This is a genomic window from Streptomyces sp. NPDC093221 (assembly GCF_044753885.1).
Taxonomy (GTDB): domain Bacteria; phylum Actinomycetota; class Actinomycetes; order Streptomycetales; family Streptomycetaceae; genus Actinacidiphila.
Genome location: NZ_JBIVOA010000010.1, coordinates 195316 through 251489, shown reverse-complemented (window position 1 = coordinate 251489; position 56174 = coordinate 195316). Strand labels below are relative to the sequence as shown.

The 56174-nt window shown below is 72.5% G+C and carries 53 protein-coding genes and 2 tRNA genes (1 of these 55 running past the window's edge); 34 read left to right on the top strand and 21 right to left on the bottom strand.

Translation table 11 applies throughout. From position 1 onward, the window contains the following. Window positions 1–38: 38 nt before the first annotated feature. From clpS to ACIQCJ_RS30935, 8 genes are all read left to right on the top strand, one after another. Window positions 39–350: an ATP-dependent Clp protease adapter ClpS gene (gene clpS / locus ACIQCJ_RS30970; RefSeq protein WP_188282151.1), complete on the top strand. Its 312-nt coding sequence runs from the start codon at window positions 39–41 to the stop codon at window positions 348–350. Further along, complete coding sequence (locus tag ACIQCJ_RS30965) at window positions 350–907, top strand: DUF2017 domain-containing protein (protein WP_402713199.1); 558 nt, start codon at window positions 350–352, stop codon at window positions 905–907. Before clpS ends, ACIQCJ_RS30965 begins: the two co-directional genes overlap by 1 nt. Before the next feature lie 168 nt (window positions 908–1075). Further along, a complete protein-coding gene (locus ACIQCJ_RS30960) occupies window positions 1076–2563 on the top strand; it encodes an amino acid permease (protein WP_402713176.1) in 1488 nt (495 codons plus the stop codon). Window positions 2564–2646: 83 nt separating this feature from the next. Beyond that, entirely contained in the window at window positions 2647–3057 is a 411-nt protein-coding gene (locus tag ACIQCJ_RS30955) for a M67 family metallopeptidase (RefSeq protein ID WP_355343087.1), read from the top strand. A 59-nt stretch (window positions 3058–3116) separates the two neighbouring features. Further along, complete coding sequence (locus ACIQCJ_RS30950) at window positions 3117–3221, top strand: putative leader peptide (protein ID WP_317452711.1); 105 nt, start codon at window positions 3117–3119, stop codon at window positions 3219–3221. A 101-nt stretch (window positions 3222–3322) separates the two neighbouring features. Further along, window positions 3323–3601, top strand: a complete 279-nt coding sequence (locus ACIQCJ_RS30945) for a MoaD/ThiS family protein (protein WP_188282154.1) — start codon at window positions 3323–3325, stop codon at window positions 3599–3601. Continuing rightward, on the top strand, window positions 3601–4551 hold the full coding sequence (locus tag ACIQCJ_RS30940) for a cysteine synthase (protein WP_355343092.1): 951 nt from the start codon (window positions 3601–3603) through the stop codon (window positions 4549–4551). Before ACIQCJ_RS30945 ends, ACIQCJ_RS30940 begins: the two co-directional genes overlap by 1 nt. A 246-nt stretch (window positions 4552–4797) precedes the next feature. Next, entirely contained in the window at window positions 4798–5550 is a 753-nt protein-coding gene (locus ACIQCJ_RS30935) for an MBL fold metallo-hydrolase (protein WP_355343095.1), read from the top strand. A gap of 79 nt (window positions 5551–5629) precedes the next feature. Here ACIQCJ_RS30935 and ACIQCJ_RS30930 read toward each other — a convergent pair whose 3' ends face one another. After that, on the bottom strand, window positions 5630–6889 hold the full coding sequence (locus ACIQCJ_RS30930) for a PTS transporter subunit EIIC (protein WP_391117287.1): 1260 nt from the start codon (window positions 6887–6889) through the stop codon (window positions 5630–5632). A 211-nt stretch (window positions 6890–7100) separates the two neighbouring features. Further along, entirely contained in the window at window positions 7101–8399 is a 1299-nt protein-coding gene (locus tag ACIQCJ_RS30925) for a PTS transporter subunit EIIC (RefSeq protein WP_355343101.1), read from the bottom strand. Window positions 8400–8615: 216 nt separating this feature from the next. On the opposite strand from ACIQCJ_RS30925, the gene ACIQCJ_RS30920 reads away from it, so the two are divergent. The 3 genes from ACIQCJ_RS30920 to rdgB all read left to right on the top strand — a co-directional run bounded on the left by ACIQCJ_RS30920 (window position 8616) and on the right by rdgB (window position 10499). After that, window positions 8616–8849 (top strand): glucose PTS transporter subunit EIIB, encoded by a 234-nt coding sequence (locus ACIQCJ_RS30920; protein ID WP_188282159.1) that lies wholly within the window; start codon window positions 8616–8618, stop codon window positions 8847–8849. A gap of 157 nt (window positions 8850–9006) precedes the next feature. Then, entirely contained in the window at window positions 9007–9738 is a 732-nt protein-coding gene (gene rph / locus ACIQCJ_RS30915) for a ribonuclease PH (RefSeq protein ID WP_355343104.1), read from the top strand. Between the two features lie 155 nt (window positions 9739–9893). After that, window positions 9894–10499: an RdgB/HAM1 family non-canonical purine NTP pyrophosphatase gene (rdgB, locus tag ACIQCJ_RS30910; protein ID WP_355343107.1), complete on the top strand. Its 606-nt coding sequence runs from the start codon at window positions 9894–9896 to the stop codon at window positions 10497–10499. Between the two features lie 52 nt (window positions 10500–10551). Here rdgB and ACIQCJ_RS30905 read toward each other — a convergent pair. Together ACIQCJ_RS30905 and bcp are read right to left on the bottom strand one after the other, a co-directional pair. After that, window positions 10552–10638, bottom strand: a tRNA-Leu gene (locus tag ACIQCJ_RS30905). 83 nt (window positions 10639–10721) lie between these two features. Further along, on the bottom strand, window positions 10722–11189 hold the full coding sequence (bcp, locus tag ACIQCJ_RS30900; protein ID WP_355343110.1) for a thioredoxin-dependent thiol peroxidase: 468 nt from the start codon (window positions 11187–11189) through the stop codon (window positions 10722–10724). Between the two features lie 112 nt (window positions 11190–11301). On the opposite strand from bcp, the gene ACIQCJ_RS30895 reads away from it, so the two are divergent. Next, a complete protein-coding gene (locus ACIQCJ_RS30895; protein ID WP_355343113.1) occupies window positions 11302–11634 on the top strand; it encodes a DUF3618 domain-containing protein in 333 nt (110 codons plus the stop codon). Between the two features lie 61 nt (window positions 11635–11695). After that, window positions 11696–11998, top strand: a complete 303-nt coding sequence (locus ACIQCJ_RS30890; RefSeq protein ID WP_188282170.1) for a co-chaperone GroES — start codon at window positions 11696–11698, stop codon at window positions 11996–11998. Between the two features lie 161 nt (window positions 11999–12159). Here the strand turns inward: ACIQCJ_RS30890 and ACIQCJ_RS30885 are convergent, their stop codons facing one another. Beyond that, a complete protein-coding gene (locus ACIQCJ_RS30885; RefSeq protein ID WP_402713175.1) occupies window positions 12160–14451 on the bottom strand; it encodes a transglycosylase domain-containing protein in 2292 nt (763 codons plus the stop codon). Window positions 14452–14779: 328 nt separating this feature from the next. Between ACIQCJ_RS30885 and ACIQCJ_RS30880 the strand changes: the two genes are divergently transcribed. The 3 genes from ACIQCJ_RS30880 to ACIQCJ_RS30870 all read left to right on the top strand — a co-directional run bounded on the left by ACIQCJ_RS30880 (window position 14780) and on the right by ACIQCJ_RS30870 (window position 17634). After that, window positions 14780–15583 (top strand): ABC transporter permease, encoded by an 804-nt coding sequence (locus ACIQCJ_RS30880; RefSeq protein WP_401724138.1) that lies wholly within the window; start codon window positions 14780–14782, stop codon window positions 15581–15583. 199 nt (window positions 15584–15782) lie between these two features. Next, window positions 15783–16547, top strand: a complete 765-nt coding sequence (locus ACIQCJ_RS30875) for an ABC transporter permease (RefSeq protein ID WP_355343292.1) — start codon at window positions 15783–15785, stop codon at window positions 16545–16547. 136 nt (window positions 16548–16683) lie between these two features. Continuing rightward, window positions 16684–17634, top strand: a complete 951-nt coding sequence (locus ACIQCJ_RS30870; protein ID WP_391117272.1) for an ATP-binding cassette domain-containing protein — start codon at window positions 16684–16686, stop codon at window positions 17632–17634. Window positions 17635–17747: 113 nt separating this feature from the next. Here the strand turns inward: ACIQCJ_RS30870 and ACIQCJ_RS30865 are convergent, their stop codons facing one another. Then, on the bottom strand, window positions 17748–18890 hold the full coding sequence (locus ACIQCJ_RS30865) for a N(5)-(carboxyethyl)ornithine synthase (protein ID WP_355343125.1): 1143 nt from the start codon (window positions 18888–18890) through the stop codon (window positions 17748–17750). 204 nt (window positions 18891–19094) lie between these two features. Further along, window positions 19095–20228 (bottom strand): aminotransferase class V-fold PLP-dependent enzyme, encoded by a 1134-nt coding sequence (locus tag ACIQCJ_RS30860; protein WP_391047094.1) that lies wholly within the window; start codon window positions 20226–20228, stop codon window positions 19095–19097. 355 nt (window positions 20229–20583) lie between these two features. On the opposite strand from ACIQCJ_RS30860, the gene ACIQCJ_RS30855 reads away from it, so the two are divergent. From ACIQCJ_RS30855 to ACIQCJ_RS30845, 3 genes are all read left to right on the top strand, one after another. Beyond that, window positions 20584–22155, top strand: coding sequence for a DUF445 domain-containing protein (locus ACIQCJ_RS30855; protein WP_402713198.1), 1572 nt, complete (start codon window positions 20584–20586; stop codon window positions 22153–22155). Window positions 22156–22188: 33 nt separating this feature from the next. Beyond that, window positions 22189–23085, top strand: a complete 897-nt coding sequence (locus ACIQCJ_RS30850; protein WP_402713174.1) for a class E sortase — start codon at window positions 22189–22191, stop codon at window positions 23083–23085. Between the two features lie 204 nt (window positions 23086–23289). Next, window positions 23290–24144, top strand: coding sequence for a fumarylacetoacetate hydrolase family protein (locus ACIQCJ_RS30845; protein WP_402713173.1), 855 nt, complete (start codon window positions 23290–23292; stop codon window positions 24142–24144). 72 nt (window positions 24145–24216) lie between these two features. On the opposite strand, the gene ACIQCJ_RS30840 is transcribed toward ACIQCJ_RS30845, so the two are convergent. After that, the gene (locus tag ACIQCJ_RS30840; RefSeq protein ID WP_391047087.1) at window positions 24217–24807 is read right to left on the bottom strand and encodes a GNAT family N-acetyltransferase; all 591 of its coding nucleotides are present in this window, start codon (window positions 24805–24807) and stop codon (window positions 24217–24219) included. 282 nt (window positions 24808–25089) lie between these two features. Between ACIQCJ_RS30840 and rox the strand changes: the two genes are divergently transcribed. After that, complete coding sequence (gene rox / locus ACIQCJ_RS30835) at window positions 25090–26517, top strand: rifampin monooxygenase (RefSeq protein WP_391047084.1); 1428 nt, start codon at window positions 25090–25092, stop codon at window positions 26515–26517. A gap of 112 nt (window positions 26518–26629) precedes the next feature. Here rox and ACIQCJ_RS30830 read toward each other — a convergent pair whose 3' ends face one another. Together ACIQCJ_RS30830 and ACIQCJ_RS30825 are read right to left on the bottom strand one after the other, a co-directional pair. Continuing rightward, window positions 26630–27112: a heme-degrading domain-containing protein gene (locus ACIQCJ_RS30830; protein WP_355343140.1), complete on the bottom strand. Its 483-nt coding sequence runs from the start codon at window positions 27110–27112 to the stop codon at window positions 26630–26632. Then, window positions 27109–28173 (bottom strand): Gfo/Idh/MocA family oxidoreductase, encoded by a 1065-nt coding sequence (locus ACIQCJ_RS30825; protein ID WP_355343143.1) that lies wholly within the window; start codon window positions 28171–28173, stop codon window positions 27109–27111. Before ACIQCJ_RS30825 ends, ACIQCJ_RS30830 begins: the two co-directional genes overlap by 4 nt. A 56-nt stretch (window positions 28174–28229) precedes the next feature. On the opposite strand from ACIQCJ_RS30825, the gene ACIQCJ_RS30820 reads away from it, so the two are divergent. The 11 genes from ACIQCJ_RS30820 to ACIQCJ_RS30770 all read left to right on the top strand — a co-directional run bounded on the left by ACIQCJ_RS30820 (window position 28230) and on the right by ACIQCJ_RS30770 (window position 39216). Next, window positions 28230–29705, top strand: coding sequence for an ROK family protein (locus ACIQCJ_RS30820; RefSeq protein ID WP_402713172.1), 1476 nt, complete (start codon window positions 28230–28232; stop codon window positions 29703–29705). A 69-nt stretch (window positions 29706–29774) separates the two neighbouring features. Continuing rightward, complete coding sequence (locus ACIQCJ_RS30815) at window positions 29775–30539, top strand: GntR family transcriptional regulator (protein ID WP_355343149.1); 765 nt, start codon at window positions 29775–29777, stop codon at window positions 30537–30539. A gap of 133 nt (window positions 30540–30672) precedes the next feature. Beyond that, complete coding sequence (locus ACIQCJ_RS30810; protein ID WP_402713171.1) at window positions 30673–31791, top strand: TIGR03364 family FAD-dependent oxidoreductase; 1119 nt, start codon at window positions 30673–30675, stop codon at window positions 31789–31791. Between the two features lie 5 nt (window positions 31792–31796). Next, complete coding sequence (locus ACIQCJ_RS30805) at window positions 31797–32567, top strand: phosphonatase-like hydrolase (RefSeq protein WP_401304890.1); 771 nt, start codon at window positions 31797–31799, stop codon at window positions 32565–32567. Further along, window positions 32564–33721, top strand: coding sequence for an ABC transporter ATP-binding protein (locus ACIQCJ_RS30800; RefSeq protein ID WP_402713170.1), 1158 nt, complete (start codon window positions 32564–32566; stop codon window positions 33719–33721). The genes ACIQCJ_RS30805 and ACIQCJ_RS30800 overlap by 4 nt, the downstream gene beginning before the upstream one ends. Further along, window positions 33714–34712, top strand: coding sequence for a 2-aminoethylphosphonate ABC transporter permease subunit (locus ACIQCJ_RS30795; RefSeq protein WP_402713169.1), 999 nt, complete (start codon window positions 33714–33716; stop codon window positions 34710–34712). Before ACIQCJ_RS30800 ends, ACIQCJ_RS30795 begins: the two co-directional genes overlap by 8 nt. Beyond that, entirely contained in the window at window positions 34699–35496 is a 798-nt protein-coding gene (locus ACIQCJ_RS30790) for an ABC transporter permease (protein ID WP_402713168.1), read from the top strand. The genes ACIQCJ_RS30795 and ACIQCJ_RS30790 overlap by 14 nt, the downstream gene beginning before the upstream one ends. A gap of 59 nt (window positions 35497–35555) precedes the next feature. Continuing rightward, window positions 35556–36644, top strand: coding sequence for a 2-aminoethylphosphonate ABC transporter substrate-binding protein (locus ACIQCJ_RS30785; RefSeq protein ID WP_402713167.1), 1089 nt, complete (start codon window positions 35556–35558; stop codon window positions 36642–36644). 267 nt (window positions 36645–36911) lie between these two features. After that, a complete protein-coding gene (locus ACIQCJ_RS30780) occupies window positions 36912–37691 on the top strand; it encodes an HAD-IIA family hydrolase (RefSeq protein ID WP_355343169.1) in 780 nt (259 codons plus the stop codon). A gap of 224 nt (window positions 37692–37915) precedes the next feature. Then, entirely contained in the window at window positions 37916–38530 is a 615-nt protein-coding gene (locus ACIQCJ_RS30775; protein ID WP_391163940.1) for a hypothetical protein, read from the top strand. 5 nt (window positions 38531–38535) lie between these two features. Beyond that, the gene (locus ACIQCJ_RS30770) at window positions 38536–39216 is read left to right on the top strand and encodes a class F sortase (protein WP_402713166.1); all 681 of its coding nucleotides are present in this window, start codon (window positions 38536–38538) and stop codon (window positions 39214–39216) included. Between the two features lie 193 nt (window positions 39217–39409). On the opposite strand, the gene ACIQCJ_RS30765 is transcribed toward ACIQCJ_RS30770, so the two are convergent. Then, window positions 39410–39958 (bottom strand): hypothetical protein, encoded by a 549-nt coding sequence (locus ACIQCJ_RS30765; RefSeq protein ID WP_355343174.1) that lies wholly within the window; start codon window positions 39956–39958, stop codon window positions 39410–39412. Between the two features lie 198 nt (window positions 39959–40156). Then, window positions 40157–41026, bottom strand: coding sequence for an ANTAR domain-containing protein (locus ACIQCJ_RS30760; protein WP_402713165.1), 870 nt, complete (start codon window positions 41024–41026; stop codon window positions 40157–40159). Between the two features lie 296 nt (window positions 41027–41322). On the opposite strand from ACIQCJ_RS30760, the gene ACIQCJ_RS30755 reads away from it, so the two are divergent. Further along, window positions 41323–44319 (top strand): FAD-binding and (Fe-S)-binding domain-containing protein, encoded by a 2997-nt coding sequence (locus tag ACIQCJ_RS30755; protein ID WP_402713164.1) that lies wholly within the window; start codon window positions 41323–41325, stop codon window positions 44317–44319. Here the strand turns inward: ACIQCJ_RS30755 and ACIQCJ_RS30750 are convergent. From ACIQCJ_RS30750 to ACIQCJ_RS30735, 4 genes are read right to left on the bottom strand one after another with little or no spacing between them, the layout of a single operon-like run. Further along, window positions 44306–45457 (bottom strand): PP2C family protein-serine/threonine phosphatase, encoded by a 1152-nt coding sequence (locus tag ACIQCJ_RS30750; RefSeq protein ID WP_355343183.1) that lies wholly within the window; start codon window positions 45455–45457, stop codon window positions 44306–44308. The two genes, ACIQCJ_RS30755 and ACIQCJ_RS30750, sit on opposite strands and share 14 nt — an antisense overlap. After that, window positions 45454–45825, bottom strand: a complete 372-nt coding sequence (gene mnhG, locus ACIQCJ_RS30745; protein ID WP_355343185.1) for a monovalent cation/H(+) antiporter subunit G — start codon at window positions 45823–45825, stop codon at window positions 45454–45456. Before mnhG ends, ACIQCJ_RS30750 begins: the two co-directional genes overlap by 4 nt. Beyond that, window positions 45822–46250: a monovalent cation/H+ antiporter complex subunit F gene (locus ACIQCJ_RS30740; RefSeq protein ID WP_402713163.1), complete on the bottom strand. Its 429-nt coding sequence runs from the start codon at window positions 46248–46250 to the stop codon at window positions 45822–45824. Before ACIQCJ_RS30740 ends, mnhG begins: the two co-directional genes overlap by 4 nt. Beyond that, a complete protein-coding gene (locus ACIQCJ_RS30735; protein ID WP_355343191.1) occupies window positions 46247–46789 on the bottom strand; it encodes a Na+/H+ antiporter subunit E in 543 nt (180 codons plus the stop codon). The genes ACIQCJ_RS30740 and ACIQCJ_RS30735 overlap by 4 nt, the downstream gene beginning before the upstream one ends. A gap of 235 nt (window positions 46790–47024) precedes the next feature. Between ACIQCJ_RS30735 and ACIQCJ_RS30730 the strand changes: the two genes are divergently transcribed. Both ACIQCJ_RS30730 and ACIQCJ_RS30725 read left to right on the top strand, forming a co-directional pair. Next, the gene (locus tag ACIQCJ_RS30730) at window positions 47025–48434 is read left to right on the top strand and encodes a M1 family aminopeptidase (RefSeq protein ID WP_391047049.1); all 1410 of its coding nucleotides are present in this window, start codon (window positions 47025–47027) and stop codon (window positions 48432–48434) included. Window positions 48435–48448: 14 nt separating this feature from the next. Further along, complete coding sequence (locus ACIQCJ_RS30725) at window positions 48449–49264, top strand: pentapeptide repeat-containing protein (RefSeq protein WP_402713162.1); 816 nt, start codon at window positions 48449–48451, stop codon at window positions 49262–49264. A 129-nt stretch (window positions 49265–49393) separates the two neighbouring features. On the opposite strand, the gene ACIQCJ_RS30720 is transcribed toward ACIQCJ_RS30725, so the two are convergent. The 5 genes from ACIQCJ_RS30720 to ACIQCJ_RS30700 all read right to left on the bottom strand — a co-directional run. Beyond that, entirely contained in the window at window positions 49394–51073 is a 1680-nt protein-coding gene (locus ACIQCJ_RS30720; RefSeq protein WP_402713161.1) for a Na+/H+ antiporter subunit D, read from the bottom strand. Next, window positions 51070–51555 (bottom strand): Na(+)/H(+) antiporter subunit C, encoded by a 486-nt coding sequence (locus ACIQCJ_RS30715; protein ID WP_355343203.1) that lies wholly within the window; start codon window positions 51553–51555, stop codon window positions 51070–51072. The genes ACIQCJ_RS30720 and ACIQCJ_RS30715 overlap by 4 nt, the downstream gene beginning before the upstream one ends. After that, on the bottom strand, window positions 51552–54641 hold the full coding sequence (locus ACIQCJ_RS30710; protein WP_402713160.1) for a Na+/H+ antiporter subunit A: 3090 nt from the start codon (window positions 54639–54641) through the stop codon (window positions 51552–51554). The genes ACIQCJ_RS30715 and ACIQCJ_RS30710 overlap by 4 nt, the downstream gene beginning before the upstream one ends. A gap of 133 nt (window positions 54642–54774) precedes the next feature. Then, a tRNA-Lys gene (locus ACIQCJ_RS30705) sits at window positions 54775–54848 on the bottom strand. 83 nt (window positions 54849–54931) lie between these two features. Then, on the bottom strand, window positions 54932–56174 hold the 3' end of the coding sequence (locus ACIQCJ_RS30700) for a S8 family peptidase (protein WP_402713159.1). The gene runs 2504 nt beyond the window's last position; only the last 1243 of its 3747 coding nucleotides appear in the window; its start codon lies off the right edge, out of view — the gene reads right to left on this strand; its stop codon occupies window positions 54932–54934.

The following is a 56174-nucleotide window of genomic DNA, read 5'->3' as shown; positions in this document are numbered from 1 at the left end:
GCACGCCCATTTGTGCGAGGCACCACAGGAGCGGCAGCATGGAACCTGTGAGTGTCGCGCCAGTAGAAGTCGAGCGTCCCGAAGCGAGCGAAGCGCCTTTCGAGGTTCCCGCGCCGGACGTGCCGTGGGTGACCCTCGTCCACAACGACCCCGTCAACCTCATGAGCTACGTGACGTATGTCTTCCAGACCTACTTCGGGTACTCGAAGGGCAAGGCCAAGAAGCTGATGGAAGACGTCCATTACAAGGGCCGCGCCGTGGTGTCGAGCGGCACCCGCGAGGAGATGGAACGCGACGTGCAGGCGATGCACGGATACGGCCTGTGGGCCACCTTGACGCAGGACCGCTGATGGGCCGCCGCGCCCGTGCGGGCTACTTCGAGCGGGTCCGCGGCGGCGGCGCCGCGATCGAGCTGGACACGGTGGAGATCTCCATCCTCCGCAGCCTCACGGCGCAGTTGCTCGAACTCGTGGGTCCGGGCAACCAGCCCGCGGAGGCCGACGACGACCCGCTGGCCGCGCTCTTCGCCGACGGCCCCACCAAGCCCCCGGAGAACCCGGCGCTGGCCCGGCTCTTCCCGAGCGCGTACGAGGAGACCGCCGACGCCGCCGAATTCCGCCGCTTCACCGAGAACGACCTGCGCGCCCGCAAGCGCGAGGACGCCCTCGCCGTGCTGCGCGCGCTGGACGCGGGCGGCCCGCTGATCCGGCTCAGCGCCGACGAGGCCCGCCAGTGGCTCGGCACGCTCAACGACCTGCGGCTGTCCATCGGCGCCCGGCTGGAGGTCAGCGAGGACGAGCGCAGCGAGCTGTACCATCTGCCGGACGAGGACCCGCGCAAGCCGCTGATGCTCGCCTTCCAGTGGTTCGGCCTGCTCCAGGAGACCCTGCTCGAAGCCCTCACCTGAGCCCCGCGCGGCCCTCGCCTGAGCCCCATGCGGCCCTCACCTGAGCGGCGCCCGAGCCGCGCCCACCCGCCCCCGGCCCGTATCCGCCCCTCTTCCGGCCCGCACCCGACCTGACGGACCGTCGGCCGCCGACGGGCGGCGCCGTACCGCACGTGGTACGAATCCGGCATGACGGACGTGTCGGACGTGACGGGTGGAACGGACGGGCGGGACGGGGCGGGCGAGGCCCCGGCGGGGGACGAGGGGTACGCGCGCGGCCTCGGCAGCCGCCAGATCCAGATGATCGCCATCGGCGGCGCGATCGGCACCGGCCTGTTCCTCGGCGCGGGCCGCGCCATCCACCAGGCGGGCCCCGGCCTGGTCCTGATGTACGCCGTCGCGGGCGTCGCCATCTTCGTCATCATGCGCGCGCTCGGCGAACTCCTCACCTACCGCCCGGTGTCCGGCTCCTTCGCCGACTACGCCCGCGAATTCCTCGGCCCCTTCGCGGGCTTCGTCACCGGCTGGACGTACTGGCTGATGTGGGTGGTCACCGGCATGGCCGAGGTCACCGCCGCCGCCACCTACCTCGCGTACTGGTGGCCCTGGATTCCGCAGTGGACCGCCGCCCTCGGCTTCCTCGTCCTGCTCTTCGCGGCCAACCTGATCTCCGTGCGGCTCTTCGGCGAGGTCGAGTTCTGGCTGTCGATGGTGAAGGTCACCGCCATCGCGGGCATGATCCTCATCGGCGTCGGCGTCCTTACCCTCGGGGTGTCCGCGGCCGGTGACACCGCCTCGGTCGGCCACCTGTGGCGCGACGGCGGCGTCTTCCCCAACGGCGTCGGCTCCTCGCTGCTCACCCTCCAGATCGTCATGTTCGCCTATCTGGCCGTCGAACTCGTCGGCGTCACCGCGGGCGAGGCCGAGAACCCCCGCGAGACGCTGCCCAAGGCCATCAACACCCTTCCCTGGCGCATCGGCCTGTTCTACGTCGGCGCGCTCGCCGTCATCCTCTGCGTCGTCCCCTGGACCGAATTCCGGCCCGGCGTCAGCCCGTTCGTGGCCGCCTTCGCCCGGATCGGCATCCCCTTCGGCGCGGGCATCGTCAACTTCGTGGTGCTCACCGCCGCCCTGTCGTCCTGCAACTCCGGGATGTACTCCACCGGGCGCATGCTCCGCGACCTCGCCGTCAACGGCCAGGGCCCGCGGGTCTTCACCCGCCTCACCGCCCGCCGCACCCCGGCCACCGGCACCCTGGTCTCCGTCGCCCTGATGGGCACCGGCGTGTGGCTCAACTACGTCGACCCCGCAGGCGCGTTCACGTACATCACCGCCTTCGCGACCGTCGCCGCCGTCTGGACCTGGGGGGTGATCCTCGCCTCGCACATCCGCTACCGCGCCGCGGTCAAGGACGGGCGCGCGGCGGCGGCCTGGTTCACCGCGCCCGGCGGCGCCGTCGCCAGCTGGCTCGCGCTCGCCTTCCTCGTCCTGGTGCTGGTGCTGATCGGCGCCGACGCCGACGCCCGGATCTCGCTGTACGGCGTCCCGCTGTGGCTCGCGCTCCTGGCCGGCGGCTACGCGCTGCTCAAGCGCCGCAATCCGGCCGCCTTCGCCCGCAGGGCCCACCTGGCGCCCGCCCCCACCCCCGCCGCCGCGACCGCGACCCCCGGGCCGTGAGCGCCGGGCCCCGGCCACCGGCCCGTGAGCGCCGGGCCCCGACCACCGGCCCGTGACCGCGCGGCCCCTGTTATTTTTCCCGCATGCTCACCATCACCCAGGACCTGTACGACCGGATCGTCGCGCACGCCGAGGCCGACGCCCCCGACGAGGCGTGCGGGGTCGTCGCGGGCCCCGAGGACAGCGACCGCCCCGAGCGGTTCGTGCCCATGCTGAACGCGGCCCGCTCACCCACCTTCTACGAGTTCGACTCGATGGAGCAGCTCCGGCTCGACAAGGAGATGCGGCAGCGCGGCGAGGAGCAGGTGGTGATCTACCACTCGCACACCGCGACGGAGGCGTACCCCTCCCGTACCGACATCTCGCTCGCCCAGGAACCCGGCGCGCACTACGTGCTGGTCTCGCTCGCGGAGGAGTTCCAGTTCCGCTCGTTCCGCATCGTGGACGGTGTCGTCACCGAAGAACCCGTACAGGTCGTGGACTCCTACGTCTGACGGTCCGGATCGTGGGACGGCCGTCTCGGCCCGCCAGGGGGAATCGATACGATGACCCCATGGTTCTCTTCGACGTGAGTGACAAGGCGCCGGGCACGCTGCTCGTGGCGCGGCTGCACGTCGACCTGTGCCGCCGCACCAGCGCGGCGTGTCAGGGCGCCTGACCACCCGCGCCCGCTTCCGCACGCACCCCGCACGACCGCTGAAGCACCGCAGCCCCGCCCCGCCCCTGTCGTCGTACGCACGCACTCACTGGAGCGCAGTCATGGCCATCGAGGTCCGCATCCCGACCATCCTCCGCACCTACACCGACGGCCAGAAGGCCGTCGAAGGCGCCGGGACCACCCTGGACGAGCTGTTCGCGGACCTCGACACCCGGCACGCGGGCCTGCGCGACCGCGTCGTGGACGGCGGCGAGCTGCGCCGCTTCGTGAACGTCTACCTCAACGACGAGGACGTCCGCTTCCTCGACGGCATCTCCACCAAGGTCGCCGACGGCGACAGCGTGACGATCCTCCCGGCAGTGGCCGGCGGCGCGCGCTGATGCGTTACGACAGTTCGCTGGCGGCGGTCGGCAACACCCCGCTGGTCCGCCTGCCGCGCCTGTCGCCGTCCGACGAGGTGAGCGTCTGGGCGAAGCTGGAGGACCGCAATCCGACCGGCTCGGTCAAGGACCGCCCGGCCCTGCACATGATCGAGCAGGCCGAGGCGGACGGCCGCCTCACGCCCGGCTGCACCATCCTGGAGCCCACCTCAGGCAACACCGGCATCTCGCTGGCCATGGCCGCCCGCCTCAAGGGCTACCGGATCGTCTGCGTCATGCCGGAGAACACCTCCTCCGAGCGGCGCGAGCTGCTGGCCATGTGGGGCGCGGAGATCATCTCCTCACCGGCCGCGGGCGGCTCCAACACCGCGGTCCGGGTCGCCAAGGAACTGGCCGCCGAGCACCCCGACTGGGTGATGCTCTACCAGTACGGCAACCCCGCCAACCCGGCCGCGCACTACGCCACCACCGGCCCGGAGATCCTCGCCGACCTCCCCACCATCACCCACTTCGTCGCCGGTCTCGGCACCACCGGCACCCTCATGGGCGTCGGCCGCTTCCTGCGCGAGAAGGTGCCGGGAGTCTCCGTCGTCGCCGCCGAGCCGCGCTACGACGACGTCGTCTACGGTCTGCGCAACCTCGACGAGGGCTTCGTGCCCGAGCTGTACGACGAGTCCGTGCTCACCACCCGCTTCTCCGTCGGCTCCGAGGACGCGGTCCGCCGCACCCGCGAACTCCTGTCGCAGGAAGGCATCTTCGCCGGGGTCTCCACCGGCGCGGCGCTGCACGCCGCCCTCGGCGTGGCCGCCAAGGCGCACCGCGCCGCCCAGCGCGCCGACATCGTCTTCATCGTCGCCGACGGCGGCTGGAAGTACCTCTCGACCGGCATCTACACCGCCGAGTCCACCGAGGCCGCCGTCGCGGCCCTGCACGGCCAACTCTGGGCCTGACCGCTCGTCGGCCGGCCCGTCCGGCGTTCCAGGACACCCCCCGGTGCGCGGGGGCCCGCGTTGGTGTTCGGCAACCGGCCCCGCGGCCCCCCGTACTGGTGATTCCGCCCACAACGAGGTGCGGGAGAGGCGCGTGAGGACCCCCCGCGCCTTACCCTCTCAAGACATGGCGGACCGTCCCGCCAATCCCCCCACTCCAGCCGGAATGGGGTGATCTGTGGCGCGCCCACGGAGGTGTTTCCAGGAATGAAGCTCACCGTCGTCGGCTGCTCGGGGTCGTTCCCGTCCGCGGAATCGGCTTGTTCGAGCTACCTCGTCGAGGCCGACGGCTTCCGGCTGCTGATCGACATGGGCAACGGCGCCCTCGGCGAACTGCAGCGTCACTGCGGCCTGTACGACCTGGACGCCGTACTGCTCAGCCATCTGCACGCCGACCACTGCATCGACATGTGCGGCTACTTCGTGGCCCGCTACTACCGGCACGACGGCGGCCCCGCCGCCCCGATCCCGGTCTACGGCCCCGAGGGCACCGAGCGCCGTCTGAGCATCGCCTACGGCGACGTGCCGGACGAGAAGTGCATGAGCGAGGTCTTCGACTTCCGCACCCTGGAGCCCGGCGCCTTCCGCCTGGGCCCGTTCGGCATCACCACGGACCTGGTCAGCCACCCGGTCGAGGCGTACGGGTTCCGTATCGAGTACGAGGGCAGCACGCTGGCGTACTCCGGCGACACCGGCCCCTGCGCCGCCCTGGACGGGCTCGCGGACGGCGCCGACCTCTTCTTGTGCGAGGCGTCCTTCACGCACGGCAAGGAGGACATCCCCGAGCTGCACCTCAACGGCCGCGAGGCCGGGGAGGCCGCCGCCCGCGCCCGCGCCGGACGCCTGGTCCTCACCCACATCCCGCCGTGGACCAACCCCTCGGTCAACCTGCGTGACGCCAAGTCCGCCTTCGAAGGTCCGGTCGAACTCGCCGTCTCCGGCGCGGTCTACGAACTCTGACCGGAACGCGGACGGCGGGCCCGTAACCGTATCCGGTCCCGGACCCGCCGCGGGTGGCTGAACTGTCAGCGCCCGTACGTCACTTGGTGATGTCCTCGATCTCCTCCTCGGGCTCGCGGCCCGGGGTGGGGATGTTGAACTTGACGATCGCGAACCGGAAGACGAAGTAGTAGATCGCTCCGAAGACCAGGCCGATCGGGATGATCAGATACGGCTTGGTGGCGAGGTTCCAGTTCAGCGCGTAGTCGATGAAGCCCGCGGAGAAGGTGAAGCCCGCGTGCACGCCCAGCGCCCAGGTGATGGCCATCGACGCGGCGGTCAGCACGGCGTGGATCGCGTACAGCAGCGGCGCGATGAACATGAACGAGAACTCGATCGGCTCGGTGACACCGGTCACGAACGAGGTCAGGGCGAGCGAGAGCATCATGCCCATGACGGCCTTGCGGCGCTCGGGGCGCGCGGTGTGCGCCATGGCCAGCGCGGCGGCGGGCAGGCCGAACATCATGATCGGGAAGAAGCCCGCCATGAACTGGCCCGCGGTCGGGTCGTGGGCGAAGAACCGGGTCAGGTCGCCGTGCACGATCGTGCCGGAGGCGTCCTTGAAGTCGCCGATCTGGAACCAGGCGACGGAGTTCACGAACTGGTGCATGCCGACCGGGATCAGACCGCGGTTGATCAGGCCGAACAGGCCGGCGCCGACCGCGCCGAGGCCGGTCATCCACTCGCCGAAGTTGCTGATGCCCTCGCCGATCGGCTTCCAGACCAGGCCGAAGAAGACACCCATGCCGGTGCCGACGAAGGCCATGATGATCGGGACGAGGCGGCGGCCGTTGAAGAAGCCGAGCCAGTCGACCAGCTTGGTGCGGTGGAAGCGCTGCCACAGCACGGCGGCCAGCAGACCCATCAGGATGCCGCCGAGGACACCGGGGTTGTTGTACGTGGCCGCGACGTCGACGCCCTTGTTGGCGGTGGTGTTGACGACCGCGTCGGTGACCGGGAACGCCTGGAGGACCCGGCTGTAGACCAGGAAGCCGACCAGGGCGGCCAGCGCGGTGGAGCCGTCGGACTTCTTCGCGAAGCCGATGGCGACGCCTATGCAGAACAGCAGCGGCAGGTTGTCGAAGACCGCGCCGCCGGCCTCGGCGAAGACGGTCGCGACCTTGCCCCAGCCCAGACCGTCGGCGCCGAAGACGTCGGGCTGGCCGAGCCGGAGCAGGATGCCCGCGGCCGGCAGGACGGCGATCGGGAGCTGGAGGCTCCGTCCCACCTTCTGCAGACCCTGGAACAGGCCGGAGCCCCGCTTCTTCGCGGGAGCCGCCGCGCCGGTGGCCGTACTCATCAGATTCCTCCTGGTGAGGCGGGCGCATGGAAGGGGACGGCCCGCCGCCGTGGTCTATACCACTCAGTGGTGTAGACCAGTTTTAACACGTGAGGGAGGCGTAAAGGAATCCATGATTCCGGATCGTTGCGTGTGCCGTGAGTCACACGCTGGGTGACATGACAAAAGCCCCCAAGTCCGGGGACTTGGGGGCTTTTACGACGCCGAATCGTTACTTTACGTTGCCCTGCTCCAGCTCGGCCTCGATCTCGTCCGGCTCCCGGCCCGGCGTCGCCAGGTTGAACTTCACGATCACGAAGCGGAAGAGCGCGTAGTAGACCACGGCGAAACACGCGCCGACGATCAGCAGCAGCCAGGGTTTGGTGGCCAGGTTCCAGTTCAGGCAGTAGTCGATCAGACCGGCCGAGAAGCTGAAGCCGTCCTTGGCGCCCAGCCCCCAGCAGACCGCCATCGAGACGCCGGTCAGCACCGCGTGGAAGGCGTACAGCAGCGGTGCGATGAACAGGAAGGAGTACTCGATCGGCTCGGTGATCCCGGTGACGAACGACGTCAGGCCGACCGAGAGCATCATGCCGCTGATCTCCTTGCGGCGGTGCGGCTTGGCGGTGTGCGCGATGGCCAGCGCGGCGGCGGGCAGCGCGAACATCATGATCGGGAAGAAGCCGGTCTGGAACTGCCCGGCCGTCGGGTCGCCCGCCAGGAAGCGCGGGATGTCGCCGTGCACGACCGTGCCGTCCGGCTTGGTGAAGTCGCCGAACTGGAACCACACGAAGGTGTTCAGGAACTGGTGCAGACCCACCGTGAGCAGCGCGCGGTTGGCGACACCGAAGATGCCCGAGCCGATCGCTCCGAGGTCCACCAGCCACTTGCTGAAGCTGGTCAGCGCGTCGCCGATCGGCGGCCAGACCCACGTGCAGATCACCGCGAAGACGATCGCGACCCCGGCCATCATGATCGGCACCAGGCGGCGGCCGTTGAAGAAGCCGAGCCAGTCGACGAGCTTGGTGCGGTGGAAGCGCTGCCAGAAGTACGCGGTCAGCAGCCCGAGCACGATGCCGCCGAAGACACCGGGGTTCTGGTACGTGGCCGCCGCCGCCGTACCGTCCTTGGCGATGCACGCGCCCGCCGACAGTACGGTGCCGGGCCCGCAGTCCTTGGGGAACTGGTGCAGCACGCCGTTGTAGACCAGGAAACCGGCCACCGCGGCGAGCGCGGTCGAGCCGTCGGACTTCTTGGCCATGCCGATGGCCACACCCACGCAGAACAGCAGCGGCAGACCGATCGAGCCGTCCAGCAGCGCGCCGCCCGCGCCGACGAAGACCTTGGCCACCCGGTCCCAGCCGAGGCCGTCGGCGCCGAAGACGTCCGGCTGGCCCAGCCGGTTCAAGATGCCCGCGGCGGGCAGGACGGCGATCGGCAGCTGGAGGCTGCGGCCCATCTTCTGGAGCCCTTGGAACAGCACGCTCAACCAGGGTTTGCGGGGCGCCGCGGACGCGGTGGCCGAACTCATTCGGTGTCCTCCCTGACTGCTGCCTGCGGGCGTTCGCGTACAGTGGCCGTACATTGGTTTAGACCACTTGTACGCAGGCGGCGCCCGTCCGGCAGGGGGGCGCCGCTGAGCGCCATGGTGGTCCACCCGGGGGTCAACCGCCCGTGAAGTTGGGCCAACCGTGCGTTACCGTGACATATCGGACTCACGGTGGGTCAGGGAAACAGGAGACAAGAGATGGCCAGCAAGGCTGAGAAGATCGTCGCCGGTCTCGGCGGACTCGACAACATCGAAGAGGTCGAGGGCTGCATCACCCGGCTGCGCACCGAGGTACGGGACCCCTCCCTCGTCGACGAGGCCGCCCTCAAGGCCGCGGGCGCCCACGGCGTCGTCAAAATGGGCACCGCCATCCAGGTCGTCATCGGCACCGACGCGGACCCGATCGCGGCGGACATCGAAGACATGATGTGACGCGGCGCCCGCGCTGAACGTCCGAGGACCGCGTCACTCCCGTGGCGCGGTCCTCCCCGTTCCCGCCGACGGCCGCGGGCCGCGCCCCCCGACGGGCCCCGCGGTCCCGGACCCACCCGGTCCTGCGCGGCGGCCTCACCCGGATAGGCTCACGCGCATGTCACGATTCGACGGCCGCACCCCTGACCAGCTCCGCCCCGTCACCATCGAGCGCGCGTGGAGCAAGCACGCCGAGGGCTCCGTCCTCGTCTCCTTCGGCGACACCCGCGTGCTCTGCACCGCCAGCGCCACCCAAGGCGTACCCCGCTGGCGCAAAGGCAGCGGCGAGGGCTGGGTCACCGCCGAATACTCCATGCTCCCGCGCGCCACCAATACCCGCGGCGACCGCGAATCCGTCCGCGGCAAGATCGGTGGCCGCACCCACGAGATCTCCCGCCTGATCGGCCGCTCCCTGCGCGCCGTCATCGACTACAAAGCCCTCGGCGAGAACACCGTCGTCCTCGACTGCGACGTCCTCCAGGCCGACGGCGGCACCCGCACCGCCGCCATCACCGGCGCCTACGTCGCCCTCGCCGACGCCGTCACCTGGATGCAGACCAACCGCCTCATCCGCGCCAAGGCCCAGCCCCTCACCGGCACGGTCGCCGCCGTCAGCGTCGGCATCGTCGACGGCGTCCCCCTCCTCGACCTCGCCTACGAAGAGGACGTCAAGGCCGAAACCGACATGAACGTCGTCTGCACCGGCGACGGCCGCTTCGTCGAGGTCCAGGGCACCGCCGAAGGCCAGCCCTTCGACCGCGCCGAACTCGACGCCCTTCTCGCCCTCGCCGTCAACGGCTGCGCCGACCTCACCGCCGCCCAGCAAGCCGCCCTGGCGGCCACCGCCTGAACCCCGCTCGACGCCACCCTCCCGGCGGCTGCCGCGTGTTGACAGCCACGCGCGCCGCACCCGCCGGGAGGCGCGGCCACGGGGGAGGGGGCGCGTGAACCGTCGTCACACGACCGCCTCAACGGCCACGGCATCCGGCCGGAGATAATTCCCCCATGACCCGCCGCCTCGTACTCGCCACTCGCAACGCACACAAGGTCACCGAACTCCACGCGATCCTCGCCGACAGCGGCCTGGACGTGGACCTCGTCGGGGCCGACGCCTACCCCGAGATCCCCGACGTCAGGGAGACCGGCGTCACCTTCGCCGAGAACGCCCTGCTCAAGGCGAGGGCGCTGGCGGCCGGTACCGGGCTGCCGGCCGTCGCCGACGACTCAGGGCTCTGCGTCGACGTACTCGGCGGCGCCCCCGGCATCTTCTCCGCCCGCTGGGCGGGCAAGCACGGCGACGACGCGGCCAACCTCGACCTGCTCCTCGCCCAGCTCGGCGACATCGACACCCCCCACCGCGCCGCCCACTTCACCTGCGCCGCCGCCCTCGCCCTCCCCGACGGCACCACCCGCGTCGTCGAAGGCCGCCTCCGCGGCACCCTGCGCACCGCCCCCGCCGGCACCAACGGCTTCGGCTACGACCCCATCCTCCAGCCCGACGGCTCCACCCTCACCTGCGCCGAACTCACCCCCGCGGAGAAGAACGCCATCAGCCACCGCGGCCAAGCCTTCCGCGCCCTGACCCCCCTGGTGGCGGAACTCCTGGCCTGACCCCGCGCATGACAATGGCCTGCGATTCGACCTTTGAATCGCAGGCCATACATGGTGCGGCCGGTGGGATTCGAACCCACACGGGATTTCTCCCACTGGGATCTAAACCCAGCTCGGCTGCCTGTTACGACACGGCCGCGTGCAACCTCACCATGATATCGACCCGGTGTGGTCTGCGGTACGTGGTCGCGCCCGCACCGCGTCCGTGGATACGTGGTCACGTCAGACGGCGAGGTCCTTGAGGAGCTTGGCGACGTGGCCGGTGGCCTTGACGTTGTAGAAGGCGTGGGCGACTTTGCCGGATTCGTCGACGACGACGGTGGAGCGGATGACGCCGGTGACGGTCTTGCCGTAGAGCTTCTTCTCGCCGAAGGCGCCGTAGGAGGTGAGCACGGCCTTGTCGGGGTCCGCCACCAGGGTGACCTTGAGGGATTCCTTCTCGCGGAATTTGGCGAGCTTTTCCGGCTTGTCGGGGGAGACGCCGATGACGTCGTACCCGGCGGAGGCGAGGACGTCGAGATTGTCGGTGAAGTCGCACGCCTGCTTGGTGCAGCCGGGGGTGAGGGCGGCCGGGTAGAAGTAGACGATGACCTTGCGGCCGCGGTGGTCGGCGAGGGAGACGGGCTTGCCGTCGGCGTCCGGAAGGGTGAAGTCGGGGGCGGTGTCGCCGGGGGCCAGGCGCTCGGACATGAGGGAAACTCCTTGTGCAATGGGGCGCATTCGGGGGTGCCGACGGGGCGCGGGCCGCGTCGTACTGACAGACTGTCCGAACGCTACCGAATCAGGCGATGGAGGAACCGCGGTGTCGGAAGGGTCGGAAGTCAGGACGGCCGCCCAGATCGAGGCGGAGATCACCCGCAGGCGGCAGGATCTGGCGTCGACGCTGGACGAGATCGCGGTACGGGTGCACCCGGTGACGATTGTCCGGGACACCAAGGCCAAGGCCGTTTCCGCGGTGGACCGCAGTGTCGGGCAGGCGTTTGTGGCGGCGAACCGCGCGGTCGGCAGGACGCGTGCGCACTTCGTCGACGAGAAGGGCGCGCCCCGCCCCGAGCGGGTCATTCCGGCGGCGGTCGCCGGGGTGGCGCTGGTCGCCGCGGTGGCCGGTCTCACGGTGTGGCGGCGCCGCCGGTAACGTCGTGGCCGTGAGTTCGAAGAGTTCGAAGAGCGAGCAGCACGACAAGCTGCCCATCCGCATGCTGCACGACCGCGTTCTGGTGCGCCAGGACAGCGGTGAGGGTGAACGCCGCAGTGGCGGCGGGATTCTGATTCCGGCGACCGCGGCCGTCGGCAAGCGCCTGGCGTGGGCCGAGGTCGTGGCCGTCGGGCAGAATGTGCGGACCGTCGAGGTCGGCGACCGGGTGCTGTACGACCCGGAGGACCGGGCCGAGGTCGAGGTGCGCGGGGTCGCGTACGTCCTGATGCGGGAGCGCGATCTGCACGCGGTCGCCGCCGAGCGGCTCCAGGGCTCGGAGGATTCCACCGGGCTGTATCTCTGAGCCCGGTGGATGACGGAATCCCTGAGACCGGTGCATGACGGACTCCCTGAGACCGGTGGATGACCGGAATCCCTGGGGCCGGTGGTTCCCCGGAGCCGGGCCGCTGAGGCCCCTGCCCGCGGCCCGGCCCCGCCCATGCCGGGCCCCCGCGCCCGGCCTCCTCACCCGCCCGGTGAACTGTTCCCGTCCGGCCCCGCCGTACCGCTCCCGTCACCGCCCCCGCCGCCACTGCTGCCGCCGCCCGGACTCGTCCCGCCCGTCACCCCGCCGATCGGGTTGAACGTGTCGGACGGGGTCGGCTCGGTGGTCGGGGGCTGCGTCGTGGGCGGTTCCGTGGTCGGCGGCTGCGTGGTGGGCGGCACGGTGGTCGTCGGGGGAGGGGTGGTCGGCGGCTCGGACGTGGGCGGCGTCGACGTCGGGGTGTCGGTCGGGCTCGCGGTGGTCGCCGGCGGCTGCGTGGGCAGGCCGCTCTGCACGTCCAGCGAGAAGTTCTGCTTGGGCACGCCCTTGAGCGCCGCCGCCGTGTAGTCGGCCCACACCGAGCCGGGCGGCCCGCCGCCGTTGATCCGCGGCAGATTCATCGCGCCGTACAGCTTCTCCTGTTTGCCGTTGTCCGGGTTCATGCCCAACACGGCGACCACGGTGGCGAGTTTGGGCGTGTAGCCGGCGAACCAGGCGGCGATGTCGTCGTCCGCCGTACCGGTCTTGGCGGCCGACGGCCAGCCGGAGTCCTGGGCGACGGTCGCGGTCGCACCGGGGCTGTCGACGACGCTGCGCAGGATGGACGTCGTGGTGTCGGCGGCCTGGCGGGGCACGGACTGGACGGCGTCGCGCTTGGGCAGGCTCACGTCGTTGCCGTCCTTGGTGATCTTCAGGACGAGCGAGTACGGGATCTCCTTGCCGTGGTTGGCGAGCGTGGCGTACATCTGCGCCATGTCCAGCGGGCTGGCCCCGAAGGCGCCGAGCGCCATCGCGGGTGTCTCGGGGATCTTGACGTCGTCCGGCATGCCCAGGTCGTGCGCGGTGTCGATCACCTTGCGGGTGCCGACGTCCTGCGCCATCTGCGCGAAGACGGCGTTGACGGACTTGTCCATGGCGCGGGTGACGGTGATGTCGGGGTAGGACCCCTGGTCCTCGTTCTCCGGCTTGTAGCCGGTGGGCCCGTCCGGGCCGATCACCTCGCGCTTGTTGGTGCCGTCGTAGACCGTCTTGGGGGTGATCGGCTCCTTGTCCTGCGTCGAGGACTCGTGCTGGACGGCGGAGGCGAAGATCACCGGCTTGAAGGTCGAGCCGGGCGGATACGTGGCGTTGGTGGCGCTGCTGACGTACTGCTTGGTGTAGTCGATGCCGCCGTAGAGGGCGACGACGTTGCCGGTGGCCGGGTCGATGGACGCGCCGCCCGCGCGGACGTACTTGTCGACGGTCCTGTGGCCGAGTTGGTCGTAGATGTTCCTCTGGGCGGCGGCGACGAAGGCGTCTTCCTTGGGCTTCTGGATCGTGGTGACGATGCGGTAGCCGCCCAGGCGCAGGGTGTCGGCGTCGACGATGTGGTTGTCGGAGAGATAGCGGTTGACGGCTTCGATGATGTAGCCGCGCTGTCCCGCCTTGCTGGCGACGGGCTTGGGCTTGTCGATGCCGGGGAAGACCGTCGCGTTGCGCTCGGACTGGCTGAGCCAGCCCTCCTTGACCATGCCGTCCAGTACGTAGTTCCAACGGCCTTTCGCCGCCGGGGCGTTCTCCGGGTGGGCGACCAGGTCGTATTCACTGGGCGCGTTCAACAGCGTTGCCAGATAGGCGCCTTGAGCGGTCGTCAATTCGCTGGCGTTGACGCCGAAGTACGCCTGGGAGGCGGCCTGGATGCCGTACGCGTTGCGCCCGTAGTAGCTGGTGTTGAGATAGCCCTCAAGGATCTGGTCCTTGGTCTCGTTGCGGTCCAGCTTGATGGCGATGAAGAATTCCTTGACCTTGCGGACCGCGGTCTGCGACTGGTTCAGGTAGTAGTTCTTCACGTACTGCTGGGTGATGGTGGAGCCGGATTGCCTGCCCTTGCCGGTGGCGGTGTTCCAGGCGGCGCGGAGCATGGCCTTGGGGCTGACGGCGGACTCGTGGTAGAAATTCCGGTCCTCCGCGGAGAGCACGGCGTGCTGCGCGGTCTTGGCGACGCCGCTGAGGGTGACGTTCTCACGGTTGATCGCGCCGTCGCGGGCGATCTCCGTCGTGCCGTCCGCGTACACGTACACATTGCTCTGCGCGGTGGCGGCGGCGTTCGGGTCGGGGATGGAGACCAGCGCGTAGCCGAGGAAGAAGCCGCCGATGAGGACGATCAGGACGGCGAGTACGCCGCCGGTGACCATGCGCCAGGTCGGCAGCAGCCGGCGCAGGCCGGTACGGCGCGGCCGTCCCCTGCGGTCGGTGAGCGTCGGGCGCGGTCCCCAGCCCTGCCCGCCGGTCATGCCCGCTCGCCCGTCGTCGGTTTCGGCTCGTGGCTCATATCTGTTGGGACTCCTCCGCCGCTGCCGGGGTTGGTCCGCGGCGGAACATGATGGACCAATCGTTACGTACGCTTACGTAGGCCGCCGCCAAACACTGTCGCACCATTAGCCCGCCGGGGTTCAACGCCGCGCATCCGTGACAGGGCTGTGACAGGCCGGACGGCGCACGCGTGTCACCCGTTGGGGTGGGTCGCCGGGGTGCGGAACGCCGCGAAGAAAACCGGTGGTGGGTGGGGTTCGCCGCGTACTAGGCTCGCCGACTTGCGTCTTTTTCGGGGGTGAGTGAGTGATGGGCGGCTTCTACGGGGCCGTGGTGGTGCGCGGTTTCCGGCGTTACGCCACCTACCGGACGGCGACCGCGGCGGGTGTCTTCACCAATACGGTCTTCGGTTTCATTGTCGCCTACAGCTATGTGGCGCTGTGGGGTCAGCGCCCGCACCTCGGCGGTTACACCGAGGCGCAGGCGCTGACGTATGTCTGGATCGGGCAGGCGCTGCTCCAGACGATGGCGTTGATGGGCGGCGGCTTCGAGGACGAGCTGATGGAGCGGATCAGGTCGGGTGACATCGCGGTGGACCTGTACCGCCCGGCCGACCTCCAGGGGTGGTGGCTGGCGGCGGATCTGGGCCGGGCCTCTTTCCAGCTGATGGGGCGCGGCGTGATCCCGATGGTGTGCGGGGCGCTGGCGTTCGATCTGGCGCTGCCGACGCGGCCGGTGACCTGGCTGCTGTTCCTGGTGTCGGTGGCGCTGGGGGTGGTGGTGAGTTTCGCGGTGCGGTTCCTGGTGGCGCTGAGCGCTTTCTGGCTGCTGGACGGGGCGGGCGTCAGCCAGGTCGCCTTCCTGGCCGGGCTGTTCTTCTCCGGGATGCTGCTGCCGCTGACCGTCTTCCCGGGCTGGCTCGGCACGCTCGCGCGGTCGATGCCGTGGGCGGCGATGCTCCAGGTGCCCGCCGATGTGCTGCTGGAGCGGCACCGGGGGACGGACGCGCTGCTCGCGCTGGCCTTCCAGGCGGGCTGGGCGGCGGCGCTGCTGCTGACCGGCCGCGCGTTGCAGGCCGTCGCGGCGCGCAGGGTGGTGGTGCAGGGTGGCTGAGGAATCCACGGTCCGCGACGGCGCCGGGCGCGCCGAGGACGGCCGGAGCCTCGGGGGCTCCCGGGGCTTCGACGGCTCCCAGGGCGTCGGGGCCTTCGGCTCCGTCGAATCGGTCGGGGCCGTCGACCCGTACGACACCGCAGGCGGCGCGTGGTTCACCGTCCGTGAGACGTGGCGGACCTACCGGCTGATCGTCGGCATGTGGGTGCGGTCCACGATGGCGTACCGGACGTCCTTCGTCCTCACCGCGTTCGGCAACTTCGCCGCCACCGGCCTGGACTTCGTGACGATCCTGCTGATGTTCTCGCACATCACCGTGCTCGGCGGCTTCACCCTCGCCGAGGTGGCGTTCCTGTACGGCACCACGAGCACGTCCTTCGGCGTCGCCGATCTGGTGCTGGGCTCCATGGACCGGCTCGGCCGCCGGATCAGGGACGGCACGCTCGACACGCTGCTGCTGCGCCCGGTGCCGGTGCTCGCGCAGGTCGCCGCCGACCGGTTCGCGCTGCGCAGGCTGGGCCGGATCACCCAGGGTCTGATCGTGCTCGGCTGGGCGGTCGCGCACGCGGACATCGACTGGTCGCCGGTCACCGTCCTGCTGCTGCCCGTGACGGTGCTGTCGGGCGCGGTCATCTTCTGCGCGGTGTACGTGGCGGGCGGCGCCTTCCAGTTCTGGGCGGGCGACGCCTCCGAGGTGCAGAATTCGGTGACCTACGGCGGCAACACGATGCTCCAGTACCCGCCGGGCATCTTCGCCCGCGACCTCGTGCGCGGCGTCACCTTCGTGGTGCCGCTCGCCTTCGTCAACTGGCTGCCCGCCCTGCGCATCCTCGGCGAACCCGACCCGCTCGGCCTGCCCGGCTGGGTCGACTTCGCCTCCCCGCTGGTCGCGGCGCTCTGCTGCGGCCTGGCCGGGCTCGCCTGGCGCGCGGCCCTTCGTACGTACCGCAGCACAGGGAGTTGAGACGGCCGTGATCGAGCAACGCACAGGAGCAACCGGAGGAACGGGAGCAACCGGAAGAACGGGAGCCGCGGGAACGGGAGCCACCGGAGCAGGCGCCACAGGGGCCGGGGGCGGGCCGGGACCCGGCACAGACACCGTGATCGCGCTGGACGGCGTCGAGAAGGTCTTCGACGTACGCCGTAAAGCGGGCGCGCTGCGCAGGGTGCGCAGCCAGGTGCGGGCGGTGGACGGGATCTCCTTCACCGTGCCGCGCGGCGAGATCGTCGGCTACATCGGGCCCAACGGCGCGGGGAAGTCCACGACGATCAAGATGCTCACCGGCATCCTCAACCCCAGCGGCGGCCGGATCAGGATCTGCGGCCTGGACCCGACGCGCGACCGTACCCGGCTGGCCCGCAGGATCGGGGTCGTCTTCGGCCAGCGCACCACGCTCTGGTGGGACCTGCCGCTGCGCGACTCGTACCAACTGGTCCGCCGCATGTACCGGATCGACGACGCCCGTTACACCCGCAATCTCGCGGCCTGCGTCGAACTCCTCGACCTGGGGCCGCTGTTGGACGTGCCCGTGCGCCAACTCTCGCTGGGGCAGCGGATGCGCGGCGACATCGCGGCGGCGCTGCTGCACGATCCCGAGGTGCTGTACCTGGACGAGCCGACGATCGGGCTCGATGTGATCAGCAAGTCCAAGGTGCGCGACTTCCTGCGCACGGTGAACGCCGAACGCGGCACGACGGTGCTGCTCACCACGCACGACCTCACCGACATCGAGCAGTTGTGCCGCCGGGTGATGGTGATCGACCACGGCCGCCTGATGTACGACGGGGACCTCGGCGGGCTGCACGCGGTCGGGGAGAGCGAGCGGACCCTGGTGGCGGACTTCGCCCGCGAGCTGCCCCCGGTCCAGGTCGAGGGCGCCCGCTGCGTCAAGGTCGAGGGCCCCCGCCAGTGGCTGGCCTTCCCCGCGCAGGCCAGCGCCGCCCCGCTGGTCGCCGCGGTCGCCGCCGACTACCCGCTGGTGGACCTGTCGGTCCGCGAACCGGCCATCGAGGACGTCATCGCCCGGATGTACGGCGCGGACCGCACCTGAAACGGACCGCACCTGAAGCGGTCCGCACCTGACGGGCGCACCTGACGGACCGCCCCCGACCGGCCGGGGCGCGGACGACCGCGAGGCCGTACGCGCCCCGGCCGGCGATACGGCTACGGCCGTGCCGGGACGTGGTCGTGCGGATACTCCTCGGCGCGGTGCTGGAAGGCCAGCACCTTGGGGTTCTGCACGGTCCCGCCGCGGATCTCGATCGCCCGCCGCAGGGTGTCGTCCGCGTCCCAGCCCGCCGGGCCCTCCAGGACGCGCCGCAGATACGGCAGCAGCGCCTCGCTGATCTCCCAGGTGGCCGAGTTCCACAGGTACGACGGGCTGTGGTCGACGCCGTAGTACTGGACGTGGTCGCCGACGGTGAACATCGGGTCGGTGAAGGTGGTGGGCCTGGCCCACGCGAAGCCCATGCCCTCGTCGCAGGACACGTCGATGATCAGCGTGCCGGGCGCGAGGCTGGGCAGGTCGTCCTCTATCAGGAACATCAGCGGCGCGTCGGTGTCCTGGAGCACGCAGTTGACGATGATGTCGTGCCCGGCGAGGAATTCGGCCAGCGGCTGCGGGCCGTCCTCGGTCAGGACGACGCTGCGCCGCGGGTCGAGGGTGTCGTCGGCCTCGTCGTGGTCGAAGTGCACGATCCGCGCGGAGTGGATGGGCGAGCTGACGGCCGTCACACCGCGGGCGGTGAGCACGTCCACATCGTGCACGCCCAGCGCGCTGAGCGCGGTGACCGCGCCGCGGGCGGTCGCGCCGAAGCCGATCACGACCGCGCGCTGCCGCCGCCCGTAGTCACCGGTGACCCCGGTGAGCTGCATGGCGTGCAGCACCGAGGAGTATCCGGCCAGCTCGTTGTTCTTGTGGAAGACGTGCAGGTTGAACGAGCCGTTGCGGTGCCAGTGGTTCATCGCCTCGAAGGCGATCAGGGTCAGCCGCCGGTCGATCGCGGCCTGGGTGACCTTCTCGTCCTGCACGCAGTGCGGCCAGCCCCACAGGACCTGGCCCTCGCGCAGTTCCGCCAGGTCCTCGTGGAGCGGCTTGGCCAGCAGGACGACATCGCACTCGGCGATCAGTTCCTCGCGCCGCCGGAAACCGGCGACGAGCGGCGCGAGCTGTTCGTCCGGCACACCGAAGTGCTCGCCGTAACCGGTCTGGAGATAGATGCTGCCGAGCAGGTCGGCGTCGATGCGTTCGAAGTGGGCCGGATGGATGGGCAGACGGTGCTCGTTCTCCTTGCGCGTCTGCGCCATGATTCCGAGCGTGAGGTGCGGCTGCTGCGGGTTCTGCCTGTGCTGCTTGAGCTGCTGCAAAATGCCCCTTTGGTTACTCCCTGTGTAGCACACGGGGAGTGGGCGCGACGCCCCCCGCGTCAGGGGCGGCACGGGGGACGCGGGGGACGTCGGGGGGACGACCGCTGTGGGCGGCACGCGTGAGCGGGGCCGCCCGCCGCCGGATCAGCGCAGCGACGTCAGGGCCGCGCGGACGCGGTCGACGGCCGCGAGCCGGGTGGAGGCGTGCGCGGACAGCCGTACCGAGTCCGTACGGACCGACGGCGTGACCCCGTGCGCGTGCAGGGCCTTCGCCACGTGCCGCGGGTCGGTGCCGGGCAGCCGGAAGGAGACGATCCCGGCCCGCTCGGCGGGGTCGGTGGGGGACAGGACGTCGCCGCCGCAGGACCGGACGGCGTCGATGAACTGGCCGACCCGCGCGCGGATGTGCGCCTCGACGGCCGGTACGCCGACGCCCTCCACCAGCTCCAGCGCCGTGGCCAGCGCGGCGGCCGTGACCGGGCTCAGATTGGTGGTGCTCCAGCGCTGGGCGCCGGGCGCGGGCGGGTGCTCGACGTCGTCGAAGACGCCCGCGTCCTCGACGCCGGTCCAGCCGCCGAGCGTCGGCTCCAGACGGTCGAGCGCGAGGTCGGAGAGGATTCCGAAGCCGGTCGCCCAGCTCGCCCGCAGCCACTTCTGGCCGCCCGCGACCACCACGTCCGCCGCCGCCCACGGCAGATCCGCCACCCCGAAGCCCTGGATGGCGTCCACCACCAGCAGCCGGTCCGGGCCGATCACCTCGCGCAGCGCCGCCAGATCCGCCCGGTAGCCGGTCCGGAAGTCCACGGCGCTGACCGACACGGCCACGACGTCGTCGGTCAGCGCCGCCCGTACGGCGTCGGCGGTGATCCGCCCCCGCGCGTCCGGCTCCAGCACGCGCGGTACGGCGCGGCCCAGCTCCGCGCTGCGCCGCCACGGGTAGTGGTTGGCGGGGAACTCGCCCGCGGGTACCAGCACCGTGCCCGCCGGGAGGCCGAAGGCCGCGTGGAACAGGCCGGTCGAGGTGTTCGGCAGCAGCACCGTGTGCGCCGCGTCGGTGCCCGCCAGCCGGGCGGCGGCCTCCCGCGCCCTGGGCTCGGCGCGCATCAGGTCGTTCACCGTGTCCTGGTCGGCGTGGGCCGACCTCTCCAGCGCCTCGGCCGTCGCGGCCAGCACGTCCCGCGAGGGCGGACCGTAACGGGCGAAGTCGAGATAGCCCTCCGGCTCCTCGAAGTGCTCGGCGTAACCGGGCAGCCCTCCGGTGGCGTGCGGCGCTGTCATCGCGGTGTGCTCCCTGTCGCTGTCTGTCGCTCGTACGTGGCGGTGCCGTGCGGGGGTATGCGTGCGTCGTGGGCCGTTCCCGGTGCCGGGAGGCACCGGGAACCCGCCGTTCGTTCCCCCATTGTCGGCGCGGGGGGAAAGCGCCGGCACGACGGGTACGGGCGCGCGGACGAGGAGGCGCACGGGAGCGGGAAGCAGGAGCGGGTAGGGGCGCGCGTACGTGCGCGCGTACGGGCAGGCGTACCGGAGCGCGTACGGGCTGGCGTACGTGCGCGCGTACGACAAGGATCACCGGGCCGTGACGGCCGCGGGCGGCGACAATACCCGGGTGGACACGCGGGCGGAGCGGGAGCGGATGGAAACGGCGAGCACGAGCGGCGGGACCGGTACGGGCGGGGCGGCGGGTGCGGGCAGTGCGGCCCCGGCGGCCCATGGCCCCGCGGCCAACGGCGCACGGCCGGAATCAGGCGGACGGATCGCGCTCGGGCCCGAGGCCGGGGACGCTGCGCCGACGGCCGACGGCTCGGGCCCCGGCGGCGCGTCCCGGAACGGCTCAGGCGGCGGGGGCCACGGCGGCTCCGGGGGCTCCGGCAGCTCGGGCTCTGGCTCCGGGCCGGGTTCCGCCCCGCGCGGGCGGCCCTCACCGCGCGGCGGACTGGCCGACGCGCCCGGCGGCGCCGCGGCCGAGGAGGAGCGCCGCAGGGGCCTGCGCCGGATGAAGCTGATCGCGACCGGCTTCCTGCTGGTCGCGACCGTCGTCTACGCGCTCGCGAAGTGGGCGGACTCGCGGGGCGCGGGCGGCTGGGCCGGTTACGTGGCCGCCGCCGCGGAGGCGGGCATGGTCGGCGCGCTCGCCGACTGGTTCGCGGTCACCGCGCTCTTCCGCCGCCCGCTGGGCCTGCCCATCCCGCACACCGCGATCATCCCGACCAAGAAGGACGCCCTCGGCGCCAGCCTCGGCGACTTCGTCGGCGAGAACTTCCTGTCGGCCGAGGTCGTCCGCACCCGGCTGCGGGCGGTCGGCATCGGCACCCGGCTCGGCGGCTGGCTGTCGGAGCCCGCCAACGCCGACAAGGTCACCGAGCAGGCCGCCGCCGCGCTGCGCGGCATGTTCACGGTGCTGCGCGACTCCGACGTGCAGGCCGTGGTCAGCGAGGCGATCACCCGGCGCGCGGAGGCCCAGGAGGTCGCGCCGGGGCTCGGCAAGATGCTGGAGCGGATCGTCGCCGACGGCGGCCACCGCCGCATGGTCGACCTGGTCTGCGTCCGCGCCCACGACTGGCTGGTCGAGCACGGCGACTCCGTCATGGACGCGGTGCAGGGCGGCGCCCCCGGCTGGACCCCGCGCTTCGTGGACCGCAAGGTCGGCGAGCGGGTCTACAAGGAGCTGCTGCGCTTCGTCACCGAGATGCGCGATTCCCCCGGCCACCCGGCGCGCGGCGCCGTCGACCGCTTCCTCGGCGACTTCGCCGTCGAGCTCCAGTCCGACCCGGACACCCGCGCCCGCGTCGAGCGGCTGAAGAGGGACCTGCTGGCGCGCGGCGAGGTGCAGGACCTCATCGCGTCCGTGTGGGGCGCGGTGCGCACGATGATGGTCGCCGCCGCCGAGGACGAGCGCAGCGAGCTGCGGATGCGCGCCCGCGCCTCCCTGCTGTCGCTCGGCCGCAAGCTGGCCACCGACCCGCGGCTCCAGGAGAAGGTCGACGTCTGGCTGGAGGACGCCGCCACGTATCTCGTGACCACCTACCGCGATGAGATCACCTCGCTGATCTCCGAGACCGTCGCGGGCTGGGACGCCGACCAGACGTCCCGCAAGATCGAGAACCACGTCGGCCGCGACCTCCAGTTCATCCGGATCAACGGCACCGTCGTCGGCGCCCTCGCGGGCCTGGCCATCTTCGCCATCTCCCGCCTCGCGGGGGGCTGACGGGCGGCGCCGTACCGCCGTATCGTTGCCGATGTGACGGTTCGTCAGATACGGCACGGTCGGCGGGGTGCGACGTCCAGGCGGGGGTCGGGCCCGCCCCGGCGGCGGCGCGTCGTCGCCTACGGGCATGGCTACGGCCGCCGCTACGGGCAGGCGTACGGCCCCGGTTACGGCCGCGGGCCCCGTCCTCGGCGCTCGCTGACCGGGCGGCTGCTGTGGGCGGCGGCCGAACTGGCCATGACCGCGGGGGTGCTCGTACTCCTGCTCGTCGTCCACCAGCTGTGGTGGACCAATGTGCAGGCGCACGCGGCGGCCCGGCGCGAAGTCGCCGCGCTGGAACGGAGTTGGGGCACGCCGTCGCCCTCTCCCGCGGCGCCCTCGCCGGGTACCGTCGCGCCGAGTGACGATCCGGCCGTCACGCCGAGCGGCCCGGCCCCGTCCGCCGCCGCGCCGCCGCCCTCCTCGAAGGGCGGCACCCGCGATCCGGGCTTCGCCGTCATCCACATTCCCCGGATCGGGATCACCGCGCCGATCGCCGAGGGCATCAGCAAGTCCGCGATCCTCAACCACGGTTACGTCGGCCACTACCCCGGCACCGCGGGGCCCGGCGCCACCGGCAACTTCGCCCTCGCCGGGCACCGCAACACCCACGGCGAGCCGTTCCGCTACATCAACCGGCTCCGCGTCGGCGACACCGTCGAGGTCGAGACGGCCGCCCATCGCTACACGTACGTGATCCGCGAAGTCCTTCCCCAGACGTATGCCTCCGACGGAACCGTCATCGCGCCCATTCCCTACAGCTCCGTCCACTCCTCCGCCCGTATGCGCGGGGTCGCGCACTACATCACGCTCACCACCTGCACTCCCGAATTCACCTCCCGCTACCGTCTCGTCCTCTGGGGCACCCTCCAATCCACCGCCTCCCGCTAGGGCCTGTCCGGGGCCCGGGCCCGTGCGGACCTTCTGCCAGAGCGGCTGTCCCACGGGGTGGGCCGGGGGTTGCGCGGGCCGGGGGCGGAGTTGGAGGATCGGACAAGACATCCGATGACCGTTCCCACCGGGTGCCGACCGATGACCGAGCCCCGGACCGGGGCAGGTCGCCCAGAGGCGACCGGAAAAAATGGGAGTACCCACGTGAAGCTGCTGCGAGTCGGCCCCGCCGGGGCGGAGCGCCCGGCCCTGCTCGACGGAGACGGTGTCCTGCGTGACCTGAGCGGTCTGGTGACCGACATCGACGGGAAGCTCCTCGCCGATTCGGCGGCGCTCACCGCGGTGGCCGAGGCCGCGGCCGACGGCTCGCTCCCGTCGCTCGACCCGTCGCTGCGGGTCGGCCCGCCGCTGTCCCGGATAGGCAAGATCGTCTGCATCGGGCTCAACTACCACGACCACGCGGCCGAGACCGGCGCCCAGGCGCCGGGCGAGCCCGTCGTGTTCATGAAGGCCCCGGACACGGTCGTCGGCCCCGACGACACGGTGCTGGTGCCGCGCGGCAGCGAAAAGACCGACTGGGAAGTGGAGTTGGCCGTCGTCATCGGCCGCGAACTGCGCTATGCCGCCTCGCACGAGGAGGCGCTGGCCGCCGTCGCGGGGTACACCATCGCGCACGACGTCTCCGAGCGCGCGTTCCAGATCGAGCGCGGCGGCCAGTGGGACAAGGGCAAGAACTGCGAGACCTTCAACCCCCTCGGCCCCTGGCTCGTCACCGCCGACGAGGTCCCCGACCCGCAGGCCCTGCGCCTCCAGCTCTGGGTCAACGGCGAGCTGAAGCAGGACGGCTCCACCGCGAGCCAGATCTTCCCCGTCGCCGAAGTCGTCCGCTACCTCAGCCACTTCATGACGCTCTACCCCGGCGACGTCATCAACACCGGCACCCCCGCCGGTGTGGCGATGGGCCAGCCCGAACCCAAGCCGTACCTCCGGCCCGGCGATGTCGTCGAGCTGAGCATCGACGGACTCGGCACGCAGCGCCAGCAGTTCACGTCCGCCTGACCCCACCGCGCGGCCGTTGACCGGCACGCGCACAGCGGGCCCGCCCCCCGGGCGGGCCCGCCCCGAAGCCCGTCACGCCGTGACGAAGTAGGGCTCACGCCCTGCCGCCCGCTCGTTGGCCTCGAATTCGACCGCGAGCAGCCCGAAGTGATGCACGTCCCGATAGGCGCCGCCCTGGAACACGTGCTCACGCTGCACGCCCTCCGCGGTGAAACCGAGTTTGCGCTGGAGCGCCAACGACCCCTCGTTGCCTCCGTAGACCTCGGCACAACAGCGGTGATACCGCCGTTCCCCGAACATGAACGACAGGACCAGCCGCATGGCCTCCGACGCGTAGCCGCGGCGCTGGTACGCGGCACCGAGATGAATGCCGTAATGGAAGTTGCCGTTCAGCCGGTCGCAGTCGTTCAGCACGACAGCACCCACCGGCTTCCCGCTGTCCAGGGCCTCGATGACGAGCAGGTACTCGTCCTCCGTACGGCTCGGCCCTTTCTCGCTCTGCTCTTGAAGGCGCTTGCGAGCCGCGGCCGCGGAAATCGGCAGCATCAGCCGCTCACCGTCCCGTTGCGTCTCCGCCTCGGACTCGAACGCGGCCAGTTGCTCCCAGTCCTCGGGCTCCAGGCCCCGCAGGCGCACCCGCTCGCCCGTCCAGAACCGCGTCACTCCACCCATGCTCAGCCCCCGCCGTCTGTCGCTGTCTCGCGCGGGCCATGACGTCGACCCGGTCCGGGCTGCCAGCGTACGGGGGTGGGCCGGGCTGAATTCCGGGGTGCGGAGGCCGGGTATGCGAATGGGCAAGGAGAGTGGGTACTCCTTGCCCTTCTTAAGGTATAGCGCATGGGGGGCCTTGCGGCAAGGGGGTGCTGGGGTCGCACAATGGGCGGCCGGAGGCCAGAGGTGCGGTGAATCTGGCGGAATGCACGGCTTTGTGGACGGGGACATCTGATGGTGGACGTGACCGTCGTCGGCAGTGGGCCGACGGGGTTGATGCTGGCGAGCGAGCTGCGGTTGCAGGGCGTGGACGTCGTGGTGCTGGACCGGGAGGCGGAGCCGACGTCGTTGGTGCGGGCGCTGGGGCTGCACGCGCGGAGCATCGAGATCATGGACCAGCGCGGGCTGCTGGAGCGGTTCCTGGCGCTGGGGACGCAGCACCGGGTCGGGGGATTCTTCGGGGGGCTCGGCAGGGAGTGGCCGCGGCGGCTGGATACGGCGCACGGATATGTGCTGGGGATCTTCCAGACGGTCACCGAACGGCTGCTGACCGAGCACGCGCGGGAGCTGGGCGTGGAGTTCAGGCGCGGCTGCGAGGTCGTGGGGCTGAGCCAGGACGACGAGGGGGTGACGGCGGAGCTGGCGGACGGGTCGCGGCTGCGGTCGCGGTACCTCGTGGGGTGCGACGGCGGCCGGAGCACGGTGCGCAAGCTGCTCGGCATCGGATTCCCGGGGGAGCCGAGCAGGGTGGAGACGTTGATCGGCGAGATGGAACTGGACGTCGACCAGGAGACGTTGGCGGCCGTGACGGCCGAGGTGCGCAAGACCGAGAAGCGCTTCGGGGCGATGCCGCTCGGTGACGGGACGTACCGGGTGGTCGTGCCCGCGAAGGGCGTCAGCGAGGACCGGGCGGTCCCGCCGACGCTGGAGGACTTCAAGGAGCGGCTGACGGCCTTCGGCGGCACCGACTTCGGCGTGCACTCACCGCGCTCGCTGTCGCGGTTCGGCGACACGACCCGCCTGGCGGACAGCTACCGCGTGGGCCGGGCGCTGCTGGCGGGGGACGCGGCGCACATCCACCCGCCGACCGGCGGCCAGGGCCTCAACCTCGGCGTGCAGGACGCGTTCAACCTCGGCTGGAAGCTGGCCGCCGCGGTCAACGGCTGGGCCCCGGAAGGGCTGTTGGACACCTACGAGACCGAGCGCCGCCCGGTGGCCGCCGCCGTACTGGACAACACCCGCGCCCAGATGGAGCTGATGTCCACGGAGCCGGGAGCCATGGCGGTGCGCCGACTGCTGTCGGAACTGGCCGAGTTCGAGAACGTCAACACGTATCTGATCGAGAAGATCACCGCGATCGCCATCCGTTACGACGTCGGCGAGGGGCACGAACTGCTCGGCCGGCGGCTGCGCGACGTGGAGTTGAAGCGCGGCCACCTCTACGGGCTGATGCACCAGGGGCGCGGTCTGCTGCTCGACCGGACCGGCGCGCTCTCGGTCGACGGGTGGGCGGACCGGGTCGACCACGTGGTCGACGTCAGCGAGGAACTGGACGTCCCCGCCGTCCTGTTGCGCCCGGACGGCCATGTCGTGTGGGTCGGCGAGGACCAGGCGGACCTGCGCGCCCTGATGCCGAAGTGGTTCGGGGCCCCCGCCGACTGAGCGATCACGGCGACTGAGCGATCAGGCCGCCGGAGCGATCACGGCGACCATGAAGCTCACGGCGACCGACCGTCAAGCTCACGGCGATCACGGCCACCCACCCCGCTCGCCGTCAGGCGCCCGCCTCCGCCAGATAGCGGGTGAGCGCCGCCACGACCAGCGCGTGGTCCTCGACCTGCGGGAGGCCGGAGACGGCGACGACCCCGACCACGCCGACTCCCGCCACCCGCAGGGGGAACGCGCCGCCGTGCGCCGCGTACAGGTCGGGGTCGAGCCGCGAGGACTCCTCGAAGCTGCCGCCCTTGGCCCGGAACCGCTCGCCGACCAGCAGCGACGAGGCGTGGTAGCGCTCGACGACCCGCGCCTTACGGGCCAGCCAGGCGTCGTTGTCGGGGGTGGTGCCGTCCAGGGCGTGGTGGAAGAGCTGCTGACCGCCGCGCCGGATGTCGACGGTGACGGCGGCGCCGCCCTCGCGGGCCATCTCGACCAGCAGGGAGCCGAGCCGCCAGGCGTCGTCGTGGGTGAACCGGGGGAACACCAACTCCGCTTCCTGCGCCACGAGTTCGGCGACCCGCTCGCCACCGGGCGCGGTCACAGCGCCACCGTCCGGCCCTGCGCGGCCGAGAGCTTCGCGGCCTCCAGGACGTCCAGGGCGGCGGCGGCCTCCAGCGCCGTGACCGGCGGCGGGGTGCCGTCGCGCAGGGAGGCCAGGACACCGGCGTAGAAGGCGGGGTAGTCGCCGGGCACGGACGGCACCCGGCGCGAGTTGTCGTCGGTGCCGACGGTGCCCCACGAGGACTCCGGCTCCGCGCCCCACGCCGTGCCCTCGCCGGGGCGCAGGCCCTCGCGCAGCGCGGCCTCCTGCGGGTCAAGACCGTAGGTGACGTAGCCGCCGAGGCTGCCGAGGACGCGGAAGCGCGGCCCGAGGCGCGCGGTGGTGGCGCTCATCCACAGGTGGGAGTGGACGCCGTTGGCGTGGGTGACGGCGATGAAGGTGTCGTCGTCCGCGGCGGCGCCGGGCCGCTGGACGTCGGACTCGGCGTACACCAGGGCGGCCGGGCCGAACAGCGCGAGCGCCTGGTCGACGAGGTGGCTGCCGAGGTCGTACAGCAGGCCGCCGATCTCGGCCGGGTCGCCGGACTCGCGCCAGCCGCCCTTGGGCTGCGGGCGCCACCGCTCGAACCGCGACTCGAAGCGCTGCACCTCGCCCAACTCGCCCTTGTCCAGCAGCCCTTGGAGGGTGAGGAAGTCGCTGTCCCAGCGCCGGTTCTGGAAGACGGAGAGCAGCAGGCCGCGGCGCTCGGCGAAGGCGGCCAGTTCGCGCGCCTCGGCCGCGGTGCCCGCGAGCGGCTTGTCCACCACGACCGGCAGCCCGGCGTCCAACGCGGCGGTGGCCAGCGGCACATGGGTGCGGTTGGGGGAGGCCAGGACGACCAGGTCCAGCTCGGACGCGCGCGCCCACAGCTCGTCGGCCGCCGCGGCGAACCGTACGTCCGGGTGCTCGGCCAGCGCCTGGGCGCGGCGCTCGGGGCTGCCGGTGACGATCGTGTCGAGGACCAGGCCCTCGGTGGCGGCGATCAGCGGGGCGTGGAAGAAGGAGCCGGCCGGGCCGTAGCCGACGAGGCCGACGCGAAGGGGAGTGCCGGGGGTGCTCATGCGCTCCACTTTGGCAACAGTGTTGCCAAAGTGCAAGCGCGCGGGACAATGGCGGGGTGAACCCGTCCGCGCCCGGCGCCAACCTCCCCGCCCTCCGCAGCCACAACGCCGCGCTCGTCCTCGGCCTGCTCCGTACGGCCACGCTGTCGCCCGCCGACGCAGGCACGGACAGCGGCGGTACGGACAGCCGGGGTACGAGCGGCGGAGGCACGGACAGCGGGGGTACGAGCGGCGGCGGTACGAGCGGCGGCGGAACGGGCAGCGGCGGTACGGACGGCCGCGCGCGGGGCATCAGCCGCCTGGAGCTGGCCGAGCGGACCGGCCTCACTCCCCAGGCGGTCAGCAAGATCACCGCCCGGCTGCGGGCCGAGGGACTGGTCGAGGAGGCCGGGCGGCGCGCCTCGACCGGCGGCAAGCCGCGCACCGAACTGCGGCTCGTCAGCGGCGCCCGGCACGCCGTCGGCGTCCACCTCGACGGGGAACGGCTCACCGCCGTCCTCACCGACCTCACCGGCCGTACCGTCGCCGAACGCGAGGCGCCGCTGGACCTCGGCCTGCCCGTGGAGTCCGCGCTCGCCGCGATCGTCCACGAAGTACGGCTCATCGCCGCCCGCGCCCCCGGCGCCGTCCTCGGCGTCGGTGTCGGCATGCGCGGCCCCCTCGACCACCGCACCGGCACCCTCCACCGCGTCACCGGCTTCCCGCACTGGCAGGGCGTCCCGCTCCGCGCCCGCCTGGCCGCCGCCCTCGGCCTCCCGGTCGCCCTCGACAAGAACACCAACGCGGCGGCCCTGTCGATCCTGGCCGAGGCCGTCCCGGCGGGGACTGTTCCTGCCGGGACCGGGGAGGGCTCACCGCCCCCGGCCGCCGCCCCCGGCGGGTGGTCCGCACCGACGGAGTCCGCCCCTGCCCCCGTCACAGCCCCGGCCCCCGGAGCCGGTCGTCCCGCGTCCGGAGCCGGTCGTCCCGCGTCCGAAGCCGGCGGTCCCGCGACGGAGTCCGCCCCCGCCCCTGGCGGCGAGCCGCCGATGACGGCGGAGTCCGCAGCCGCCCGTCCCCGCCCCGCCGCAGGCGGCCCCCCGGCCTTCGCGTATCTGCACCTCGGGGCCGGGCTCGGCGCCGGGCTGGTGCTGGGCGGGGAGGTGTACCGGGGCGGGCGGACCGGGGCGGGGGAGTTCGGGCACCAGGCGGTGGAGCTGGGCGGGGTGCTGTGCGAGTGCGGCAACCGGGGCTGCCTGGAGGCGCTGTGCCTGGCGGCGGCCGGGCGCGGCGACACCGTGGGCGCGGCGCGGCTGCTGGGCGTCGGGGCGGCGAATCTGGTCGCGCTGCTCGACATCGACCGGGTGGTGCTGGGCGGCAGGACCGTACTGGCCGCGCCCGCCGTCTTCGCCGAGCAGGTAGCGGCCGTGCTGGCGGAACGCGGCCGGAGCGTGCCCGTGGGATTCGCCGCGGCGGGCCCCCGCGCGGTGGCCGAGGGCGCCGCCCTGCTCGTCCTGGCCCCGCTCTTCGGCAATGTCCTCACCCGCGCCTGACGCGTCCCCGCCCGCCCGTGAGCAGGGCTCCGGGACCGGGCACCCCGTCCGGTCTGCGAGGATCGGGCAATGGCCGACGCAGATCCGCAGAGCCCGATCCGGGCGGGCATCCCGGAGCACGGGCGGGTGCCGAAGTACTTCGCCGTCAAGACCCGCCTCGAAGTCGTGCTCGACGAGTTGGGCGAGGGCGGACTGCTGCCCACGGAGCGGGAGTTGGCGGCCCGCTTCGAGGTGGCGCGGGAGACCGTACGGCAGGCGCTGCGCGAACTGCTGATCCAGGGCCGGGTGCGCCGCAGGGGCCGCGGCACCGTCGTGGCCGGACCCAAGCTGGAACAGCCGCTGTCCACCGACAGCTACACCGAGGGCGTACGGCGGCAGGGCCGCGTCCCCGGCCGTAATCTGATCGCGCTGGAGCGGCTGCCCGCCGACCCCGGTCTCGCCGCCGAACTGCGGCTCGCGCCCGGCGACCCGGTGTGGCACATGGAGCGCGTGCTGCTCGCCGACGAGGAGCGGGTCGGCCTGGAGAGCACGTATCTCGCGGTGGCCCGACTGCCGCACCTGGAAAGGGACTTCGCGCCCGACACCTCCTTCTACGCCTTCCTGCGCGAGCGGATCGGCGTCGAGCCGGTCTCGGTGGACGAGCGGATCGAGACGGTGCTGGCCACACCGCGCGAGGCGCTGCTGATCGGTACGCCGCCCGCGCTGCCGATGCTGCTGCTGCACCGGTCGAGCCGGGACGAGGCGGGCGAGCCGCTGGAGCGGGTGCGGTCGCTCTACCGCGGCGACCGCTTCAGCTTCACCGTCCACATGGAGAAGAGCGACCGGCGGGGCTGAGGTCTCCGGTGGCCGACGCCCCCCTATTTAGTCACGGAACGATAACGGGTCTAGTCCAAGCTTGGAGACCTGTTCACCCGGACGTCGGTAGCCGGACGCGAGACGGCCACCCTCCGCCGCGAATCTCGACGGCGTGAGAGTCACTGTCGTAGGAGCCGGAGCGCTGGGCACGATGCATGCCTGGCACGCAGTCAACCGCGGCCACGAGGTCGTCCACCTGGAGCGCGAGCGGGAGGCCCGCGGCGCGTCCGTGCGCAACTTCGGCCTCGTGTGGGTCGGCGGCCGGGCGGCCGGTGCCGAACTGGAGACCGCGCTGCGCGCCCGCGAGCTGTGGGAGGGGATCGGCGCCCGCGTGCCCGGCGTCGGCTTCCGCGCCAACGGCTCGCTCACCGTGGTCCGCACCCCGGCCGAGCGGGCCGTCGCCGAGGACGCCCTGGGCCGCCCCGACGCCGCCGAGCGCGGCTACAAGTGGCTGTCGCCCACCGAGGTCGCCGCCCACAACCCGGCCCTGCGCGGCGAACTCCTCGGCGCCCTGCTCTGCGAGCGCGACGCCGCCGTCGAGTCGCGTGTCGCCCTGCCCGCCCTGCGCGCCCACCTCGAAGCGACCGGCCGCTACACCTTCGTCGCCGGCCGCGAGGTCCGCGACGTCGACACCGGCCTGGTCCGCGACGACCACGGCACGTCGTACGCCTCCGACAGCGTCGTCGTCGCCACCGGCGCCTGGCTGACCGGTCTCGTCAAGGAACTCGCGCCGAGCCTGCCGGTACGCAGGGTCCGGCTCCAGATGGCGCAGACCGACCCGCTCGGCGAACCGCTGACGACCTCCGTCGCCGACGCCGACAGCTTCCGCTACTACCCCGCCTACGACGGCGCCGCGCTCGACGCCCTGCGCGCGGGCCAGCCGCAGCCGCCGGTCGCCGCCGAGCACCGCATGCAACTGCTCATGGTCCAGCGCCTCGACGGCGGCCTCACCATCGGCGACACCCACGAATACGACGAAGCCTTCGCCTTCGACGTGATCGAGGACCCGTACGACCACCTGCTGGAACGGGCCGCCGAACTCCTCGGCCGCCCCCTGCCCAAGATCCGCCGCCGCTGGGCCGGGGTGTACGCGCAGTGCGCCGACACCACCCGGGTCGTCCACCGCGAGCAGGTACGCGACGGCGTGTGGCTGGTCACCGGCCCCGGCGGTCGCGGCATGACCTGCTCCCCGGCGATCGGCGAGGACACCGCGAACGAGATCGGCTGGTGAACGACATGACCGAGACCACGGCGGCTGCCGCCGCCCCCGCACCCACGGAGCCGGGACCCGCCGCCTCCGCCTCCGCCCCAGGCGATACGTCCGACCTGCGGCTCGTCGTCCTCGACATGGCCGGGACCACCGTCGCCGACGACGGGCTGGTCGAACTGGCCTTCTCACGGGCGGCCGAGGAGCTGGGGGTCGAGCCCGGCAGCGCGGACCACAGCGCCAAACTCGGCTACGTACGCGCCACGATGGGCGAGTCCAAGATCACCGTCTTCCGCGCCCTGTTCGGTGACGAGCGGGCGGCACGGCGCGGCAACGCGGCGTTCGAGACCGCGTACGCCGCACTCGTCGACGGCGGCCGGTGCGCGCCGCTGCCCGGCGCGCGCGAGACGATCGACGCGCTGCGCGAGGCGGGCCGCAAGGTCGTCCTGACCACCGGCTTCTCCCGCGTCACGCAGGACGCGATCCTCGACGCGCTCGGCTGGCGCGACGTCGCCGACCTCACCTTGTGCCCGGCCGACGCGGGCCGTGGCCGCCCCTACCCCGACATGGTGCTCACCGCGCTGCTGCGCACCGGCACCGACTCCGTCCGCCAGGTCGCGGTGGCCGGCGACACCGCCTACGACATGCTCAGCGGCGTCCGCGCGGGCGCCCCGCTGGTCGCGGGCGTCCTGACCGGCGCTCACACCGAGCCCCAGCTCATCGCCGCGGGCGCCACCCACGTCCTGGCCTCGATCGCCGAACTCCCCGCCGCCGTCGCCCGCCGGGAGACCCCGCGATGACCGCCGCCGACCACCCGGCGGCGGAGCCGACGCCCGCGCCCCCGCGCGCGGGCACGACCGGCCCCGCGGGCATCCGGTTCGCGCAGGTGACCGTCGCCTACCACGGCCAGACGGTGCTGGACTCGCTCGACCTGACCGTCGAGCGCGGGGAGGTCATGGCGCTGCTCGGCCCGTCGGGGTCGGGGAAGACGACGGCGCTGCGGGCGGTGGCGGGGTTCGTGCGGCCGGTCAGCGGGCGGGTGGTGATCGGGGGACGGGACGTGACGGACCTGCCGCCGTACCGGCGGGGCATCGGGATGGTGGTGCAGCAGTACGCGCTCTTCCCGCATCTGCGGGTGGACCAGAATGTGGCGTTCGGGCTCAAGGCGCAGAAGGTGCCGCGCGGCGAGGTGCCCGGGCGGGTGGCGGACGCGCTGGAGATGACCGGCATGGCCGCGTACGCCCGGCGCTATCCGCGGGAGCTGTCCGGCGGGCAGCAGCAGCGCGTGGCCATCGCCCGCGCGCTGGCGATCAGGCCGGGGGTGCTGCTGCTCGACGAGCCGCTGTCGGCGCTCGACGCGCAGCTCCGCTCCGGGATGCTCACCGAACTGGCCCGGCTGCACCGCGAGTTGCCCGAGGTCTCGATCCTGTACGTCACCCACGACCAGATCGAGGCGCTGACGCTCGCCGACCGTATCGCCGTCCTGGACAAGGCCAGGCTCCGGGACTGCGGCACCCCGCACGACCTCTACCGGCACCCGCGCACGGCCTTCACGGCCTCCTTCGTGGGCAACGCCAATCTGCTGAACGTCAGCGCGGGGGAGGACGGCGCCGTACGGCTGGCGGACACCACCCTCCAGGTGGCCGCGAGCGGCACGGACGGCCCGGCGCCTGGCGCCGAGGCGACGCTGTGCGTCCGCCCGCACGCGCTGCGGCTGGCCGCCGCATCCGGGGAAGGCGGCGGCAACGTCCTGCGCGGCACCGTCACCGCCGTGCAGTGGCGCGGCCACACGCACCGGCTGCTCGTCGCGGCGTACGGGCACGAACTGCGCGCCGACGTAGGGGACTTGCGGCAGCCGCCGCGGGCGGGCGACGAGGTCGGGCTGACCTTCGCGGCCGAGGACGCGGTGCTGCTGCCCGCGGGGCTCGGCGCGGGAGGTGTCGGCGTTGGCTAGGACGACGCAGGCGCCCCTCGTACCGGAGGCGAAGCCGGGCGCCACACCGGCCGCGAAGTCGGACGCCCCACCGGCCGCGCGCACCGCCACGTCCGCCGCGGACAAGGGCGGTTCGCGGCGGCTGACCGTGCCCGGCCCGCTCTGGGCCCTGCCGCCCCTGGCCGCGATCGGCTTCTTCTTCCTCTATCCGCTCTTCCTGGTCGGCAAGCAGTCCCTCTCACCGGACAGCGGCGGCCACTCCGTGTCCGCGTACACCGACGTGTTCACGGAGGAGTCGTTCCGCAAGGCGCTGTGGAACACCGTGTGGATCGCGGTCGGTTCGACCGCGGGCTGTCTGGTCCTCGGCTTCGTCCTGGCCCTGGTGATCGCTTTCGTGCCGTTCCCCGGCGGCAAGGCGCTCAGCCGCTTCATCGACATCTTCCTGGCCTTCCCCTCCTTCCTGATCACCCTCGCGCTGCTGTTCCTCTACGGCACCGTCGGCATGGCCAACGGCCTGTGGACGGACGTGACGGGCGGCGCGAGCGGCAGCGGCCCGATCGACTTCCTGCGCACACCGTGGGGCGTACTCCTGGCGGAGATCACGTACTTCACGCCCTTCGTGATGCGCCCGCTGCTCGCGGCCTTCTCCCAGGTGGAGACCGCCCAGTTGGAGGTCGCCTCGTCGCTGGGCGCGCGGGCGCCGCGGATCGTACGGCAGGTGATCCTCCCCGAGGCGCTGCCGTCGCTCGCGGCGGGCGGCAGCCTCGTCCTGGTCATGTGCCTCAACGAGTTCGGCATCGTGCTCTTCACCGGCGCCAAGGGCGTCACCACCCTGCCGATGCTCGTCTACAGCAAGGCGATCCTCGACGGCGACTACCCGGGGGCGTGCGTCGTCGCGGTCGTCGCCGTCGTGCTGTCGGTGACGCTCTACGGCCTCTACCGGGCCGCCGTGGCCCGTACCACCACCCTCGCAGGAGGCTTCACCGGAGGTGCCCGCCGTGCTGGTGCATAGCCGCAGCGGTCGCTGGACGGCCTGGGCCGTCTTCTTCGTCCTGTTCCTGCCGGTCTTCGCGCTGCCCTTCCTCGTCGTGCTGATGGCGTCCTTCGCCACCAACTGGAGCGGCGCCTTCCCGTCCCACCCGACGCTGACGCACTATCAGGACATCACCAAGGGCGACTCGGCGCACGCCCTGACCACCAGCCTGTGGACGGCGCTGGCCGCCAGCGTGCTGGCCCTGCTCGTCGGCGGCTGGGCGGCGCTCGCCGCCGAACGCCTGCGCGGCTGGCAACGGCGCCTGCTCGACACCCTGTTCATGCTGCCCGTCGCCGTGCCGTCCGTCGTGGTCGGCCTGTCCCTGCTGGTCGCCTTCTCCAAGCCGCCGCTGCTGCTCAACGGCACCCGCGAGATCGTGATCCTGGCCCACACCGTCCTGGTCACCGCCTTCGCCTACCAGTCCGTGGGCGCCGCGCTCGTCCGCCTCGACCCGGCGTACGAGCAGAGCGCCGCGAGCCTGGGCGCGCGGCCCGCGTACGTGCTGTGGCGGATCAGGCTTCCGCTGCTGCTGCCCTCGCTCACCGGCGCCGCCGGACTCTGCTTCGCCCTGTCCATGGGCGAGTTGAGCGCCACGATGATGCTCTACCCGCCCGACTGGCTGCCGCTGCCGGTCCAGATCTACGGTGCGACGAACCGCGGTTCGCTCTACTCGGGCGCCGCCCTGGCCGTCGTCCTCATGGTGACGACCCTGCTCGTCCTGCTCGGGATGTCCCGCGTCCGCACCCGGGCCTCCTACCGCTGACCCCCTTTTCCCCATTCTCCTTCCCGATTGACCACACCCAGCAAGGAGTTCGACCTGCCATGCGCAAGCGCAGCCCCATCACCCCGCTCACCGCCGTCGCCAGCACCCTCACGCTCGGTCTCGCCCTCGCCGCCTGCGGCGGCTCCTCCGACTCCGGCTCCGGTTCCTCGGACGGCAAGGCGTCCACCGAGGTCACCGTCTACAGCGCCGACGGCCTGCACAACGAGGCCGGGGACGGCTTCTACGACAAGGTGTTCAAGGACTTCACGGCGAAGACCGGCATCAAGGTCAACTACGTCGAGGGCGGCTCGGGCGAGGTCGTGCAGCGCGTGATCCGCGAGAAGTCCAACACCAAGGCCGACCTGATCGTCACGCTGCCGCCCTTCATCCAGCAGGCCGACGCCAAGGGGCTGCTGACCACGTACAAGCCCGCCGGTTCCGACACGGTCGACGCCGCCGACAAGGGCGCGGACGGCAACTGGACCTCGATCGTCAACAACTACCTGTGCTTCATCTACAACACCAAGGAACTGCCGACCCCGCCCAAGACCTGGAACGACCTGCTGGACGGCAAGTTCAAGAACAAGCTCCAGTACTCCACCCCCGGTGTCGCGGGCGACGGCACCGCCGTCGTCATCAAGGCCATGCACGACTTCGGCGGCCAGGCCCCGGCGATGGAGTACCTGAAGAAGCTCCAGGCCAACAACGTCGGCCCGTCCGCGTCCACCGGCCAGCTCGCCTCCAAGGTCGACAAGGGCGAACTGCTGGTCGCCAACGGCGATGTGCAGATGAACTACGCGGACCAGGCGACGATGCCGCACCAGGGCATCTTCTTCCCGGCCGCCGACGCCTCGGGCAAGCCGACCACCTTCGCGCTGCCGTACGCGGCCGGGCTGGTGAAGAACGCGCCGCACGAGGACGCGGCCAAGAAGCTGCTCGACTACTTCCTGACCACCGAGGTCCAGCAGCAGGTCTCCTCGATCGGCGGCGGCTTCGCGGCCCGCACCGACGTGACCGCGACCGACGCCAACGCCGCCAAGCTCAAGCAGATCATGTCGGGCGTGGACGTCTTCACCCCCGACTGGTCCGACATCGACGCCCACCTGACCGACTACGTGGACGCGTGGAAGACCGCCACCGGAAGCTGACTCCTGGCCGAGCGGCAGGTCACCGGTCAGCCGGCCGTTGGCTGACCGGAGGACCGCCGTGACGCGGCGGCCGACCAGCACGCGAGACGGCCGGGGCGGGTGCCATCCGCCCCGGCTACGCTGGTGAGTGAAGCCGTGGGCAGAAGCCGGCGTGCTGAGGCCGTGGGCTGAAGCCGGCGTGCTGAGGCCGTGCGCGGAAGCGGCGCGCGGATGCCGCGAGCGGATGCCCCGGGCGCGAGCTGTGCGAGGAACAGGAGAGCGGAACCCGTGTCGACACGCAGGCCCATCGAGTCGTGGCTCACCGACATGGACGGGGTGCTGATCCATGAGGGCACGCCCATCCCGGGCGCCGACGCCTTCATCAAGGGGCTGAAGGAGTCCGGCAAGCCCTTCCTGGTGCTCACCAACAACTCCATCTACACCCCGCGCGACCTGCACGCCCGGCTGACCCGCATGGGTCTCGACGTACCGGTCGAGAACATCTGGACGTCCGCGCTGGCCACCGCCAAGTTCCTGGACGACCAGCGCCCCGGCGGCACCGCGTACGTGATCGGCGAGGCGGGGCTGACCACCGCCCTGCACGACGTCGGCTACATCCTCACCGACACCGACCCGGACTACGTCGTCCTCGGCGAGACCCGCACCTACAGCTTCGAGGCGCTCACCAAGGCGATCCGGCTGATCAACAACGGCGCCCGCTTCATCGGCACCAACCCCGACGAGACCGGGCCGTCCCCCGAGGGCGTGCTGCCCGCGACCGGCTCCGTGGCCGCGCTGATCACCAAGGCCACCGGCAAGGACCCCTACTTCGTGGGCAAGCCCAACCCGCTGATGATGCGCGCCGGGCTCAACGCGATCGGCGCGCACAGCGAGACCAGCGCGATGATCGGCGACCGGATGGACACCGACGTGCTGGCCGGCCTGGAGTCCGGCATGACCACGTTCCTGGTGCTGACCGGCCTCACCGCGCCCGCCGACATCGACCGCCACCCCTTCCGCCCCTCGCGCGTCGTGAACTCGATCGCGGACCTCGTGTCGGAGATCTGAGCCCCGGCCCGCAGCCCCCAGCGCCGGCCCCCGAGCCGGCGCGCGGCCCCCGGAGCCCCGGGCCCGGGAAAGCCGAGCCGACACACCGATTCGTCACTCTCCGTAGAGCGTCCCTCACCCTGATGGACGATTGAGGCGCCCCTCGGGGTGCGGGCGGCGGCCGTCGCAGGGATGTTCGTAAGCACCGGGCGCGAGTCCCCGCTCCCGGACGAGCGGAGGTCTCCATGTTCGGTCTGAAACTGCCCGTCATCGCCGCAGCCGGTGCCGTCGGAGTGTTCGCGCTCGGTGGCGCCTCGGGGCTGCCCAGCCAGGCGATCGCCGACTCGGGCGGAGGGGGATCGTCGTCCTCTTCCTCCTCGTCGTCGTCCTCGTCCTCGTCGTCCAGTTCCTCGGACTCGATGGACGTGTCGCCCGCCAGCGTGGCGCCGGGTGGTGTCGTGAGCCTGCACCTGGAGACCTCCTGCAAGTCCGGCGGCAAGGCCCGCGCCAGCGCCGAGGTCTTCGTGGACACCGTCACCCTCGCCCCGGCGAGCGACGGCTCCCACTCGCTCGAAGGCACCGCGTTCATCAAGTCCGACGCGGTCGACGGCTCGTATGAGATCTCCGTCGAGTGCAACGGCTCCTCCAGTTCCGCGTCCGCGTCCGTGACGGTCACCGGCGCCAGCACCTCGCTGCCGATCGCGCCCGTCCCCGCGGGCGGCGGCGGTACCGCGCAGCTCGCGGCCGGGCCCGGCACGGCCGGTTCCGACACCAGCGCGCTGCTGGTCACCGGCGGCTTCGCGGCCATCGGCCTGGCGGGCCTCGTGATCCACCGGCGCCGCAGCTCCGACCGCGGCTGACCGGCATGGCGGAAGGGGCGGAGGCCGCGGGCGGCGGCGAGGACGGTCCACGGCCCGACAACAGGACCTGGACGACCGCGGCCGTCGCCCTCGTGCTGCTCGCGGCCTGGCTGTTCGGGCACGACGGCGGCGGCAGCGGCACGGAGGCCACCCCCGGCGGCCGGGCGCTGGCCGCCGCCGCTGCCGACCGCCCGCGCGAGGTCTACGCCCCCCACCTGCCGATGGCCGCCTCCACGCCGCTGCGCATCGACATCGCCTCGATCGGGCTGCACGCCAAGCTCGTCGGCCGCGGCCTGAAGGACGGCGCGGTCGACCCGCCGCCGTACGCCACCCCGGACGTCGCGGGCTGGTACCGCGACGGACCGTCGCCGGGAACGGCGGGCGCGGCGCTGATCGTCGGCCACGTCGACACCGAGACCCGCGCGGCCGTCTTCTACGGGCTGAGCACCGTCGAGCCGGGCGCGCTGGTGGAGGTGACCCGCGCGGACGGCACGGTCGCCGAATTCTCCGTCGAGGGCGTCGAGGTGGTGGAGAAGGACCACTTCGACGCCAACCGGGTGTACGGGTCCTCCGGGCGCCCGGAACTGCGGCTGATCACCTGCGGCGGCTCCTTCGACAAGGAGAAGCAGGCGTACTCGGCGAACGTCGTGGTCTTCGCGGCGCTGACCGGCAACCGCACGACCTGACGCACGCAGTACGACCTGACGCACGCTGTACGGCCCGAGGCGCGTGCGCCCGACGCACGTACGGCTCGACGCACGTACGGCCCGGCACGCCGACGGCCTGACGCGGGTGTCGAGACCCGCATCCCTCCCGGGGTGCGTACCGCGCCCGGCCGGTGGCTCGCCTCCCCCGCGAAGCCGCCCGGCCGGGCGCTCCTCACCCTCGGGCGCCTGGACTGCGGGAGGCGTCCGGCGCGGCCGGGGGAGTGGGGGGAACCGTAGGGGCGTGGGGCAGTTGGGTCCTGAAGCGGATGAGCACGGCGCCGTCCACGGCGTGGTGCACCTGGACCCCGTCGATCGTCACCGGGTGGGCCGCGGCCTCGGCGAGCCGCCTGCACAGGTCCCTGGCCTCGTCGCGGGCCGGTTCCGGCACCGGCTCCGCGCCGTCGCCGGGCAGCCCGTGGTCGTAGCCGTAGTCGGTGACCGCGACCGCGCAGTGCCCGCCGTCCACGCCCAGGGTGACGCGGTAGCGCCGGGCCAGGCTGTGGGCGACCAGGTAGGCGCACGCCAGTGAGGTGGCGTCGGTGATCAGGGCGCCGATCCCGCCGTACGGGCCGCCGAGCGTGTCGAGGGCGGCGCGGGTCATACGGGCCGCCAGTTCGTCGCTGCCGGGCAGGCGGCCGACGGAGAAGGTCCAGGACACGTCGAGCACCGGGCGGTCGGCTTCGCGTGGGGGGAGGTACGCGGATGCCGCGAGCTTGACCATGGGCAAACCAAGTCCTGGCGTCGTCGGGCCGTGCCTGAGCGGACGGGAGAGTACGGGTCTGAGCGCCGCGACCGGGGTCGCGGGCCGCGAAGTGCCCCACACCCTAGAACACCGAACTCCCGCGCACCAGAGGGAATATGACGGTTGGTTACACGTTCTCTACGCAATGCGACGTCACCGGCTGCGGCATGGGCGGCGTCACCGGCCGGGGCCCCCGCGCAGCTCCGCCGCGTCCACCGTGCTGTCGAGCAGGCCCTGCGCCAGGTCGGACAGCCGGATGCGGCGCGTCCTGGCGTGGCTGCGCAGCGCGGCGAAGGCGGCGTCCACGCTCACCTGCCAGCGCTCGGCGAGCAGCCCCTTGGCCTGCTCGACCAGGACCCGGCTCTCCAGGGCGGACTGGAGCTGGTCGGCGAGCTGTTCGCGCTGCCGTCTGACCCGGCGCTGGAGCACCCCGATGGTGGTGACGTCGGCGAGCGCCTGGGCCAGCTCGGCGTAGCCGTCGGGGAGCGGGCCGGGCGCCGTACGGAACAGCGTCAGGGCGCCGATGGTCTCCTCGCGCCAGCGCATGGGGACGGCGAGGACGGCGCCGTAGCCCGCGGCCAGCGCGGCCCCGGTGAAATCGGGCCAGCGGCCCGCCGCCGCGCCCAGCACGTCGGCGCGCACTGGCGCGCCCGCGCGGTGGCACTCCCGGCCGGGGCCCTCGGCGGCGACCAGCGCCCGTACGGCCTCGTCCGTGACCGCGACCACCTCAGGCTCCGCGCTCCCGCGCGATTCCGCCACCAGCAGCAGCCCGGCCGCCGCCGCCCCGAGCACCCCGACACACCGCCCGACCAGCACGTCCCCGACCGCGCCGCCCCCGTCGAGCGTGTCGGCCACGGCCACGAAGGCCGCCCCGAGCGCGGCGGCGTACGGCTCGGGCGCCGGGGAGTCGGCGGGAGCGCCGGGCCGGACACCGGAAGGGCCGCTCGTGGCGGGACCGTTCGAGGCCGGACCGTTCGAGGCGGGGCCGCTCGTGGCGGGACCCTTCGTGGGAGGGCCGGAAGGATCACCTGGCGCGCTGTGGCTCATTCTCGCTGCTCCCCGTTCGTGCCCGGCCCCCGTTGCCGGACTCGCAGCCGAGTATCCGCCGTCGGGTCGGCGCGGCGCCTCCGCCGTAGGTCGGAGACGGCGGAGCAGCGCGGGGCCTGCGGGGCGAGCGGGAACGCGGAGTCCGTCATACCTTGGCAATCGGTGGGCTCCTCCCGAGCACCGAGAGCCGAGTACCGAGCACCCGGAGCCGCCGACCCGAGAACCGCCGCGAGCCCAGCGCCCACGACCGAGAACCGGAAGCCACCACGTCCCACGGTCCGCCCGAGGAGGTCCGGATGCCCGTGCCCGATCCGAAGGGCGAGGCACTGCGCCCTGTGCCGCCCGCGAGCGCCGCGCCCGACCGGGTGGAGGAGTCACGGGCCACCGGCACACCGCAGGGCCTCAAGGCCGCGCTGACCGAGCTGCTGGGCGCCGACAAGGTCCTCACCGGCGTCTCCGACCTCGTGCGCTACGCCTCCGACGCCAGCCCGTACCGCTTCGTGCCGCAGGCCGTCGTCCTGCCCGAGAGCGCGCAGGACGTCGTCAGGCTGCTGGCCTACGCCCGCCGCGAGCGCCGCCACCTGGTCTTCAGAGCCGCGGGCACCAGCCTGAACGGCCAGGCGCAGGGCGAGGACATCCTGGTGGACGTGCGCCGCCACTTCAGCGGCGTCGAGGTCGAGGCCGACGGCGCGCGGGCCCGTATCCTGCCCGGCACCGTACTCGCGCGGGCCAACGCCACCCTGGCCCGGCACGGCCGGGTGCTCGGCCCCGACCCGGCCAGCGCCGTCGCGTGCACGGTCGGCGGAGTCGTCGCCAACAACGCGTCCGGGATGGCCGCGGGCACCAGCCGCACCTCGTACCGCACGGTCACCTCGATGACCGTCGTCCTGCCGTCGGGCACCCTCGTGGACACCGGCGACCCCGACGCCGACGCGGCGCTGGCCGCCGCCGAGCCCGAGCTGTGCCAGGGCCTGCTCGACCTGCGGGACGAGATCGAGGCCGACGAGGAGCTGACCGCCAGGATTCGCGCGAAGCACGCGATCAAGAACACCAACGGCTACCGGCTCGACGCCTTCCTCGACGCCGAGACGCCCGCGCAGATCCTGCGCGGTCTGATGGTCGGCTCGCAGGGCACCCTCGGCTTCGTCGCCGAGGCCGTCTTCGAGACGCTGCCGATACGCGCGGCGGCCACCGCCGCCCTGCTGTTCTTCCCGACGCTGCCCGCCGCCGCCGCGGCCGTGCCGCTGTTCAACCAGGCGGGGGCCGAGGCCGTCGAGCTGATGGACGGCAACACCCTGCGGGCCGCCGTGGGCGTGCCCGAGGTGCCCGGGGAGTGGGCCGTGCTGCCGCGCGAGACGACCGCGCTGCTGGTGGAGTTCCGGGCCGCCGACGACACGGAGCTGGCCGCGTACGAGCGGGCCGCCGTCCGGGTCTGCGACGACCTCGGCCTGGTCACGCCCGTACCGTCCGCGGACAACGCCTTCACCCGCGACCCGGCGCGGATCGCCGGCCTGTGGCGTATCCGCAACGCCTTCGTCGCGGCCGTCGGGAGCGCCCGCCCGTCGGGCACCACACTGATCACCGAGGACTTCGCCGTACCGCCGGAGCTGCTCGCCGACGCCTGCGCCGAGCTGCTGGAACTCCAGGAGCGGCACGGCTTCGACGCGGCCGTCGCGGGCCACGCCGCGCACGGCAATCTGCACTTCCTGCTGACCTTCGACGCGGCCGACCCCGCCGACGTGGAGCGGTACGCCGCCTTCATGGACGACTTCTGCCACACCGTCGTCGAGCGCTTCGACGGCTCGCTGAAGGCCGAGCACGGCACCGGCCGCAACATCGCGCCCTTCCTCGAACTGGAGTGGGGCGCGAAGGCCACCGCCCTGATGTGGCGGGTCAAGCGGCTGCTCGACCCGGACGGCGTCCTCGCCCCCGGCGTCGTCCTCGACCTGGACCCGCGCGGCCACCTGCGCGGCCTCAAGACGATCCCGGCCATCGAGGCCGTCGCCGACGCCTGCATCGAGTGCGGCTTCTGCGAGCCCACCTGCCCCAGCCGCGACCTGACCACCACTCCCCGACAGCGGATCGTGCTGCGCCGCGAGATGCTCCGCCAGCCGCCTGGCTCCCCGGTCCTCCAGGCGCTCCTGGACGCGTACGGATACGACGCCGTCGACACCTGCGCGGGCGACTCCACCTGCGCGCTGGCCTGCCCGGTCGGCATCGACACCGGCGCGATGATGCGGGACTTCCGGCACGCAGGGCACTCCCGTACCGAGGAGCGGGTCGCCGCCTCCGTCGCCACCCACTGGAAGGCCGCGGAACGCGCCGCCCGCGCCGCGGTGGCCGCCGCCGACGCGGTACGCGACCGGGTCGGCGACCGCCCGCTGACCGCGGGCACCGGCCTGGCCCGCAGGGCCGTACGCCCGGACCTGATACCCGAATGGCTCCCCGAGATCCCCGGCGCCGCCCCCCGGCTGCCCCGCACCGAGAAGGACGGCGCGACCGCCGTGTACTACCCGGCGTGCGTCAACCGCGTCTTCGGCGTCCCGGCCACCCGGTACGGGTCGCTGCCGCAGGCCGTCGTCAGCGTCTCCGCGCGGGCCGGCCGCCCGGTGTGGATCCCGGACGACGTCACGGGCACCTGCTGCGCCACCATCTGGCACTCCAAGGGCTACCTGGCGGGCAACGCGGTGATGGCCAACCGGATCGTGGAGGCGGCCTGGCTGTGGACCGGCGGCGGACGGCTGCCGATCGTGGTCGACGCCAGCTCCTGCACGCTCGGCCTGGCCCGCGACGTCGTGCCGTACCTCACCGACGCCAACCGTGAACTGCACGGCGAGCTGACCGTCATCGACTCCGTCGTCTGGGCCGCCGAGCACCTGCTGCCGCGGCTGACGGTCACCGACACCGTCGCGTCCGCCGTCCTGCACCCGACCTGCTCGATGCGGCACCTCGGCGACACCGGCGCGCTGGAGACCGTCGCGCGGGCCTGCGCCCGCGAGGTCGTCGTGCCCGACGACGCGGGCTGCTGCGCCTTCGCGGGCGACCGCGGGATGCTGCACGAGGAGCTGACCGAGGCCGCGACGCGCCCCGAGGCCGAGGAGGTCGCGGCGCGCGGCTACGACGCGTATCTGTCGGCGAACCGGATGTGCGAGCTGGGCATGGAACACGCCACGGGCGAGGCGTACGAGTCGGTGCTGATCGCGCTGGACCGCGCGACACGCGGCCTGCCGGTCACCCACGCGGCGCCCGCGCCGGACGCCCGGGACACGACGACAGCGGTCACACCGGATTGAGCGGCGGGTCCTGCGGGTGGGCCGGCAGGGGCCGTTGCTGGGGCGCGAGCAGCAGCAGGACCACGTCGTCGGTGAGCGAGCCGCCCGCGTGCTCCAGCAGGTCGCTGTAGACCCGCTCCACGGCGTCGTCCAGGTCGTACGAGGCACCGGCGACCAGGCGGCCGACCCGCTCGGCCAGCGGGTAGAAGGAGTTGTCCCGCGGGCTGCGCGCCTCGATCACCCCGTCGGTGCACAGCACCAGCACGTCGCCCGGCATGAGCGGCACCCGCCACGGGGTGGGCCCCTCGGCCACCATGTCGGCCAGGCCCAGCGGCAGCCATGGCTCGTTCGGGTACAGCGTCTCCACCTCGCCGTCCCGCGAGACCCGCAGCGGCGGCACATGGCCGTAGTGCAGCAGTTCCACGCTGTCCGGCTTGTCGAACTGCGCGAACAGCGCCGTGATGAAGTCCCCGCCGGTCACATGCCGGCCGACGCTGATGTCCACCCGGCGCGCCACCCGGTCGAGGCCGCCCTCGTCGAACGCGGCCTCGCGGAAGGCGCCGAGCACCACCGCCGAGGTCTGCACCGCGCCCAGGCCCTTGCCGCGCACGTCGCCGATCAGCGCCCGCACGCCGTACGGGGTGTCGAGCACCGCGTACAGGTCGCCGCCGATCTGCGCCGCGTCGGCCGCCGACACGTACCGCACGGCTAGTTGGATACCGCCCACGCGCGGGGCGGGCGGGCGCATCAGGGCGTGCTGGGCGGCCTCGGCGACGGAGGTGATGGCGCTGAACGCCTTCGCGCCGGTCTCGCGGCGCCAGGCGATGTAGATGCTGAAGAGGGTCACCGAGCCGTACGCGAAGACCTGGCCGAAGAACACGTCGTGATCGGGGATCTCGGCGATGCCGTCGTAGGGCGCGAGCGCCGCCTGGACGATCAGGCCCAGCACGCCGATGAACAGGGTCCGCCGCCAGTTGACGGTGATCGCGGCCAGCGGCGGCGCGGCGACGATGCCCGGCGTGATGAAGTGGTCCCGGCCCGCCGCGAGATCGGCGATCACGACCAGCGCGATGACCAGCAGGGGGAGCGACATACCCATACGTGACAGGTATTCGTCCTCCACATGCTGTAGCGCCCTGACCACGCGGACATTCTTCACACGGTGAACCTATCTGGCCTTTCCGGCCGGGTCAGCCGCTCGTCCAACTCGTCAAGGACCAGCCGGTCGCCGTCCACCTGGCCCGTGCGGTACGCCGCGCGGCCCACGATATGAGCCGCGACCGGCACAGTCATCAGCTGAAACGTGCCAATCAGTACCAGCGTTCCCAGATCCACCCAGGAACGCAACCGCAGGGCGACCCCGAGCAGCACCAACAGCAGCCCGAGCACCTGCGGCTTGGTCGCCGCGTGCATACGGGTGAGGGTGTCGGGCAGCTTCAGCAGCCCGACCCCGGCCACGAAGCTCAGCCCCGCGCCGAGCAGCAGGCACACCGCCGCGGCCCAGTCGCCCACCGCGGTCCAGCTCATCCGCCCGTCTCCTCACCGTCAGCGGCCGTGCCCTCCCGGCCGTCATCCCTTTTCGGCCGCTCGGTCCGCTCGGTCCGCTCAGGCCGCTCGGCCCCCTCGGGCTCCACCGGCCCTTCTGGCTCCCCTGACCCCGCCGGCTCCTGCCCGCCCGGCCGCTCCGGGGGCTCCGCGCCGCGCACCGCGATGAAGCGGGCGCTGGCCACCGAGCCGGTGAAGCCGAGGAAGGCCAGGACCAGCAGCACCGGCAGGGTGTACGGGGTGCGCGCCTCCGCGGCCCGCGCGCCGAGTCCGGCCACCACGACCGCCAGCAGCGCGTCCACCGCCACCGCCCGGTCCAGCATCGAGGGGCCGCGCGCCAGGCGGACGAAGACCATCACGCCGGAGGCGACCAGCAGGGCGAGCACCACCCCCGTCACCCAGTTCACGGCGCACCCGTACCCGGCTCGGGTGCCGTCAGGTCCGCGATCTCCGCGCGGGTGCCGAACGCCCGTACCACCAGCTGTTCCAGGCGTCTGACCTCGGCGCGGGCCTGGTCCGTGCCCGCGCTGTCGGAGCCCATGACGTGGACGAAGAGCGTGCCGGTGGAGCGCTGGATCTCCAGTACGGCGCTGCCCGGCACCGCGCAGACCGCCACGGCCGTCGCGGTCAGCATCAAGTCGCTGCGGGAGCGCAGCGGTACGGCGAGCACCGCGCAGGGCAGCGGCGACGGGGTGAGGATCTGCCAGACCGTACGCAGCCCGGCCACCGTCAGATCGGCCAGGAAGTAGGCGGCGAAGCGGACCAGGCCCACCGGGTGCAGCCGCAGTTCGAGTTCGAGCGGCGGGAGGGGGAAGGCCAGGCAGAGCACGACGCCGACGGCCAGGCCGGTCAGCACATTGCCCGCGGTGACCTTTCCCCACAGCAGCACCCAGACCACGGCCAGCCAGAGCACCAGCGGCCACTGGATTCTCCGCAGGGTACGCACCCGCCGAATGCTCGCAGACCGGACACGTGTGACGCGCCTACGACACGGGTGTCACGTTCCGGCCGTTGTGTTGCGCCGGGTGAACGTTCTGCGACAGCAGTGAGTACAGGGGTGGCTGGGACGGTTGGGGCTCCTTAGGGTCGCCGTGTACCTGCCACTCGGCCGCCGCCACCCGCCTCGCGGCGGCGGCCACTTGGCACCTGCCGCTTGTCGTTCACCGTGCTGGAGGACCCCTGTGCGTAAGAGAGTCATCGCGTCCACTGCCGCCGCCCTCGGCCTGCTGCTGGCGATCCCGGCGGCCGCTGCCGACACGGGGCCGGGCGCGCCCGGCATCGGCGACCCGTACTACCCGACCTACGGGAACGGCGGCTACGACGTCTCCCACTACGACCTGAACCTCGACTACCAGCCCAGCACCGACCTGCTGTCGGGCACCGCCGTCATCACGGCGACCGCCACCCAGGGACTGACCAGCTTCGACCTGGACTTCGCGCTGACCGTCAGCCGGGTCACCGTCGACGGGAAGCCCGCCGCCTTCGCCACCAGCGGCGAGCAGGAACTGGTCATCACCCCCGCCAGGCCGATCGCCAAGGGCCACCGGATCACCGTCGCCGTCACGTACTCGGGCGTCCCCTCCACCGTGAAGCGCTACGGCTTCACGTCGTGGCAGCGCACCCCGGACGGCGCAGTCGCCGCCAACGAACCCGAATCCGCGTGGTGGTGGTTCCCCAGCAACGACCACCCGGCCGACAAGGCCACCTACGACGTGCGCGTCAAGGTCCCCGACGGCGACCAGGCGATCAGCAACGGGCTGCTGGTCTCGCGGAAGTCCGAGGACGGCCGGACCAGCTACCACTGGCGCGAGACCAAGCCGCAGGCCACATACCTCACCACGCTGGCCGTCGGCCACTTCGACATCACGCACAGCCGCACCCGCACCGGCGTCCCGGTCATCAACGCGTACAGCGCCGACCTCCCCGCGGCCACCGCCGCCAACGCCCGCGCCAGCGTGGAGCGGACCGCCGAGATCGTCGACTTCCTCAGCGGCTGGTTCGGCCCCTACCCCTTCGACGCGGCCGGCGGCTACGTGCCCAACGTGACCTCGCACTTCGCGCTCGAAGCGCAGACCCGCGTCTTCTACAGCCCCAGCTCCTTCGCCACCAAGGCCAACACCAACGTCGTCTCGCACGAACTGGCCCACCAGTGGTGGGGCGACGACGTCTCGCTGGAACGCTGGTCCGACATCTGGCTCAACGAGGGCTTCGCCAGCTACGCCCAGTTCCTGTGGGCCGAGCACGAGGGCACCGGCACCCCACAGCAGCTCGCCCGGGACATCTACGACGCGCACCCCGCCGACGACCCGTTCTGGACGGTCAAGCCGGGCGACCCCGGCCCCGACAACCAGTTCGACGACGCCGTCTACGACCGCGGCGCCGTCGCCATCCAGGCGCTCCGCGACACCATTGGCGACCGCGACTTCCGCACCCTGCTCAAGGCGTGGCCCGCCCTGCACCGCTACGGCAACGCCACCATCGCCGACTTCCAGCGGCTCGCGGAGCGGATCTCCGGGCAGCGCCTCGGCACCTTCTTCCAGACCTGGCTCTACACCCCCGCCAAGCCCGCGGTCTTCCCCTCGGCGCCGTGAGGCACCATTGACCGGTGGACACGCCGACGGGTGAGACGAGTGAGCTGCGGGCCGACTGCGGCAACTGCTTCGGGCTGTGCTGCGTGGCCCTCGCCTTCACCCGCTCCGCGGACTTCGCCGCGGACAAGGCCGCCGGGGAGCCCTGCGGGCACCTCGGCGGCGACCACCGCTGCGGCATCCACCGCGAACTGCGGGGCCGCGGCTACCGGGGCTGCACCGTCTACGACTGCTTCGGCGCGGGCCAGAAGCTCTGCCGGATCACCTTCGGCGGGCAGGACTGGCGCGACGCCGCCGACGGGGGGCGGTCGATGTTCGCGCTGCTGCCGGTCGTCCGCCAGCTCCACGAACTCCTCCGCTACCTCGGCGAGACACTGGCGCTGCCTTCCGCCCGGCCCGTGCACGCCGCCGCAGAGGCGGCCGTCGCCCGGATCTCCGGGCTCACCCTCGGCACCCCCGACGCCCTGCTCGCCCTCGACGTCGCCGCCGAGCGCGCGCCCGTCAACGAGATCCTGCTCCGCGCCAGCGCCCTGGCCCGCGCCGGCACCCCCGGCCGCGACCGGCGCGGCGCCGACCTCATCGGCCGCGGGTTCCGCGGGGCGGACCTGCGCGGCACCGACTTCCGCGGGGCCTATCTGATCGCCGCCGACCTGCGGCGGGCCGACCTGCGCCTCGCCGATCTCATCGGTGCCGATCTCCGCGACGCCGATCTGCGCGGGGCGGATCTGCGCGGGGCCCTCTTCCTCACCCCGCCCCAACTCACCGCCGCCCGCGGCGACTCCACCACCGTCCTTTCGCCAGGTGCCCCGCCCCGCCCCTCCCACTGGACCTGACGCCCGGGGCAGGACGCGCCCCGTCGGGGGCATGGGGAACCGCGCGCTCAATTACCGCGTTCCCGCGGGTCACCACCCGCCCCGGCGGGGCAGTCCGGTTGTCTCCGGACCACCGGCCGGTGGGGACCGTCAGTGGCGGAGGACCGCCGAGACGTACGGGGTTCGGGACAGGAGCTCGCTCGCGGAGCGATCGGCGAGGCCGGTGAGGGGCCCGGCCAGGACGGTGAACGACAGACCGAGCGCGACCATGGCGCAGGTGGCGAGAAGCATCGGCGCGGGGAGGGCCGCCGTGGTGGTGATGGGCCGCCCGCTGAGGGACGCGGCGTGGGCGGCCCCGGCGGGCAGCGGCACGGCGGTCGCCCCGGAGTCCTCCCCGGGCGACGGGGGCGACGGGGGCGCGGGTGCCGGCCCCGAGCCGCCCTCCTCCGCGTCGGCGGAGTCCTCGTCGGATTCCAGGACGGTGCCGTCCTCGCACAGATCGGGCGGGGCGGCACGCCAAAAGGCCAGGTTCCAGACCTTCGCCAACGCGTACAGCGTCAGCAGGCTGGTGGCGATGCCGCCCGCGACCAGGACGTACGCCCAGCCGCCCCCGTTGGCGATGCCGGCGCGCAGCAGGCCGAGTTTGCCGAGGAAACCGGACAGCGGCGGAATACCGGCGAGGTTCATGGCGGGGACGAAGAAGACGACGGCGAGCAGCGGCGAGATCCGGGCCAGGCCGCCCAGCCGCAGCAGATCCGTCGTGCCGCCGCGCCGTTCGATCAGCCCCGCGACGAGGAAGAGCGTGGTCTGCACGGTGATGTGGTGGGCCACGTAGAAGACGGAGCCTGCGATGCCGCCGCGTGAGGCGAGCGCGATACCGAAGACCATGTACCCGATGTGGCTGACCAGCGTGAAGGACAGCAGCCGCTTGAGGTCGGTCTGGGCGACCGCGCCCAGGATGCCGATCACCATCGACAGCAGGGCGACCAGCATCAGCGGGTCGGCGAGCCGCCCGCCGGGGAACAGCAGCGTCTGGGTCCGCAGTATCGAGTAGACGCCGACCTTGGTGAGCAGACCGGCGAAGACGGCGGTGACCGGCGCGGGCGCGGTCGGGTACGAGTCCGGCAGCCACGCCGCCAGCGGGAAGACGGCGGCCTTGATGCCGAAGACGGTCAGCAGCGCCAGTTGCAGCAGCAGCCGTACGCCGGAGGGCAGTTCGGCCAGCCGCCCGGCGAGCAGCGCCAGATTCACCGTCCCGGCCGCCGCGTAGACCATCCCGATCGCGACGAGGAACAGCACCGACGACAGCAGCGACACCACCACGTACGTGGCGCCCGCCCGCATGCGGGCCGCCGTACCGCCGAGCGTCAACAGCACATAGCTGCTGGTCAGCATGATCTCGAAGCCGACATAGAGGTTGAACAGGTCGCCCGCGAGGAAGGTGTCGCAGACCCCGGCGACCAGGATCAGATACGCCGGGTGGAAGACGGACAGCGGTGTCGCCGCGTCCTGGTCGGCCATGCCCTGGCCGATCGAGTAGATCAGCACGCACAGCGTGACCGCGGCCGACACCACCAGCATCAGCCCGGACAGCCGGTCGGCGACCAGCGTGATGCCGACCGACGCGGGCCAGGTGCCGGTGTGCATGACCTGCGGCCCGTCCCGGTCGGCGGCCACCAGCAGGGCGAGCGACGCGCCGAGCACCGCGCACAGCACGCCCGCGCTGATGAACCGCTGCGTACGCGGCAGCCGTTGGCCGATCGCCAGCTTCACCCCGGCCGCGAGCAGCGGCAGCGCCACCGGCAGCGGCAGCAGGTCGGACGCGGTCACCGGTCGGCCCCCAGTACGTGGTCCCACACCTCGTCGTCGAGGTCCTCGGTCTCCTCCGCGCGGGCCTGCCGCACCCGGTCCGCCCGCAGCACGGCCCGCAACTCCGCCCGCGTGCCCTCGTGTTCTGCGCGCAGCGCGATCCGGATGTCCTCGACGTCGTCCTGCACGTCGTCGTTCCCCGACAACTGCCAGCTCCGGTACGCCATCGCCAGCAGGAACGCCGTCAGCGCCAGCGTGATGACGATCGCGGTGAGCGCCATCGCCTGCGGCAGCGGGTCGGTGACGTCCTTCGGGTCGGTGCCCGGATACAGCAGCGGCGGCTTCCCCGCCTTGCCCGACGTGGCGAGCACCAGCAGATTCGCCCCGTTGCCGAGCAGCACCGCGCCCAGCAGGATCCGGGTCAGCGGTCTGGACATCAGCAGCGCGGTGCCGCAGCCGAACAGCACACCGCCCACCGCGATGAGCGCGATCGTCGCCTTCACGTGACCTCCCTCTCCCCGCGGCCGTCCCGTTCGATCTGGAGGTCGATCTCGGCGCCCAGGCCGCGCAGCACGTCCAGGACGACGCCGAGCACCAGCAGGTAGACCCCGAAGTCGAAGAGCACCGGGCTCGCCAGATGGACCGAGCCGAACAGCGGCAGCCGCGCGTGGTACGTGCCCGCGTCGAGCACCGCGCGCCCGAACACCAGCCCGCCCAGGCCCGTACCGACCGACACGACCAGGCCCGCGCCCAGCAGGAAACCGGCGTCCACCGGGGCCGCGGCGGCCAACTCGTACCGCCCGCCCGCCAGATAGCGCACCACCAGCGCCAGGCCCGCGACGAGCCCGGCCGTGAAGCCGCCGCCGGGCAGATTCTCCGCGCTGAACAGCAGGTAGAGGGAGAGCACCAGGATCGGGTGGAAGGTCAGCCGGGCCACCACCTCGAAGACCACCGAGCGGCGCTCCTGCGCAAGGGTGCCGCTCGCGGACAGCCAGGTCCGCTCGGGGGCCAGTGACGCCGGGCCCGGCGCCTCGCGCGGCCCCGCCCGCCATACGGTGCCCGGCTCCTCGCCGTCCGCTGCCCGTGGCAGCGAGCCCGCGCGGCGGCGCAGGAACAGCAGACTCGTCACGCCGACCGCGGCGACCGCCAGCACCGCGGACTCGCCCATCGTGTCCCAGGCGCGCAGATCCACCAGGATCGTCGCCACCACGTTCTTCACGCCGTCGTGCTCGGTCGCCTCGATCAGCGCGGCGCGGGCGTCGCTCGCCCGGCGGGCCGCCGCCGTCAGATACGTCAGGCCCGCGACGAGGGCGCCCGCGGCGGCGCCCACCGCGTAGTTCGCCGCGCGACGGCGCGGGGCGGTGCGCGGGAAGCGCGCCGGGAGGCGGCGCAGCACCAGCACGAACACCACGATGCTGGCCGTCTCCACGGTGAACTGCGTCAGGGCCAGGTCGGGGGCGCCCTGGAGCACGAACAGCACCGCCGTGCCGTAGCCCGTGGTGCCCGCCAGCACCACCGCCTTCATCCGCAGCCGGGCCGTCACGCACAGCACCGCCGCCGCCATCACCGCGACCGCCACGGCGGCCTGCGCCGCGTCGTCCGCCAGGCGGGGGCCGCCGCCGGGAGTGTGCCAGGGGGCGTCGTGGACCAGGGCGTACGACTCGGTGCCGGTGAACACGAGGAGGGCGGTGGTCAAGTAGACCGCGAGGGAGCCGCGTTGCACCGTGCCGGTGAGCTGGAGGGCGAACCATTCGGTGCCGCGGATCATGCGGGCGAAGGCCGCTTCGGCGGTGGGGAGGGCCGTTTTCCGGGCGAGCCGGATCAGGGGGGTGTTCGCCGCGAAGAGGGCTGCGCCCAGGGCCCAGGCGACCAGGGACAGGGCCAGGGGGGTGCCCCAGCCGTGCCACAGCGCCAGGTGGTACGGCGTGGCGCCGTCCGCTTCCGGTACGGAGTGGGCGTACTGCCCGAGCAGCGGTTCGAGGTGGGTGACGTAGGGGCCGAGGACCGTCCCGGCGAGTGCCAGCGTTCCTACGGGCACCGCCTTTTCCCAGCCCTTCAGGTGTGGGCCTGCCGTGTGTGGGCGGGGTGTGTGTGCGCTGGCCGTGTGGGCGGCTCCCGTGCGTGGGCGGGTCGGTCCCGGGCCGGGGTACCTCCTCGAGCTGCGTGCTGCCTGCTCCTGCGCATCCGTCGCCGCCCTGTCGGCACGCAAATCTGCGGGGGCACCCCGGCCCGTCCCCTCCGGTACGTCGGCGGCTGCGGGGGGAGGGGCGGCAGGGGGCTCGCTCGCGCTTGACGGTGCCTCGCGGACCGCCTCGCTCGGTCCGAAGGCGCCCCACAGGAAGCGCAGGGTGTATGCGACGGTCAGGGCGGAGCCGAGGACGGACAGGGAGAGGGGGAGGGGGGTCAGGGCGTCGAAGGCGGCTTCTTTGGCGGGGAAGCCGAGGAAGGGGGGGAGGCCGGTCATGGAGGCGGCGGCGAGGGTGGCGGCGGCGCACAGGAGGGGGGAGGTGCGGGCCAGGCCCGACAGGCGGCGGATGTCGCGGGTGCCGGTGGTCTGGTCGACGGCGCCGACGACGAGGAAGAGGGCGGCCTTGAAGAGGGCGTGGGCGAACAGGAGGGTGACTCCGGCGAGAGCGGCGTTGTGGGAGCCGGTGCCGACCAGGGCGGTGAGGAAGCCGAGTTGGCTGACGGTGCCGTAGGCGAGGATCCGTTTGAGGTCGAATTCGCGCAGGGCGCGCCATCCGCCGAGGAGCATGGTGGCCAGGCCGAGGCCGACGGTGAGGGCGCGCCAGGGGCCGACGGGGGCGAAGGCGGGGGAGAGGCGGGCGACGAGATAGACACCGGCCTTCACCATGGCCGCCGCGTGCAGGTAGGCGCTGACGGGGGTGGGCGCGGCCATCGCGCCGGGCAGCCACAGGCTGAAGGGCCACACGGCGGACTTGGACAGGGCGCCCGCGAGGACCAGGACGAGGGCGACGCGTACGGCGGGACCGGTGGCGGGCGGGTGGGCGATCAGTGCGGACAGCCGGTAGGTGCCCGCGAGGTGGCCGAGCATCAGCAGCCCGACGAGCATGGCGAGGCCGCCCGCGGTGGTGACCACCAGGGCCTGGAGGGCGGAACGCCGGTTGGCCTTCTTCTCGGCGCTGTGGCCGATCAGCAGGAAGGACAGGACGGTGGTCAGCTCCCAGAAGACGTACAGGAGCATCAGGTCGTCGGCCAGGACGAGGCCGAGCATGGCGCCCGCGAAGGCGGTCAGGGTGCCCGCGAAGCCGCCGAGTCCCGGCTCGTCGTCGCGGAAGTACCCGGCGCAGTAGACCAGGACGAGGGCGCCGACGCCGCCCGCGAGGACGGCGAGCAGCAGGCTCAGCGCGTCGAGGCGCAGCGCGATCTCCAGGTCGAGGGCGGGGGCCCAGTGCCAGGTCTGTTCGCGCACCCGGCCGTTGGCGACCGCGTTCCACTGGAGGGCCGCCCAGACGGCGGTCGCGGCGGGCGCGGCGGCGAGCACGAGGAAGGCCCGGCGGCCCCACCACCGCGTGAACACCCCCGCGAAACCCGCCAGCACGAAATGACCCACGATCAGCCCCAGCACGGGCCGACCTTCCTCCGCCCGCCCCGCCCCGTACGCCTGCCGCGCCCGCCGCCGCCCAGGACCACCCGTGCGGAGCACACCGGCGGGCACACGGAGAAGGCCCCCCGCTCGCGCGGAGGGCCTTCTGGGCAAGTGCGCCGCCAGGGACTCGAACCCCGGACCCGCTGATTAAGAGTCAGCTGCTCTAACCAACTGAGCTAGCGGCGCTTGCGGGGACCATCATACGTGGTCGGAGGGGGTGGTCTCGACCACCCCCTCCGACCATCCCCTCCGCCCGGTGGGTCAGCCGGTCACCTCAGGCCGAAGGCCCTGATGATCTCCTGGCTCACCGAGCCGCCCGCGCCGTCGGACGCGCTCGCCTTCAGCGACACGGAGCCGCCGGGGTCGCGCGGAGTCCGGATCAGCGTCGTCCAGTGGCCCTTGCGGTCCTTGATCAGCAGCGTCGGCAGCCAGGTCCTGCCGTCGTCGTAGGAGACCGACAGCTTCGCCGAGGCCGCCTTCGTCGCGCCGTCCAGCCACTCCTGCGTGGTGGACCCCAGACCGACCGGGATCAGCCGGCCGCCGGGCACATCGCCCGCGGTGTCGGTGGGCACGTCGTAGTCGAGCTGGAGCAGCTTGACGTCGTCCTGGCCGACGCCCTCGGGCAGCGGCCCCGAGACGAAGTTCCACTCGGTGTGCGTACGGATCGAGGTCCGCCACTCCTTGGCGTCCCGCGCCGAGTCGAGCACCAGCCGGTAGGGCAGCTTCTTCGCGGGCTGGTCCCAGATGCCGCCCGCCCGGCCGACTCCCTGGGCGACGAGGGTGTCGCCCTGGTAGGCGGCGTAGGTGGTGCGGCCGTCGTACTCGTCGGCGGGCATGTCGCCCGAGTGGCCCGCGCCGCCGTCCGTCCACGGCGTGATGTTGAACTGGATGTCGTTGTACGACGAGCGGTTCGGCCCCCAGAAGGCGGAGCCGAGGCGCGGCCGGAAGATCCCGCCGAACCAGGAGACCGCGTACGAACGGCCCGGTGTGAACGAGTCGTTGCCGCCGCGCTCCTCCAGGAGCTGGTTGCTGTAGTCCGCGTCGTAGACGGAGTGGTCCTCGTACCAGAATCCGGCGCCGTGCTCGGGCGAGACGTACTCGGTACGGGTGCCCGGGTAGGACTCCTGCTCGGCGAAACCGATGCCGTAGCCCCAGGCGGGGATGTCGTAGCGGAAGCCGGCGCCCGCGCGGGCGCGGTCGCCGTTGTAGGTGGCGGTGACCTTGGCCAGGTCGCGCCTGGGGTCGGGGGTGTAGGCCAGGGAGCGGTCAGGGATGGTGCCGTCGTGCTGGTCGAGCAGGTCGTAGACGACCCGGGTGTACTCGCGCTGTTCGACGCTCAGCGAGAGCTTGCCGCCCTTGGCGTCGGCGACGAGCTTCGCGCCCGCGCCCTGCTGGACGGAGACCACGGTCAGCGGCGTGTCCTGGTAGCCGTTGTCGGGGTCGGCGTAGGACTCCAGCAGCCTGCCGCGGCCGTCGTTGACGACGATCAGCAGCTTCGCGCCCGCGGCGGTC

What these genes read in the sequence shown, in the direction of transcription:
- ACIQCJ_RS30920 (WP_188282159.1), top strand. Translation starts at nt 8,616, where the DNA reads ATGGCCAGCAAGGCTGAGAAGATCGTCGCCGGTCTCGGCGGACTCGAC.
- ACIQCJ_RS30760 (WP_402713165.1), bottom strand. Translation starts at nt 41,026, where the DNA reads ATGAGCCACAGCGCGCCAGGTGATCCTTCCGGCCCTCCCACGAAGGGT.
- clpS (WP_188282151.1), top strand. Translation starts at nt 39, where the DNA reads ATGGAACCTGTGAGTGTCGCGCCAGTAGAAGTCGAGCGTCCCGAAGCG.
- bcp (WP_355343110.1), bottom strand. Translation starts at nt 11,189, where the DNA reads ATGTCCGAGCGCCTGGCCCCCGGCGACACCGCCCCCGACTTCACCCTT.
- ACIQCJ_RS30765 (WP_355343174.1), bottom strand. Translation starts at nt 39,958, where the DNA reads ATGGTCAAGCTCGCGGCATCCGCGTACCTCCCCCCACGCGAAGCCGAC.
- rox (WP_391047084.1), top strand. Translation starts at nt 25,090, where the DNA reads ATGGTGGACGTGACCGTCGTCGGCAGTGGGCCGACGGGGTTGATGCTG.
- ACIQCJ_RS30875 (WP_355343292.1), top strand. Translation starts at nt 15,783, where the DNA reads ATGTGGGTGCGGTCCACGATGGCGTACCGGACGTCCTTCGTCCTCACC.
- rdgB (WP_355343107.1), top strand. Translation starts at nt 9,894, where the DNA reads ATGACCCGCCGCCTCGTACTCGCCACTCGCAACGCACACAAGGTCACC.
- ACIQCJ_RS30805 (WP_401304890.1), top strand. Translation starts at nt 31,797, where the DNA reads ATGACCGAGACCACGGCGGCTGCCGCCGCCCCCGCACCCACGGAGCCG.
- ACIQCJ_RS30950 (WP_317452711.1), top strand. Translation starts at nt 3,117, where the DNA reads ATGGTTCTCTTCGACGTGAGTGACAAGGCGCCGGGCACGCTGCTCGTG.
- ACIQCJ_RS30855 (WP_402713198.1), top strand. Translation starts at nt 20,584, where the DNA reads ATGGAAACGGCGAGCACGAGCGGCGGGACCGGTACGGGCGGGGCGGCG.
- mnhG (WP_355343185.1), bottom strand. Translation starts at nt 45,825, where the DNA reads ATGAGCTGGACCGCGGTGGGCGACTGGGCCGCGGCGGTGTGCCTGCTG.
- ACIQCJ_RS30860 (WP_391047094.1), bottom strand. Translation starts at nt 20,228, where the DNA reads ATGACAGCGCCGCACGCCACCGGAGGGCTGCCCGGTTACGCCGAGCAC.
- ACIQCJ_RS30945 (WP_188282154.1), top strand. Translation starts at nt 3,323, where the DNA reads ATGGCCATCGAGGTCCGCATCCCGACCATCCTCCGCACCTACACCGAC.
- ACIQCJ_RS30925 (WP_355343101.1), bottom strand. Translation starts at nt 8,399, where the DNA reads ATGAGTTCGGCCACCGCGTCCGCGGCGCCCCGCAAACCCTGGTTGAGC.
- ACIQCJ_RS30770 (WP_402713166.1), top strand. Translation starts at nt 38,536, where the DNA reads ATGGCGGAAGGGGCGGAGGCCGCGGGCGGCGGCGAGGACGGTCCACGG.
- ACIQCJ_RS30890 (WP_188282170.1), top strand. Translation starts at nt 11,696, where the DNA reads ATGCTGCACGACCGCGTTCTGGTGCGCCAGGACAGCGGTGAGGGTGAA.
- ACIQCJ_RS30930 (WP_391117287.1), bottom strand. Translation starts at nt 6,889, where the DNA reads ATGAGTACGGCCACCGGCGCGGCGGCTCCCGCGAAGAAGCGGGGCTCC.
- ACIQCJ_RS30775 (WP_391163940.1), top strand. Translation starts at nt 37,916, where the DNA reads ATGTTCGGTCTGAAACTGCCCGTCATCGCCGCAGCCGGTGCCGTCGGA.
- rph (WP_355343104.1), top strand. Translation starts at nt 9,007, where the DNA reads ATGTCACGATTCGACGGCCGCACCCCTGACCAGCTCCGCCCCGTCACC.
- ACIQCJ_RS30965 (WP_402713199.1), top strand. Translation starts at nt 350, where the DNA reads ATGGGCCGCCGCGCCCGTGCGGGCTACTTCGAGCGGGTCCGCGGCGGC.
- ACIQCJ_RS30935 (WP_355343095.1), top strand. Translation starts at nt 4,798, where the DNA reads ATGAAGCTCACCGTCGTCGGCTGCTCGGGGTCGTTCCCGTCCGCGGAA.
- ACIQCJ_RS30815 (WP_355343149.1), top strand. Translation starts at nt 29,775, where the DNA reads ATGGCCGACGCAGATCCGCAGAGCCCGATCCGGGCGGGCATCCCGGAG.
- ACIQCJ_RS30755 (WP_402713164.1), top strand. Translation starts at nt 41,323, where the DNA reads ATGCCCGTGCCCGATCCGAAGGGCGAGGCACTGCGCCCTGTGCCGCCC.
- ACIQCJ_RS30955 (WP_355343087.1), top strand. Translation starts at nt 2,647, where the DNA reads ATGCTCACCATCACCCAGGACCTGTACGACCGGATCGTCGCGCACGCC.
- ACIQCJ_RS30940 (WP_355343092.1), top strand. Translation starts at nt 3,601, where the DNA reads ATGCGTTACGACAGTTCGCTGGCGGCGGTCGGCAACACCCCGCTGGTC.
- ACIQCJ_RS30785 (WP_402713167.1), top strand. Translation starts at nt 35,556, where the DNA reads ATGCGCAAGCGCAGCCCCATCACCCCGCTCACCGCCGTCGCCAGCACC.
- ACIQCJ_RS30885 (WP_402713175.1), bottom strand. Translation starts at nt 14,451, where the DNA reads ATGACCGGCGGGCAGGGCTGGGGACCGCGCCCGACGCTCACCGACCGC.
- ACIQCJ_RS30800 (WP_402713170.1), top strand. Translation starts at nt 32,564, where the DNA reads ATGACCGCCGCCGACCACCCGGCGGCGGAGCCGACGCCCGCGCCCCCG.
- ACIQCJ_RS30865 (WP_355343125.1), bottom strand. Translation starts at nt 18,890, where the DNA reads ATGGCGCAGACGCGCAAGGAGAACGAGCACCGTCTGCCCATCCATCCG.
- ACIQCJ_RS30880 (WP_401724138.1), top strand. Translation starts at nt 14,780, where the DNA reads ATGGGCGGCTTCTACGGGGCCGTGGTGGTGCGCGGTTTCCGGCGTTAC.
- ACIQCJ_RS30960 (WP_402713176.1), top strand. Translation starts at nt 1,076, where the DNA reads ATGACGGACGTGTCGGACGTGACGGGTGGAACGGACGGGCGGGACGGG.
- ACIQCJ_RS30825 (WP_355343143.1), bottom strand. Translation starts at nt 28,173, where the DNA reads ATGAGCACCCCCGGCACTCCCCTTCGCGTCGGCCTCGTCGGCTACGGC.